Origin of the sequence: Salinicola endophyticus (assembly GCF_003206575.1) — a bacterium.
Classification (GTDB): Bacteria; Pseudomonadota; Gammaproteobacteria; order Pseudomonadales; family Halomonadaceae; genus Salinicola; species Salinicola endophyticus.
This window is the reverse complement of sequence record NZ_PZJO01000005.1, coordinates 171567-226971: the sequence shown is the minus strand read 5'-3', so window position 1 is coordinate 226971 and position 55405 is coordinate 171567. Positions and strand designations below refer to the sequence as shown.

The following is a 55405-nucleotide window of genomic DNA, read 5'->3' as shown; positions in this document are numbered from 1 at the left end:
CTGCATCACCTGACTGGAGAACGCCTTGGCGTCGTCGGGATGCTGCGCGACCTTGCCATCGCCGTACATGTCGACCGCCAGGGCGACGAAGCCCAGTGCCGCGAGCTGGTCGGCGCGGTGCTTGATGTAATCGTTCAGGCCCCACCACTCATGCACCAGCAGCACCCCGGGGCGTGGCTGGTCGTCGCTGGCGTTGTAGGCCAGGTAGCCCTTGTAGGTCTGGCCCCCGGTGGTGTACTCGAAGGTCTCGCCCTGCACATGGGGGCCCACTACCTCGTCGGCCCACAGCGGCAGGCTCATCAGGCTGACGAACATGGCCAGCAGCAGTCGTCCCATCATCGTTCTCCTTGCGTTGACTGCGGGTCGGCGGCGCCAGGGCGTCGTCGTGACGCGCCGCTCCCGTTGACTCTTGTGTTCCAGTGGCTCCCGAAACCCCGTTGCTCTCGTGTCCTGCTGGCTCTCGGTCCCGATCGCGGTATTTCCCGGCGGCTCGCGCATGTCGGTTCCGCGCGTCTCCGCCACCTCTGATCGACCAGACTCAACCCTCGAGGCGGCGCTCAGGGCGCCTGCTGAACGCGGTTACCGCCATGGGTCATCGCCACCTCGAGCCCGCTGTGGGCGCGTGCCAGGAACCTCTCTGGCGGCTCGCCCTGGCGACGCTCGGCCACGCCCAGACTAACCGAGAACGCCAACCAGTGGCCATGGAACTCGACCCGCGTGGTACCGAAACGCGCGCGCAGCCGCTCGGCGATGGCGGAGGTCTCCTGCAGCGACTTGCCGCTCAGCAGCAGTGCGAAGCCGCGCGCGTCGAGGCGACCGAAGCTGAACCGTTCGCGCAGGGTGGCGCGACACATCTCGCCGATGCAGGCGAGGACCAGGTCCCCCCCTTCACGCCCCCAGCGGGTGACGATATCGCTGAAGCCGTCGACCTCGAACACGATCAGCGACAGCCGCCCATGGACGTCGCCCATCGCGACCGCCTGGCGCAGGAGTCCCAGGAAGGCGCGCTCATTGAGGGCCGAGGTGAGTTCATCGGTGGCGTCATAGGCATCCCACTGCAGCGCCTGACGGCGGCGCTCGGTGATGTCCCGGGCCACCGCGACCCAGCCGGGGGAGACGCTGCAGACAGCATCGCAGTCGGCGGCGAAGTGGATCTCGCACCAGCGGTAGCTGCCGTCACGGTGGCGCAGGCGCAGCTCGAGCAGCACCGCTCCCGCGGTCACTGCCTGCTCATCGAGAGCGCGCTGTACCCGTGGCGCATCTTCGGGCGCCATCAACTCGAACAGCGAGCGCCCGACCAGCGCTTCGGCGCTGGCGCCCAGCACCCGCGCCGCCGCCCCGGCAGCCGCGCGGCAGGCGAGGTCGGCATCCAGCACCAGCAGTAGATCAGGATTGTGCTCGAGCAGGGCACGCGAGGCGGCATCACCGGCGCCCGCGGTGGCCACCCGCTCGAGCACACCGACCAGCGCCACGACCTGGCCCTCGGCATCGCGCTGAATGTTGAGGGTGTCGGCGATGCGAGACGAGGAGCCGTCGACGTGGCTCAGCGTGTAGGTAAGAGTCACCTGCGTGTCGCCGGCGTCGAGCGCTGCCTGCAGCCGCTCGAGCGCCTGCAGCCGACTGGTTTCACCGATCGCGGTCAGCCAGCGCTGGGGATGGTCGAGGTAGTCGGTGGCGGAGCGTCCGCCCAGATCGGCGACCGCATCGGCAACGAAGCGGACTTCTCCCAGCCACCAGCCGGCGTCCGTCACATAGACGGCAGCCGGTATGGCTCGCAGCCACTGCTGCGCCTCGTCGCTCGGCTCGCTCGCGCCAACCAGGGCATCGGATCGATTCATGCTCCAATCTCATGTTGCCGCAGCGACTGGCGGCGCAGTGGGTAAAGACGGGTTGTCAGCGCAGGCCGGCACGTCGCCGCGGCGCGACCTCGGCGTCCCGATAGGTGTCGCTCGTCGCCGATCCTGCCGCATCGGTCGCGGGATTGGCAGTGGCATAACGCCGCTCGCAGGAAGCGACCAGCTGGCGCAGATCATCGACACTCAGCTCGATGCGCTGGATGCCCTGCTGGCCCTGCCAGAGCACGAAGACCAGCGGCACACGTCGCGCCTGGTCCACCCCTACGATGCGTCCGAGCCGCTCTCGGCCGGGTTCGCGAAGCGTCTCGCCGATCAAGCGATGAGCGTTGAGGATCGTCTGCTGCATGGCACTGCCAACCTCGGCGCGGCGTTGAATGATAATGAATTAGAGAATTAGAGCCGTCTTACCTTAGAGGAGAGAGTCGCGTCAGGCCAAGTCTCAAGCGCATATCTAAGTATAATTCAAACTTTCTGACTCTATCGGCAGCAGCTAAAAGAACTTGAATCGATATTTCCCGGGTTACCGACCGACCCCGTCAGGCGCCCTGTACGGATGGCTTCCCGAGAATCGCCGCCATGGTACCAGCCCCGGCGCCCACTGCCAGTCTCGTTGGATCGCCCTTCGTCATACCAGGGCGCATGCCTTGGGAGGCCTATCAGCGACGTCGGACAACTCATGAGCGCGTTGGGCCATGATGTTGTCCCGCTGACAACCAGGATGTCGGCCTGCTGAACATCGGGCCAAAAAAATGGCGCTCTAGAGAGCGCCATGGGGGGAGTACCTCGAGCGGCCGTCAGCATGGCGTGGCGCAGCGCGCCCACGCCATTCGGCGACCCAGTAGGGTCAGGCGGCTGCCTGCATCGCCAGCGCGGTATCCAGCATGCGGTTGGAGAAGCCCCACTCGTTGTCGTACCAGGCCATGACCTTGACCAGACGACCGTTGACGCGGGTGTGGTTGGCGTCGAAGGTCGAGGAGTTGGGGTCGTGGTTGAAGTCGATCGAGACCAGCGGCTGGGCGTTGACCGCCAGCACCGGCGAGGCGGCAGCGGCCTTCTCGACGATCTGGTTGATCTCCTCCTTGGTGGTGTCACGGCCCGCGGTGAAGGTCAGGTCGACCAGCGAGACATTGATCACCGGCACACGCACCGCCAGACCGTCCAGCTTGCCGTTGAGCTCAGGCAGCACCAGGCCCACTGCCGCGGCGGCACCGGTCTTGGTCGGAATCATCGACTGGGTGGCGCTACGCGCGCGGTACGGGTCCTTGTGATAGACGTCGGAAAGATTCTGGTCGTTGGTGTAGGCGTGGACCGTGGTCATCAGACCATTCTCGATACCCACGGCATCCTGCAGCGCCTTGGCCACCGGTGCCAGGCAGTTGGTGGTGCAGGAAGCATTGGAGACCACACGGTGCTCGGCCTTCAGCACCTGCTCGTTGACGCCGTACACGATGGTGGCGTCGGCATCGGGGCTGGGCGCCGAGATCAGCACGCGGGCGGCGCCAGCCTCGATGTGCTTGGCGGCCGCGTCACGCTTGGTGAACAACCCGGTGCACTCCATCACCAGATCGACGTTCAGCGACTGCCACGGCAGCTGGGCTGGATCGCGCTCCGAGAGGATGCGGATACTGTCACCGTCTACGCTCAGAGTCTCGCTGTCGTGACCGACATCGAAGCCGAAGCGGCCATGCACGCTGTCGTGACGCAGCAGGTGAGCGTTCAGCGCCGGGTCACCCAGGTCGTTGATGGCGACGACCTGGATGCGATCGCGGTAGCCGTTCTCGTAGAGCGCGCGGAGTACGTTGCGACCGATACGGCCGAATCCGTTGATGGCGACACGCAAAGTCATGGTGCTCTCTCCTCTCAGATGGCGAAACCCCGAGCGGGACGGGGCGATCGATGGGTCACGAGGCCGGGGCACTGCGGCAACCCGGGGCAGTCTCGAAGCCTGAACTGACGATAGTCCTTGACTGCTGACAGTCTAGAACATCGCGCCATGAAAAAATATTACCCCGAAAGACTAATACCAACGCCGCATTCACGGCTACCGGGCATTTTTTTTGGTAAGTTTACCAAACAACCACGACAGCTCGATGAGGCAGACCCTGATGCTCAACCCCACGATCGACCGCGTGACTCGACGTATCGAAGACCGTTCCGCCGACCGTCGTCGCCTCTATGAGGAACGCATGGCGCGCCAGCACCGGCGTGGCGTGCATCGCGGCGAGCTCTCCTGCGGCAACCTGGCCCACGGCTTCGCCGCCTGCGGCGCCGGCGACAAGAACAGTCTCAAGCTGATGAACAGCGCCAACATCGGCATCGTCTCCTCCTACAATGACATGCTCTCGGCGCACCAACCCCTCGAACACTTCCCCGAGCTGATCAAGCAGGCCGCCCGCGGCATGGGCTGCACCGCCCAGTTCGCCGGTGGCGTGCCGGCGATGTGCGACGGTGTCACCCAGGGCCAGCCCGGCATGGAGCTGTCACTCTTCTCCCGTGACGTGATCGCCATGGCCACCGCCGTGGCGCTGTCGCACAACATGTTCGACGGCGCCCTCTACCTCGGTGTATGCGACAAGATCGTGCCGGGACTGTTCATCGGCGCGGCCCGCTTCGGCCATCTGCCGGCGCTGTTCGTCCCCGCCGGCCCCATGCCCAGCGGTCTGCCCAACAACGAGAAATCGCGCATCCGCCAGCTCTATGCCGAAGGCAAGGTCGGCCGCGATGCGCTGCTCGAGGCGGAGTCGGAGTCCTATCACAGCCCCGGCACCTGCACCTTCTACGGTACCGCCAACTCCAACCAGCTGATGCTGGAGATGATGGGGCTGCACCTGCCGGGCACCTCCTTCGTCAATCCCGGCACCCCGCTGCGCGACGCCATCACCCGCTACGGCACCGAGCAGGTGATTCGCAACAGCGAACAGGGCGGCGACTACCACCCCTTCTATCGCCAGATCACTGCCAAGGCGATCGTCAACGCGATGATCGGCCTGCTCGCCTCCGGCGGCTCGACCAACCACACCCTCCACCTGGTGGCGATGGCCGCGGCGGTCGGCATCACCATCACCTGGGACGACTTCGCCGAGCTGTCGACGGTGATCCCCAGCCTGACCCGGATCTATCCCAACGGCCAGGCCGACGTGAACCACTTCCATGCCGCCGGCGGGGTCAGCCTGCTGGTGCGCGAGCTGCTCGGGGCGGGGCTGATGCACGCCGACGTCAAGAGCGCCTTCGGTACCGACATGCACGCCTACACCCAGGAGCCGTTCCTCGACGGCGACCAGCTGGTGTGGCGCGAAGGGGCCCGCGAGAGCCTCGACGAAGAGGTGGTGCGTCCGGTGGCCCGGGCCTTCTCCCCCACCGGCGGCCTGGCGGTACTTGACGGCAACCTGGGCCGCGGCGTGATCAAGGTCTCCGCGGTCAAGCCGGAACAGCGTCGCGTCGAGGCGCCGGTGCGCATCTTCGACGACCAGAGCCAGGTCAAGGCGGCGTTCGAAGGCGGCGAACTCGACCGCGACGTGATCGTGGTGGTGCGCTTCCAGGGGCCGCGGGCCAATGGCATGCCCGAGCTGCATCAGTTGACGCCCTTCCTGGGGGTGCTGCAGGATCGCGGCCACCGCGTCGCCCTGGTCACCGACGGGCGCATGTCGGGCGCCTCGGGCAAGGTCCCGGCGGCCATCCATGTCACCCCGGAAGCGGTCGACGCCGGCCCGCTGGCCTATCTGCGCGACGGCGACGTGGTCAGCCTCGATCCGGACAACGGTGAACTCCGCGCGTTGGTCGACGCCGCCGAATGGGCCAGTCGCGAACCTGCAATCTGCGACCTGGATCATTATCATCACGGCATGGGCCGCGAACTCTTCGCCGGCTTCAGACAACTGGTCGGCGGCGCCGAAGAAGGGGCCGCCGTCTTCGGTGGCTTCGACGCCGCCGATCTGCCCGGAGGGCACTCATGACGACACTCGCCTTGATCGGCGATATCGGCGGGACCAACGCCCGCTTCGCCCTGGTCGCCCCCGGCAGCGTCGAGCTGCAGGCGATCGAGACCCTGCCCTGCAATCATTACGCAGGGCTGGTCGAAGCGATCCAGGCCTACCTCGAGAAGGTCGGCGCCGAGCCCCCCAGCGAGGCGTGCCTGGCCTTCGCCTGCCCGGTGCACGAAGACTGGGTCAAGATGACCAACAACGACTGGGCGTTCTCCAAGAAGGCGGTCGCGGAAACGCTGGGCCTGGGTACCTTCAAGATCATCAACGACTTCACCGCCCAGGCTCTGGGCATCCCCCATATCGATGCCAAGGACCTGACGCCGGTGGGTGACGGCGAGGCCGAGCCGCGCCGCCCGCGGCTGGTGATCGGCCCGGGGACCGGCCTGGGCATGGCCGGCCTGGTGCCGAGCCAGCGCCACTGGATCCCGTTGACCACCGAGGGCGGCCACGCCACCTTCGCCCCCACCGACGAGCGCGAGCGTCAGATCCTGGACTTCTTCCGCGCACGCTATGGCCGGGTCTCGATCGAGCGCCTGCTGTGCGGCCAGGGAATGCTCGATCTCTATCTCGCCCACGCCGCGCTGCTGGGCGTCACTCCCGGCTACAACTCCCCCGCCGAGGTCACCGGTGCGGCGCGGGCCGGCGATCGGGTCGCGCGCGAGACGCTGATGCGCTTTCTCAAGATTCTGGGCAGCGTCTGCGGCGACGCCGCACTCACCCTGGGCGCGCTGGGCGGGGTCTATCTCTGTGGCGGCATCACGCCGCGCCTGATCGAGTGGCTGCCGCGCAGCGATTTCCGCCGCGCCTTTGCCGACAAGGGACGGCTGAGCGCTTACACTGCCGGCATCCCCACCTGGGTGGTGACGGCGCCGTGGACCGGCCTGCTGGGCGCGGCGGAAGCTCTGCATAACGAGGAAGTGACATGATTCCCGATACGCTCGCCGATCTGATCGCGGCGACCGACGGCCAGCGCGAGACGACCTGGGAAGGCCGCCGAGTGCTGCTGATCAATGCCGACTGGGGCCAACTCGCGCTCTCGCTGCAGGGCGCGCAGGTCCTGCACTTTTTGCCTTTCCCGCCCGATGCCGCAGGCGACCGGCCGGTGCCCGACCCGCAGGATGGTTGGCTCTGGGTGACGCCCACTCCACAGGCGCTGCCGGGGGCGATTCGCGGCGGTATTCCGCTGTGCTGGCCGTGGTTCGCCGATGAGTCGCCTGACGGCAAGGGGCCGATGCACGGCCCGGCGCGCACCGCCGAGTGGCGCCTGGACGCGGTCGACGAGGATATCTCCGGCAGCGGGGTCGAGATCCATCTCTCGCCGCAGGAACGCCTGCACGACGAGCTGACACCCAATGTGGTGGTCCACGCCAACGCGCACAAGCTCAGCGTCGAGCTGTTCACCCGCCACACCGGCACCACGCCGGTCAAGCTGACCGGCGCGCTGCACACCTACTTCGCGGTCGCCGATACGCATCGCTGCCGCGTCGAGGGACTGGCAGGCGCGCGCTATCTGGACAAGCTCGAGCGCTTCGCCGAGAAGCAGCAGCAGGGCGAGCTGGGTATCCGCGGCGCGCTGGATCGCATCTACCAGTCCAACCGCCCGGTGGTGCTGGACGACGGCCAGCGGCGCCTGCTGATCACCAAGCAGGGCAGCGACTCCACCGTGGTGTGGCATCCGGGCGAGGGCCTGCCGGGAGACACCCCTGCCGAGGTCGGCCAACGCTTCCTCTGCGTCGAGGCCGCCTGCACCCGGGTCGACCCTGTCTGGCTGGTCCCCGACGGGCAGCACCTGCTGGCCACCACCATCGTCAAGGCATCCGATCATGACTGAGACGCCGGTATTCGACGTCCCCTTCATCCTGGGCACGATGCGTCTTCACGAGCGCCCCGAGTTCGCCGATCCCGAGACGCTCGGCGACTGGCTGCAACGCCGCGTCGACCAAGGGCTCAACTGGTTCGACCACGCCGATATCTACGCCGACCAGCAGTGCGAGCAGCGCTTCGGCGACGCCCTGCGGCGGCGCCCGGCACTCAGGGCACAGATCCATCTCGTCACCAAGGGCGGCATCGTGCTGCCCAGGCGCGATCGCTCCGCGTTCGGGGTCAAGCACTACGACACCTCAGCGGACTATCTCGGCGCTAGCATCGACGGCTCCCTCGCCCGCCTCGGGGTCGAGCGGCTCGACCACTATCTGCTTCACCGGCCGGATCCGCTGATGGACGCCGAGGCCACCGGCCGCGCCCTCGACGCCGCCATCGACGCCGGCAAGGTGGGCACAGTGGGGGTCTCCAACTTCCTTCCCGAGCAGTGGCGGCGCCTGCAGGCGGCGATGCACCACCGCCTGGGGGCGCACCAGTTGAAGCTCTCGCTGGCCCATCCGGATGCCCTGTTCGACGGTTTCTACGACGCCATCGTCGCCGATGGCCTCGCGCCCATGGCGTGGTCGCCGCTGGGCGGCGGCTCGGTGTTCGAGGACGTGCTCGGCAGCGCGCTCTCCCAGCTCGCCGAGCGTCTCGACTCGACCACCGCCGGGCTCGCGCTGGCCTGGCTGCGGCGCCTGCCGGGGCGGCCGATCCCGGTCATCGGCACCTTGAACGAAAAACGTATCGAAAGTCTGCTGGCGAACGGTAATCTCGAACTCGACCGCCCGACCTGGTTTGCCCTGCTCGAGGAAGCACGCAGCCACCGGGTGCCCTGAGTACCGCCGGCGCTGATTGGCCACCACCTGGATCCGGGGAAACGCTGAATCAATCGCTGAGCGAGAGGGTACGCGCGGCGCACGGCACGCAGAACACGAGTCATGAGATCGGATCAGACGAGTGTTCGACCGCGCTGGCACCCCCGTATCACGCCACAAAGCGACTCGCTCGCGCAGGCATTGAGGCAGCGTGTCCACAAGACCGCCATGGAGATCGCTAACACCATGACCCCCATCATCGCCTTCGGCGAAGCCCTCGTCGATATGCTCTCCAGCCGCCTGGGCGACGACACCGGGCCCGAGACATTCACCCCCTATGCCGGCGGCGCGCCCGCCAATGCGGCCGTGGCCTGCGCTCGTCAGGGCCTGCCCAGCGTGTTCCTGGGCATGATCGGCGACGACCGCTTCGGCGACTTCATCGTCGAGGCACTCGACGCCCACGGTGTCGATACCCAGCACGTGGTGCGCACCCGCGCGGCACGCACTGCCCTCGCCTTCGTCTCTCGCGATAGCGAGGGCGAACGCCAGTTCGACTTCTACCGGCCGCCGGCGGCAGATCTGCTCTACCGCCGCGAACACCTGCCCTCGGGCATCTTCGCCGAGCCGGCACTGGTGCACCTGTGCAGCAACAGCCTCACCGATACCGAGATCGCCCGCACCACCCTGGATCTGGCCAGTATCGCCCGCCGTGGCGGCTGTCTGATCAGCGTCGACGCCAACCTGCGCCCGCTGCTATGGCCCCAGGGCCGGGTCGACGTGGCGCTGGTCGAGCAGCTGCTCGAGCGCGCCCACCTGATCAAGCTCTCCCGGGAGGAGCTCGACCAACTACGCGGCGACCGGGGCGTCGACGAGTGGATCAGCGCCAGGCTGGCCCGCGGCACGCGCATGATCGTGATCACCGATGGCCCCGGTCCGGTGGTGGCACATCTCGCCGAGCGCCGGCTGCAGGTGTCACCGCCCCAGGTCAAGGCGGTCGACACCACCGCCGCGGGGGACGCCTTCATCGGCGGCCTGCTGGCGTCCCTGTCCCGCGCCGACGTCACCTGCGAGACACTCACCGACTGGCTCGCCGACGACACCCAACTGGAAGCGGCGCTCACCTTCGCTGCCCGCTGCGGCGCCTTCACCGCCACGCGGGCCGGCGCCTTCGCCGCGCTGCCGGGCAGCTCAGACCTCGACGACCTCCCCACCTGACCCCACCAGTAGCGCGTGAAAGGCGCTCGCGGTGGAGGAGAGCTGCTGGTCGGCGCGGGTAACGACGCCGACCGGCCGCTCGATCACCGGGTCACGAAGCGCCAGACAGCGCACCCCCAGCGCCTCCATCTGCTCGCGACACAGCGCCGGCACCGCGCTCACGCCCAGCCCTTTGCCGACCAGCTGGCCCACGGTAGCCAGCTGGTGGCTCTCGAACGCCACCGGCAGGCTCACCCCGTGCCGCGCCAGCTGGCGTTCCAGCGCCACGCGCACCTGTGACGGCCGCTGCAGGGTGATGAACGGGTGATCGAGCAGCGTCGTCCAGGAGACCTCGCTCGCCACCGCCAACGCCGAATCCGGCGGCACCGCGGCGACGAAGCGGTCGAGATAGAGCGGCGTGAAGGCCAGCGCCTGCTGCGCCGGCGGCGCGAAGGCGATCCCGAACTCGACCCGCTGGGTCAGCACCATCTCCACCACCTGCTCGTTGATCACGTCATGGATGGTCACACCGATGCTCGGGTGGCGCTGACGGAAGGCGGCGATCAGCGGCGGCAGGCGGTTGGAGGCGAACGACGGCATGGCGGCGATCGCCAGATGCCCCTGCTGCAGGTGGAAGCGCCGACGCATGGCGTCCTCGACGTCGTCCCACTCCGCCAGCAGACGCCGCGCCAGCGGCAGCAGCGTCTCCCCCTCCGGTGTCAGCCGCACCTGGCGGGTGGTGCGCGAGAAGAGTGCCCCGCCGAGCTGCGACTCCAGCGATTTGACCGCCAGGCTGAGCGCCGACTGGGTCACATGCAGCCGCTCACAGGCCTTGGCGAAACTCAGGGTCTGGGCCACCGCGAGAAAGGCACGGAGCTGTTTGACGGTCATCAAAACGCCTCATTAATGAGAAAACCTCGATAATTATCGGCGAAAATAAATTTAATAACAGCGCGAGGAGCGGTCATAGTCATAGACACCGAGGTCGTCATGACCCGCAAAGTACAACGCCAACGCTCACACCGAGGCCCACCATGACCCAAACCGCCGAGACGCAAGAGAGCCGCCAGCGCGGCAAATGCTACCCCAGTGCGCAGGCCGCGCTAGATGGCCTGATCGAGGATGGCATGACCCTGGCCGTCGGCGGCTTCGGCCTGTGCGGCATCCCCGAAGCGCTGATTCAGGCCCTGCGCGACAGCGGCAAGCGCGACCTGACCGTGGCCAGCAACAACGCCGGCGTCGATGGCTTCGGCCTGGGACTGCTGCTCGAATCCCGCCAGATCAAGAAGATGCTCTCCTCCTACGTGGGCGAGAACAAGGAGTTCGAACGCCAGTACCTCTCCGGCGAACTGGAACTCGAGTTCTGCCCCCAGGGCACCCTGGCCGAGCGCCTGCGCGCCGGCGGGGCCGGGATCGCCGCTTTCTACACCCGCACCGGCTACGGCACCAAGATCGCCGAAGGCAAGGAGGTGCGGGAGTTCGACGGCGAGCACTATGTGATGGAGCGCGGCCTGCCGGTGGACGTGGCGCTGGTCAAGGCGCAGGTCGCCGACCGCGCCGGCAATCTGCGTTTCAACAAGACTGCGCGCAACTTCAACCCGCTCGCCGCCATGGCTGGCCGGGTGTGCGTCGCCGAGGTCGAGGAGATCGTCGAGACCGGCGCCCTCGACCCCGACGACATCCACCTGCCGGGTATCTTCGTCCATCGTCTGGTGCACAACCCGACCCCGGAGAAACGCATCGAGAAACGCACCCTGAGGGAGGGCAACTGAGATGGCCTGGAACAAGGAAGAGATGGCGCAACGCGCCGCCGGCGAACTGCGCGACGGCTTCTACGTCAATCTGGGGATCGGCCAGCCGACGCTGGTGGCCAACTATATCCCCGAGGGCATGGAGGTGTGGCTGCAGTCGGAGAACGGCCTGCTCGGTATCGGCCCCTTCCCCACCGCGGAGACCGTCGACCCGGATCTGATCAACGCCGGCAAGCAGACCGTCACCGCCCTGCCCGGCTCGAGCTACTTCGACAACGCGGAGTCCTTCGCCATGATCCGCGGCGGCAAGATCAATCTGGCGATCCTCGGCGCGATGCAGGTCTCGGCCAAGGGGGATCTGGCCAACTGGATGATCCCGGGCAAGATGGTCAAGGGCATGGGCGGCGCCATGGATCTGGTCGCCGGGGTCCAGCGCGTGGTGGTGCTGATGACCCACACCGCCAAGGGCGAACACAAGATTCTCGATGAGTGCAGCCTGCCGCTGACCGGCGTCGGCGTGGTCGATCGCATCATCACCGATCTCGGCGTGATGGACGTCACCGACCAGGGCCTGGCGTTGGTCGAGCTGGCCCCCGAGGTGACCTTCGAGGAGATCCGAGAGGCCACCGGCTGCGAGCTGATCGACCAGCGGGAGACACAGCATGCCTGATACCCACCACGACCGCGACGCGGTGATCGTCGCCGCCACGCGGACCCCCATCGGCACCTTCCAGGGGGCACTTTCCAGCGTGCCCGCCGTCACCCTGGGGGCCACGGTGATCCGTCGGGTGCTCGACGGCATCGACCCGGCCAGCGTCGACGAAGTGATCATGGGCCATGTGCTGCGCGCCGGCCTGGGCCAGAACACCGCGCGCCAGGCGGCGATCGAAGCCGGCCTGCCCGACGGCGTACCGGCGATGACCATCGACAAGGTGTGCGGCTCCGGGCTCAAGGCAGTGCATCTGGCGGCCCAGGCGATCCGCTGCGGCGATGCCGAGATCGTCGTCGCCGGTGGCATGGAGAACATGAGCCTGGCGCCCTATGTGCTGCCCAAGGCGCGCACCGGCCTGCGCATGGGGCACGCCGAACTGCTCGACAGCATGATTCAGGACGGCCTGTGGGACGCCTTCAACGACTACCACATGGGCATCACCGCGGAGAACCTGGCCGAGCAGTACGCGATCTCGCGCCAGGCCCAGGACGCCTACGCTGCCGAGTCCCAGCGCCGCGCGGTGGCCGCCCGCGACGCCGGGCGCTTCGACGCCGAGATCACCCCGGTCGCGGTACCCCAGCGGCGCGGCGACGCCATCATCGTCGAGCGTGACGAGCAGCCGCGCGAGGGCGTCAGTGCCGAGTCGCTGGCCAAGCTCAAGCCGGCCTTTCGCAAGGAGGGAACGGTCACCGCCGGCAACGCCTCGGCGATCAACGACGGCGCCAGCGCGCTGTTGATCATGAGCGCGGCACGCGCCCGCGAGCTGGGCCTGCCGGTGCTGGCGACCCTCCGCGCCAGCGCCAACGCCGCGGTCGACCCCGCCACCATGGGCATCGGCCCGGTACCGGCGACCCGGCGCTGTCTGGAACGTGCCGGCTGGACGCTCGCGCAGCTCGATCTGGTCGAGGCCAACGAAGCCTTCGCCGCCCAGACCCTGGCGGTGGCCAAGGAGCTCGGCTGGTCGGCCGACAAGGTCAACGTCAACGGCGGCGCCATTGCGCTGGGCCATCCGATCGGCGCCTCGGGAGCCCGCGTGCTGGTCACCCTGCTCTACGAGATGCAGCGCCGCGACGTCGCACGCGGGCTGGCCACGCTGTGCATCGGCGGCGGCCAGGGTGTCGCCACCGCGATCGAACGCAGCTGATCCCGACCCACGGCGGCCCGCGAGGCTCTCGCGCTTAGCGGGCCGTCCACCCCAGATCGATCCCCCAATCCGCCCCGGTCACCGCCGCGGCGCCATCGGAGACCAGGTAGGCCACCAGCTCGGCGACCTCGGCGGGTTCGATCAGGCGCTTGACCGCGGCCCCGGCGAGCATGATCTTTTCCACCACCTCGGCCTCGTCCATGGCGTTCAGACGCGCCTGATCGGCGATCTGCTTCTCCACCAGCGGTGTACGCACATAGGCCGGGCAGATGGCGTTGGCGGTGATGCCATGCTCGCCGCCTTCCAGTGCCGCGGTGCGGGTCAGGCCGATCAAGCCATGCTTGGCGCTGACGTAGGCTGCCTTGCCCGGCGAGGCCACCTTGGCGTGGATCGAGGCGACATTGACGATCCGCCCCCAACCGCCACGCTGCATATGGGGCCACGCCGCCTGAGTGAGCAGAAAGGGCGCGGTGAGCATCAGATCGAGAATCTGGCGCCACTTCTCCTCGGGGAAGTGGGCGATATCGGCAACATGCTGGATACCGGCATTGTTGACCAGAATATCGACGCCGCCGAACGCCTCAACCGCAGTGTCGATGGCACCGCGGCACTGAGCGCCGTCGGTCAGATCCGCCTCGAAAAAGTGCGCACCGGCAGACTCGGCCACCGCCCTGCCCTCGGGGTTGAAATCCACCGCCAGCACGCGCTGGCCACGGGCGGCCAGCGTCTCGACCACGGCACGCCCGATCCCGCTGGAGCTACCGGTAACCACCGCCACGCGTGGCGCTTCAGAGTGCGACGTAGGCGTCATGGGAAACCCTCTCTCGATATTCGATGATCGATGCGTCCAGCGCGTGACGGCAGGCCATTAGGTAAAGCCGCGAGCGCAGTACTTTTCAGAAGCCGTACGTTTCCGACAAGCCGTACGCTTCAGACCGTACCTAGCGCGGATAGCGCTGCGTCGCTTCGCGAGTCAAGCGTGTGATCTCGGCCCACGCCTCCTGATCGACCAGCGCCTTCGGCGCCATCCACGAGCCGCCCACACACATTACGTTGGGCAGTGCCAGATAGTCGGCGGCGTTGTCGACGGTCACCCCGCCGGTGGGGCAGAACAGTGCCTCGGGCAGTGGCCCGCCGAACGACTTGAGCGCCTTGGCACCGCCGTTGGCCTCGGCGGGGAAGAACTTGAAGCGGCGATAGCCGCGCTCCCAGCCGGTGACGACCTCGGAGACCGTGGCCACCCCCGGCAGCAGCGGTACCTCGCTGGCGATGCCGTGCTCGAACAGCGCCGGCGTGGTGCCCGGGGTGACCACGAAGTCGACCCCGAGCTCCTCGCAGATCCGGTACTGCTCGACACCGAGCACGGTGCCGGCGCCCAAGGTGACCTCCGGCAGCGCCTCACGGATGCGCTGCATCGCCTCCACCGCGCAGTCGGTGCGCAAGGTGATCTCGAGAACGTCGAGGCCACCGTCGACCAGCGCCTGCGCCAGCGGCACGGCGTGGTCGAGACGCTCGATGACCAGCACCGGGATGATCGAGGTGGCACGGCAGATGGCGTCGAGACGATCGATCTGCGCCTGCGGCAGGAGACGGGTGGTGGATGACATGACAAGGTTCCTCGTTGAATGATCGGTGACGGGCCCCGCTAGCCGGTGAGCCCAGAGCGTCGGCGCCCTAACCCCCGTGGCCGCCCTGCTCAGGGTGCCCAGTAGATCGCCAGCGGGCAGCTCAGAAAGGCCCGGATCGGCAGTTCGCGCACGTCGTCCCCCGCCAGCGCCCGGGCCAGCACCGTGCGCTTGGCGTCGCCGACGATATGCAGCGCATGCCGCCGGGCGGCGTGCAGACGCGCGGCGCTCAGGGTGATTCGGGGGTGGTTGGCGCTGGGCGCACGCACCGCCACCACCGCCTCGTCGCTGCACAACGCCAGCCCCAGTTCGAGGCTGTCGGGGAACAGCGAAGCGGTGTGGCCATCGCCGCCCATTCCCAGTACCACCAGGCTGGCCGGCCATGGCAGCGTATCGAGACGCTCGGCCACGCTCGCCACGCCCTCCTCCGGCGTGGCGTGGGCACTGGTCAGCGGGTGCAGGGTCGCCGCTGCCGCCGGCCCGGTCAGCAGCGTCTCACGCAGCAGGCGCGCATTGCTGTCGGGGTGATCGGCGTCGACCCAGCGCTCATCGGCCAGAGTGACATCGACCCGCGGCCAGTCGAGCGGCTGCGCGGCGAGGCGGCGCAAGAACGGCGCCGGGGTCGTGCCGCCGGAGAGCACCAGCAGCACCCGCGGCTGGCTCGCGAGATCGGCGGCAAGCGCCGCGGCGGCGGCCTCGGCGAGCTGCGCGCCGAGGCGCTCACGGCCGCTGTCAGCAGTTTTCATACTCAGCCGTCTTCATACTCAGTAGTCTTCATACCAGGAGCGCCCGTCCTGGGTGATCATGGCGATCGACGCCACCGGCCCCCAGGAGCCCGCAGGATAGCGCCGCGGCGGGATATCGCGCTTCTCCCAGCCGTCGATCAGCTGGTCGACCCACTTCCAGGCATATTCGACCTCATCGCGGCGTACGAACAGGTACTGCTGCCCCTTCATCACTTCCAGCAGCAGGCGCTCGTAGGCGTCGGGGATACGCGCCTTGGGGAAGGCGTGGTTGAAGTCGAGGTGCAGCGGGCCGGGACGCAGACGCATGCCCTTGTCGAGCCCGCCATCCTTGGTCAGCACCTGCAGCGCGATGCCCTCTTCCGGCTGCAGCCGGATCACCAGCTTGTTGGCGGCGAGGTTGCGCTGGTCGGGATCGAAGATGTAGTGCGGCTGCTGACGGAAGTGGATGACGATCTGCGACAGTTTCTCCGGCATGCGCTTGCCGGTGCGCAGGTAGAAAGGCACGCCGGCCCAGCGCCAGTTGGCGACCTCGAGACGCATGGCGACGAAGGTCTCGGTGGTGCTGGCAGTATTGGCGTCCTCTTCCTCCAGATAGCCGGGCACGTTCTCGCCGTCGATGGCGCCGGCGACGTACTGGCCGCGCACCACGTGGCGATTGAGCGCCTCGCCCTCGATCGGCTTGAGCGCCTTGAGCACCTTGACCTTCTCGTCGCGGATGGCGTCGGCGTCGAGGTTGGCCGGTGGGTCCATGGCCAGCATGGTGAGCAGCTGGAGCAGATGGTTCTGGACCATGTCGCGCAGCTGACCGGCCTTGTCGAAGTAGCCCCAGCGCCCCTCGATGCCGACCTGCTCGGCCACGGTGATCTCGACGTGGGAGATCTGGCTCTGGTTCCACTGGTTGCCGAACATCGGGTTGGCGAAGCGCAGCGCGATCAGGTTCTGCACCGTCTCCTTGCCCAGGTAGTGGTCGATGCGATAGATCCGCGACTCGGGGAAGACCGCGCCGATGGCGTCGTTGATCTCGTGGGAGGAGGCGAGGTCGTAACCGATCGGCTTCTCGACCACCACGCGCGAGGCGTCGTCGAGACTGCCGCTGCGCTCCAGGTTGGCGCAGATGGCGCCGTAGATGCTCGCCGGCACCGCCAGATAGACGGTCAGCGGGCACTGGTCATCGGCGCTGCGGGCGTGCCAGTCACGGATCTGCTCATAGCCGTCGACGGTATCGAAGTCGAGCTGGCAGTAGTCCAGGCGCGCCAGGAAGCGGTCGATGCAGGCTTGATCCTGCTCCTTCGGCTTGACCCGCTTCTTGAGCATGCCCAGCACCGTCTCACGGAAGCTGTCGGCGTCTTTCTCGCGTCGGGCCAGGCCGAGAATGCGCGTCTGCTCGCCCAGCAGGCCATCCCGGTCGAGATGGTAGAGTGCCGGGTAGAGCTTGCGTAGCGCCAGATCACCCAGCGCCCCGAACAGCGCCAGATCCACATTGGGCGTTGCCTCTCGAGACATTGCCTCCCTCCGCTTGAGTGGTTAATTTACGAATAAAATACGCCATTCCGGGCCGAGTTGACACGCGACTTGCGCATCACATGCCCACGACGACGCTCGATTCGGTCACTAACTTACCGTTTGCGGTCGAGCGCTCGTCCAGCATCGCTTGGCGCCACCGGCGCCGCGGGCTAGGATGCAGGGTTTGTGTCAAACAGTGATGGCACGCCCCGCTGCCAGGAGACTCACCGCTAGCATGGCCAACCACGATCTCATCGCCCGGATCCGAACGCGGATCGACGAGCTGAACCGATCGGAACGCAAGGTCGCCGACGTGATTCTGCGCGACCCCAATGCCGCGATTGGCATGAGCATAGCCACTCTGGCACAGGCTGCCACGGTGAGCGAACCGACCGTCAACCGATTCTGCCGCAACTTCGACACCAAGGGTTATCCCGACTTCAAGATCCAGCTGGCGCAGAGCCTGGCCGGCGGTACGCCCTATGTCAGCCGCAGCGTGGAGAGCGACGACGACGCCAGCGCCTACACCGACAAGATCATCGGTGCGACCATCGCCGCCCTCGACGAAGCGCGGCGCACGGTCGACCCCAAACGCATCGAGCGTGTGGTCGATCATCTCTCGCAGGCGCGTCAGATCAACTTCTTCGCCCTCGGCGCCTCGGCCCCCGCCGCCTTCGACGCCCACAACAAGTTCTTCCGCTTCAATCTGCCGGTCTCGGCGCACAACGACGTGCTGACCCAGCGCATGATCGCCGCCGCTGCGCATACCGGCGACGTCATCGTGGTGATCTCCTATACCGGGCGCACCCGCGAGTTGGTCGAGGTGGCCCAGCTCGCCAGCGAGAGCGGTGCCACCGTGATCGGCATCACCCGCGAGGGCTCGCCGCTGGCCGACGTGTGCACCGATCTGCTGCCGGTCGATCTGGCCGAGGACACCGAGGTCTACATGCCGATGGCCTCACGCATGATCCACATGGCGCTGATCGACGTGCTCGCCACCGGCGTCACGCTGCGCCGCGGCAAGTCGTTCCTGCCGCATCTGCGCAAGATCAAGGAGAGCTTGCGCCCGACCAAGTTCCCGCCTACTGGGCGCTGAAGCGCACCACGAGACACCTTAAAGATCATAGGCAAAAGCGGTTACCATAGGCGCCCGAGGCGCGCACCCGAGCCGTTGGCTCGCGACTGCGCCTTCCCGATGACACACCTTTCTCGAGGTCACGCCATGCGCTGGTTGTTCGCTCTGGCTCTGATGCTGGTCGGCAGCGTCTCGCAAGCCGACACTTTCCGCTTCACCGCGATTCCCGACGAAGACCAGTCGCGCCTGGTCGAGCGCTTCTCCAAGGTCGCCGACTATCTCTCGGACAAGCTCGGGGTCGAGGTCCAATACGTGCCGGTGACCTCCTACGGCGCGGCGGTGACCGCCTTCCGCAACGACCAGGTGCAGCTGGCCTGGTTCGGCGGCCTCTCCGGGGTGCAGGCGCGCCGCCTGGTACCCGGCTCCCAGGCGATCGCCCAGGGCCAGGAGGACGCCGAGTTCCGCAGCTACTTCATCGCCAATCGGCAAGCCGACATCGCTCCTTCCGAGACGGCGCTGCCCGAGGCGGTGCGCGGCCACAGCTTCACCTTCGGTGCCAAGACCTCGACCTCGGGGCGGCTGATGCCCGAGCACTTCATCCGCCAGCGCTTCGATGCGGCCCCCGAGCAGGTATTCTCTCGGGTCGGCTTCTCCGGCGACCACTCGCGCACCATCGCCCTGGTCGAGTCCGGCACCTATGACGTCGGCGCGGTCAACTTCACCGTGTGGCAGGCGGCGGTCGCCGATGGCCGGGTGGATACCGACAAGGTGGCAGTGATCTGGAAGTCGCCCACCTATCCCGACTATCAGTGGACCCTGCGCGGCGATGTCGACGCGCGCTACGGCGAGGGCTTCAGTGCCAAGGTGCGCAAGGCGCTGCTCGACATGACCGACCCCGCCCTGCTTGAGAGCTTCCCTCGCTCCGGCTTCATCCCGGCCAGCAACGCCGACTATGCGCCGATCGAGGAGGTCGGTGAGTCGATCGGCGTGCTGCGCTGAGCGCGCGTGACACTCCTTCACTTCGACGGTGACGACCTGGGGCATGCCGACCGGGTCGTACTGCCAGGACTGTCGCTGACCCTGGCGCGCGGCCAGCAGGTAGCCCTGCTGGGCCAGAGCGGCGCCGGCAAGTCGACGCTGCTGGGGGCCATCCGCGCCCGGCTCGACCCGCTCGCCGCCTGGTGCCCACAGAGCCACGGCCTGGTGCCGCTGCTCTCGGTCTACCACAACGTCTATATGGGCCGGCTGGAGCGCCAAGGCGCCCTGGCCAACCTGCTCAACCTGCTGCGGCCGAACCGTGAAGCCTGGCAAGCGGTGGAGTCGCTGTGCGCCGAGCTCGGCCTCGACGGCCTGCTGCGCCGCCCGGTGGAGCGCCTCTCCGGCGGCCAGCGTCAGCGCGTGGCGATCGCCCGCGCCCTCTATCAGCAGCGCGAGATCTTTCTCGGCGACGAGCCGCTGGCCAGCGTCGACCCGCACCAGGCCTTGCGCCTGCTGCAGCGGATCCAGCGCCAGCACGCCACCAGCGTCATCGCACTGCACCAGCACCGCCTGGCGCTGAGCCACTTCGACCGGGTGATCGGGCTGCGCGACGGCCAGGTCCAGCTGGATGCCGCCAGCCGTGAACTCACCCTGGCCGATCTCGATGCGCTCTACCCCGACGCCTCGACCAGCGCCGCCGCAACGTCCGCATGAGCACCGCCCCCGGCTGGCTGCGTGGCGACAGCCCCGGCCTTACCCTCGCCCGGCGCTCGCTGGCGCTGGTAATCCTGTGTCTGCTGCTGCTGCCGCTGGCCGACCTCGAAGTCACCGCCGCCGCCCCCTGGGCGGAGCTGTGGCGCATGGCCCGCGGCCTGGCCTGGCCCGACTGGCTGGCCCTGGAGAACCCGCTCCACGCCATCGCCCTCACCGTCAGCGTGGCGCTGTGGGGCACCTTCCTCGGCGCGCTGCTGGGGTTCCCGCTGGCGCTGCTGTTTCCGCGTTCGCGCACGCTGCGCGCGCTGTGTGCCTTCGTCCGCGCGATCCACGAACTGTTCTGGGCCCTGCTGTTCCTGCAGGTGTTCGGGCTCTCGGCGGTCACCGCACTGGCCGCGCTGGCGATCCCCTATGCCGGGATCTTCGCCAAGGTCTATGCCGAGATCCTCGAGCTGACACCGCGCGCACCCTCAGCCGCCCTGCCCGCCGGCGTCGACCGTCTGTCACGCTTCATCTATGCCGAGCTGCCGCTGGTGTGGGAGCGCCTGGCGAGCTATACCCGCTACCGCTTCGAGTGCGCCATGCGCGCCAGCGTGCTGCTCGGCTTCGTCGGCCTGCCGACGCTGGGGTTCTATCTCGAGAGTGCCTTCCGCGAGGGCCGCTTCGGCGAAGCCGGGGCCCTGCTGTGGATCTTCTATCTGATGATCGCGACGCTGCACTGGTGGGGGCATCGCCGCCTGTTGCCGCTGCTGCTGGTCGCCGGGCTCTACTGGCTCGGGCCCTGGCCCCAGGTCGACGGCGCGCTGCTGTGGCGCTTCGTCAGCCACGACCTGTGGCCGGCATCGCTGCTCGCCGGCGACCCGGCAGGGCTGGTGGCCTGGGTGCGCGACATGCCGGACCTGCTGCCGGCGATCGGCAACACCCTGCTGCTGGCGCTGATGGGGATGGTGGGGAGTCTGGTGCTGGCGCTGCTGCTGTGGCCGCTGGCCAGCCGCCATTTCGGCAACCGCGCCAGCCGGGGGCTGGGCCGGCTGACCCTGGTGGTGGCGCGCTCGACTCCGGAGCTGATGCTGGCGTTCGTCTTGCTGCTGCTGCTGGGGCCATCGATGCTACCGGCGTGGCTGGCACTGGCGCTGCACAACGGCGCGCTGATCGCCTTCCTGGTGGCGCGCCACGCCGATGGCCTCACGCCAGGCATGTCCGGGCTGCCGGCGTCGGGGCGCTACGCCTATGAGCTGCTGCCGCGGCTCTACCCCAATCTGCTGGCACTGTTGTGCTACCGCGCCGAAGTGATCCTGCGCGAGACCGCGCTGCTGGGCATGCTCGGCGTCGCCACGCTGGGGTTCTACATCGACTCCAGCTTCGAGTATCTGATGTTCGATCAGGCACTCTTTCTGCTGCTGATCACCGCCGGGCTGAATATCGCGGTCGACGCCGCTGCCCGCCGCTTCCGCCCGCGCGAGGTGCCGGTCGACGATCCGTGCAGCCGATGAGCCGGGACGAAGGAAGCGAGTGGTCCCCCGCGACGACCCCACAAAAAAACAATGCCCAGCGGGAAGCCGGGCATCAAAGAGAACCTATCGGGTCGAATCCATCTACATGACGGCATCGCAATCTGCCGTCTCGCCGCGCGTCCCTGCGGCCGCACGCCATCCGTGGCGTGTGCGCGTCCTGCGCCTGGGATCTTCCTGATCCCTAACTTTACCTTGGGGAGAATAGCACCCTGCAAAAGTCTTGTACAACATTTTTCGAGCCCGGGTTGGCAAGCGTTATCGGCATGCGTAGGCTTGGCGCATCCGTGACCGGGGCCACGGCATGGCCCCGTGATCAGCGCCGCGGCCGCGAAAGTTAATCCAGATCAAGTCGGCGCGGGGTGAGTGGGGGTAGGCTTGCCGAGCCCGTGGAATCGTCCTTCCCGGGCGCGCCGGGTCCAGGCCCGGCGCTTTACGCCCCGCTTGACCCCCCGCACGCTGCACAAATGCATAAACCTTGCACGGAGCCTGACGCGTTTTCCGTTATGATGCGTCAATCTGTGACACTCACGTGACACTTGTTTTCACGCTCGCTTTCACGATCAGGATTGTCGGTACCCCGCATGACGGAGCTATTCGTTCAGGAGTGGCGAGGCTGGACCCCGCACCGCGATGCCGCCGGCGAGGCGCGTCTGGAAACCAGCGCCAAGCCCGCCGGCACGGCGATTCCGTCGATGCTGCGCCGCCGCCTCAATCTGATCGGCCGCGCCGTGTGCGACATGCTGATCGCGCTCGACCCGGTGGCCGAGCTCGATGTCCTGCACGCCTCGCGCCACGGTGACGGCGAGCGCACGCTGGAGATGCTCTACGCCATCGACGCCGGCGAACCGCTGTCGCCGGCGCGCTTCGGCCTGTCGGTGCACAACGCCATCATCGGCGTCTACTCGATCGCCAGCGGCAATCGCCGCAGCCAGCAGGCGGTGGCTGCCAGCGGTGCGGAGTGGGCGGCACTGATGGCCGAGGCACAGGGTTATCTCAGCGATGGCACCGAGCGTCTGCTGGTGGTGTTCGGCGACCAGCCGGTGCCGGCACGCTTCGCCGACTTCGCGCCGCATACGCCGGCGGCAGCGGTGGCCCTGGTGCTGGGCACGACGCCCACGCCGGGGGCGCGCCGCCTCGCGCTCTCGACAGCGCCCGAGGCCGACGGCGCGGCGCTGCAGCCGCTCGATGTGATCGACTGGCTGATGCAGCGGCGCGGGCCGCTGAGCTGCCCGCTGGCCGGGCGTAGCTGGACCCTCGCGCCGGGCGCCTGAAGGCGCCCGGCGCTGTAGTTGATGAGTTGATGAGCAGTAACGCGCGTCGCCCACCGACGCGCGCAGGCCGGTATAGCACCGGCAGCAGGGCGAGGCCGCGATCCGATCGCGGCCCCGCGATGATGATGGTGGCAAGGACAATGGTGACAAGGAAAGTAAGCCCATGACCACGACAGCGCTGGAACACGAACTCAAAGAGATGATCATCGAGACCCTGGAGCTCGAGGACGTCACCCCTGCGGATATCGATCCCGACGAACCGCTGTTCGTCGAGGGGCTGGGGCTGGATTCGATCGATGCCCTGGAGCTCGGCCTGGCCCTGCAGAAGCGCTACGGCATCACCCTGGAGTCGGATGCCGAGTCATCACGTCAGCACTTCGCCAACCTGAGGAGCCTGGCCGCGCTGGTCGAAGCGCGCCGCGCCAACTGAGACGGTGGCCGTGATCGCCCCCTCCGACGGTCGCGCCGGACCGCGGCGCCTGCTCTGGTGCCTGGTGGCACTGCTCGGCCTGGCCTGGCCCTTCGTGGTTCACGCCCTGCTGCCGCGCCTCGGCGCCTGGCCGCTGCTGCTCGCGCTCGCCGCGGTGGCATGGTGGCGGCTGCCTGCCGCCCACCGCCGCTGGGGTTTCTGCCTGCTGCCGCTGCTGGCGCTGGTGCTGTTCACCGGTAGCGCCGAGCTGGGCCTGCGGCTGTGGCCGTTCGCGCTCAATCTGGCACTGCTGATGCTGTTCGCCCACGGCCTGCGCCACCCACCGCCGCTGATCGAACGTCTGGCCCGACGTCAGGAACCGGACCTGCCGCCCCATGCGGTGCGCTACACCCGCCGGGTGACCCAGGCCTGGTGCGTATTCTTCGCCGTCAATGGGGCGCTGGCCCTGGCCACCGCGCTCTACGCCGACATGACCCTGTGGACCTGGTACAACGGCGGCATCGCCTATGCGCTGATGCTGGTGATGTTCGCCGGCGAATGGGCCATCCGCCAGCGGGTCAAGAAACGCCACGCCGAGGAGCCACATGCGTCACCTTGAACTCCAGGCGCGCCCCTGGCGCGAGCGCGACGCCGATGCGCGGGTCGCCTGGCGGCCGCCCGCCGACGCGACCGCCGGCTGGGTCAGCATGGGTGCCTGGCGTCAGCGCATCGGCGCCTGGCAGGCGCTGCTTGCGAGCCATGCCGACGGCAGCGGCCATTGGCTGCTGTTCGACCCCGACCCGCTGGAGTTCAGCGCCGCGCTGGTGGCGATCTGGGAGCGCGGCGAGCAGGCGATCCTGCCCGCCGATGATCAACCCGCCACCCTGGCCGCGCTGCGCGACTCGGGCCAGCCGCTGGGCACGCTGGCCGGCGGACTGCGCGCCGGGGGCGATCGCGACCCGGTGTGGTCGCACCGGCCGCTGCCGACGGTGGCGGTGACGCTCTATACCTCCGGTTCCACCGGCGAGCCGCAGCGCCTCGACAAGCGCTTCGCCCAGCTCGATGCCGAACTCACCACCCAGCGTGCGCTGTGGCCCTACGCCGAAGACCTGGTGATCGGTCAGGTCAGCCACCAGCACATCTACGGGCTGCTGTTCCTGATCCTGCGGCCGCTGGCCGAGGGGGTGCCCTTCGCCACCCGCCCCTGCCCTTACCCGGAAACCCTGCACGCCTGGCTCGCCGCCTGCGCCGGGGCCGGGCTACAGGCAGCGCTGGTCAGCGCGCCGCCGGCGCTGTCACGGCTGCCCGCCACGATCGACTGGCCCGCGGTGCGTCACGCCCAGGGGCGCATCTACAGCTCCGGGGCCCCGCTTTCGCGGACGGCCAGCGATCTCGCCCAGGCGCTGCTGGGCAGCCCGGTGCACGAGGTCTACGGCAGTTCCGAGACCGGCGGTATCGCCTGGCGCGTGCAGCAGCAGGGCGAGACCTGGCGCACCTTCCCCGGGCTCGCCATCGAGAGCGATGCCGAACAGCGCCTGTGGCTGCGCTCGCCGCACCTGGCCGACCCGCAGAGCTGGCAGCGCCAGGCCGACCGTGTCGTCCTCGACCCGGACGGCGGCTTTCGCCTGCTCGGGCGCGCCGATCACATCGTCAAGATCGGCGGCAAGCGTCTCTCGCTCACCGCCATGGATCGCGCCCTGGGCGAGCTCGAGGGCGTGCGCCGGGCCCAGACCGTCACTCTGAACCGGCGCGAGCTGCGGCTGGGGGCGATCGTCGAGCTCGACCCGGCCCATATCCCCCACGACCACGCCAGCCACCGCGCCACCGTCAAGCGCCTGCGCCGCGATCTGGCACGCCGTTTCGAGACGCCGGCCCTGCCGCGCTACTGGCGCTTCGTCGACGCCTGGCCGACCAACGCCCAGGGCAAGCTCTCCGCCACGCTGCGCGAGCGCCTGTTCGCCGACCTCGACGACCGCCGCGCGCCGCGCTGGCTGGGCGAGCGGACGCTGGCGGAGGGCATCGAGGTGACGCTGGAAGTCCCCGAACACTGCCGCTATGTCGATGGCCACTTCGACGCCCAGCCGGTGGTACCCGGCGTCACCCTGGTCCACTGGGCAATGCAGCTGGCGCGGCGCCTGTTCGCGCTGGAGGCCGACTTCGCCGGCCTCGAGCGGCTGCGCTTTCCCCAGCCGCTGCTGCCGGGAGACCGCTTCCGCCTGACGCTGGCCCGGCGGCGGGTCAAGGAGAGCGAGAGCCTGATGATCACCTGCGAGAGCGCGCGGGGTCTGCACGCCAGCGGCCGCCTCACGCTCACGGAGCGCCACCATGTCTCTTGATACACACGCCACGCCGGCACGCGTCGGCGTGCTGATTCCGGTCTACAACCACGCCGGCGCGATCGGTCAGACCTTCGCCCGTCTCCAGACGCTGGGGCTGCCGATCATCCTGGTCGACGACGGCAGCGACGCCGAGTGCGCTGCGCTGCTCGACGAGCTGGCACGGGCCGAGCAGACCACCCTGGTGCGCCTGCCGCACAACCGTGGCAAGGGCGCCGCGGTACGCGCCGGACTCGCCCATGCCCAGACGCTGGGGCTCACCCATGCCTTGCAGGTGGATGCCGACGGCCAGCACGAAGCCGCCGACCTGCCGCCCTTCGTCGCCGGCCTCGACGCCAGCGACGAGATCCTGCGCATCGGCTATCCCCGGTTCGACGACAGCGTGCCCAAGCACCGCTTCTATTCGCGCTATCTCACCCACGTTCTGGTATGGCTGGCGACCCTGTCGCTGGCGCTGCGCGACACCATGTGCGGGGTCAAGCTCTACCCGGTCGCCGCGGTCAATCGCCTGGTCGCGCACCACCCCTGCGGCGACCGCATGCAGTTCGACAGCGAGCTGCCGGTGCGCTGGTACTGGCAGGGCGGTCGGGTCGAGAACCTGCCGGTACGGGTCAGCTATCCGCTGGACGGCGTCTCGCACTTCGCCCTGTGGCGCGACAATCTGCTGCTCGCCGGCATGCATGCACGCCTGCTGCTGGGCATGCTGATCCGCCTGCCCGTTCTGCTTCGCCGCCGCCTGGGAGAGCTTTCATGACGCCCACCAGCAGCAATCCCAACCACTGGTCGCGGATTCGCGAATCCGGCAGCGCCGCCGGGGTGCGCACCATGGTCTGGATTCGCCGCCACCTCGGCCGGCTGCCGTTCCAGTTCATGCTGACCCTGGTGATCGGCTACTTCTATGTCGCCCACGGCCTGCACCGGCGCGCCTCGCACACTTATCTGGTACGGCTCTGGCGCCATCTTCACGGGGCCCCGCCCCGCCGGCTCACCTGGCTCAGCCTGCGTCACTTCCGCAGCTTCGGGCAGAGCCTGATGGACAAGATCGACGCCTGGAGCGGCATTCCGCCCCGGGTCGAATTCGCCGAGGGTGCGCGCCAGCGCTTTCTCGATGCGGTCTCCAGCGGCCGCGGCGGGCTGATGTTCGTCTCCCATGTCGGCAACATGGAGATCTGCACCGCGATGAGCGATATGCGCGAGGACTTCCGCGCCACCCTGCTGATGCATACCCGCAACGCACAGGAGTTCGACGCCGTGCTGGCGCGTTCGACCCATCGCGACAATCCGCCGGAGATCATCGAGGTCAGCGAGATCACACCCTCGACGGCGATGCAGCTCGGCCAGCGCATCGCCGACGGTGGCTTCGTGGTGATCGCCGCCGACCGGGTGCCGATCAGTGACAGCGGGCGGGCGCGCACGCTGTCCTTTCTGGGCCACCCGGCGCGCTTCCCCGAGGGGCCGTTCTGGCTCGCCAGCCTGCTGCGCTGCCCGGTCTACACCATCGGCTGCTTCCGCCATCACGACGGCTACCGGGTCGAGTTCGATACCTTCGACGACACCCAGAACCTCGGCCGGCGCCAGCGTGAGGCCTGGATCGGCGACGCCATGCAGCGCTACGTCGCCTGGCTCACGCGCCAGTGCGAGAACACCCCGCTGCAGTGGTTCAACTTCTTCCCGTTCTGGCTCGACTGCGCCGACGCGCACCCGGACGCCGGGGGTGACACCTCGACCGACACCCAGGCCGACGCCCAGCGCGACTGATCTTGTACGACTCATCTTGCGCGACTGACCCTGCGCCCGCCACCGCTTGCCGAAGGAGTGCCCCCTCATGTCCCAGCCAACCCTCGCACACCGCGCCCGTCGCCTGCTCTCGCTGATGCTCGCCTGTGTCTGTCTGGCCGCGCCGCTCAGCGCCTACGCCTTCGATCTCGCCACGCTGCAGCAGCGTCTGGCGCAGACACCGTCGCTGGCCGGCAAGTTCACCCAGCAGCGCCGACTGGCGGATCTCGGCAGCAGTCTGGATAGCAGCGGCAACTTCCGCTTCGTGCGCGGCCAGCGCGTGGTGTGGCAGCTCGAACGTCCGGTCGAGGAGCGTATCGAGCTGACCCCGGAGGCGATCGTCAACGGCAGTGGCGACCGCACTCCGCCCGGCGGCGAGCAGGTCGCCCGGCTGTTCCTGCAGCTGCTCGAGGGCGACTGGCAGGCGCTGGCCTCGCGCTTCGAGATCGCCCTCGCCGGCAACGCCGAGGCGTGGCAGGTGACGCTGACACCCAAGGCCAAGGCACTGCGCGAGCGGATCTCGAGCATCGCCCTGGATGGCGGCCGCTACATCGACCATCTGACCCTGCATACGCCCGGCGGTGACACTCTGGCGGTGCGCCTGTTCGATCAGCATCCGCTGTCCGGCGACGCGCCATGAGCTCCCCCGTCGAGCGACCACCAAGCGGCACTACCTGGCGCTGGCTCGGCTGGCTCTGGCTGGGCGTGATCACGCTGTGCGCGGTGTGGCTGGCCTGGATGCTGCGCCACGGCCTGCCGGCGGACACCGACCTCACTGCGCTGCTGCCGGCGGACCGCCAGGTGCCGCTGATCGAGGCCGCCGACCGCCAGCTGGGCGAGGGCTTCGAGGATCGCTTCCTGATCCTGTTGCACGCCGACGACCGGGTGGCGGCGACCCAGGCGCTGGGCGATGCGCTGGAGACGCTGGTCGACGATGGGCAACTGGCGCGGGTCGACTGGCGCGAGCTGGATCTGGCCGACGCCGACCCGCACGACTGGATGGGCGCCTGGCGCTACCGGCTGCTGACCCCCGCCTGGCAGCAGGCGATCGCGCGCGACGGCGGCGAATCACTGGTCGAGCGGGCGCTGCGCCGGCTGTTCTCGCCGGCCGCGCGCCCCGATCCGGTGGCCGATCCGTTCGGCCTGCTCGATGCATGGCTGGCGCGCCAGCCGCAGAGTCCGATCGATGCCGCCGACGGCCTGCTGACCCTGGACGCCCAGGGCCAGCGCCACAGCGTGCTGATCGGCCGGCTCGCCGGCTCACCCTACGCCCTGCCCATGCAGCAGGCGCTGCACGCGACCCTGGAACGTTTCCAGCAGGCGCACCCCGAGGCCCAGCTGCTGCGCTCCGGGCTGGTGTTCCACGCCGCCGCCGGGGCGCGTCAGGCACGCCACGAGATGTCCACCATCGGCGCCGCCTCGCTACTCGGGGTACTGCTGATCATCGGCTTCGTATTCCGCTCGCCGCGGGTGCTGGCACAACTGCTGGTGCCGCTGGTGACCGGCTCGCTGTTCGCGCTGGCACTCACCCTCGGGCTGTTCGGGCGTCTGCACCTGTTGACGCTGGCCTTCGGCGCCAGCCTGATCGGCATCGCCATCGACTACGTGCTGCATCTGCAGTGCGACCGCGCCATCCACGGCCGCGCCTTTCGTCTGCGGCGGCTACTACCGAGCCTGACCCTGGGGCTGATCTCGAGCGTGATCGCCTATGTCGCCCAGGCGCTGACGCCCATGCCCGGGCTACGCCAGATGGCCGCCTTCGCCGCCTTCGGGCTGATCGGCGCCTGGCTCACCGTGGTGCTGTGGCTGCCCCGCTTCAAGCTCCACGCCAACCCCTTCACCGCACGCCTGGCCGAACGCTGGTGGCGGCTGTGCCAGCCGCGCCGGGGGCTGCCACCGTGGCTGGCACTCGTGCTGGCACTGGGGCTGATCGCGCTGTGCACGCTGCGCCTCACCAGCGACGACAGTCTCGCCCTGCTCAACCCCTCGCCGGCGGCGCTGATGCACGACGAGGCCCAGGTCCAGCAGTTGCTCGACCGCGACACCGGCAGCCGCTACTTCCTGGTCCGCGCCGCCGATACCCAGGCGCTGCTGACGCGACTCGCGGCACTCGACAAGCGCCTCGACCAGGCCATCGCCGCCGGGCTGGCGATCGACTACCAGTCGCTGGGGCGCAGCGTGCCCAGCGCCGCCGAGCAGGACGCCAACCTGGCCCGGGTACGCACCCTCTACGGCGCCCCGCTGGTGACCCTGATCGATCGCGCCGGGCTGCCGGCGGAGATCGCCCAGGCCGCCCGCGCGCGGCTCGACGATGCCCCGCGCCTGACGCTCACCGACTGGCTCGCGACGCCGCTGGGTCAGCTCCAGCAGCGGCTGTGGCTGGGCCAGACCGCGCCCGGCGAGGTCGCCGCCAGCGTGGTCCTGAGCGGGGCCCGCAGCGCCGCCATCGCCGACCAGCTCTCAGCCATCGCCGACGCTCGGCCGGGGGTCGTCTACGTCGACCGGGTGGCGCGTATCGGCACTCTGCTGGGTGAGCTGCGCCGCCACACCGCCGCCTGGATCGCCGCGGCCATGGCCCTGATGACCCTGGCGCTGATCTGGCGCTACCGCGGCCGCGCCTGGCGCGTGATAGCACCGCCCTTCGGCGCCACCCTGATCGTGCTGGCGGTGTTCGCACTGACCGGGGTGCCGCTCAATATCTTCAATCAGCTGGGGCTGCTGCTGGTGTTGGGGATCGGCCTGGATGCCGGTATCTTCAACGTGGAGTACGCCAGACAGCCCTCCGCCTGGCTGGCGATCACCCTGTCGACCCTGACCAGCCTGCTGGCCTTCGGCATGCTGGCGTTCAGCGCCACCCCGGCGCTGCACTACCTGGGGCTGACCTGTCTGATCGGGCTGGCCAGCGTGTGGCTGCTGGTGCCCTGGGTGCGCCCGCGGGAACCCACCACCAGCCACCCCCAACCCGAGGAGAGCCCGCATGCGTGAGTGCGATCACGATGTCATCGTCATCGGTGCCGGCCCGGCCGGCGCCACTGCTGCCGCCCTGCTGGCCCGGCGCGGCTACCGCGTGCACGTGGTCGAGCGCGAGCACTTTCCGCGCTTCTCGATCGGCGAGAGCCTGCTGCCCCAGTGCATGGGCGACCTCGAAGCGGCCGGGCTGCTGGAGACGGTGCTCGCCGCCGACTATCAGCCCAAGAATGGCGCCGCCTTCACCCGCAACGGACAAGCCACCGCGATCGATTTCCGCGACAAGTACTCGCCCGGCTGGGGGACGACCTTTCAGGTCGAGCGCACCGATTTCGACCAGCGCCTGATCGAGGCCGCCCGCGGCCATGGTGCCACCCTCGAGTTCGGGGTCAGCGTCAGCGCTTTCCATTCCGACCCACAGCGCCCCGGGGTCACCCTGCGCGACGCCACCGGCGAGTCGCGTGAACTGCGCGCCGGCTTCGTGCTCGACGCCAGCGGCTACGGCCGCGTGCTGGCGCGGCTGGAACGGCTCTCCCGCGAGCCGCGCCTGGCGCCGCGCATGGCGCTTTACACCCATGTCGACGAGCAGATCGACGATCCCGACTACGACCGCGAGAAGATCCTGATCGGAGTCCACCCGCAGGACGCGTCGATCTGGTACTGGCTGATTCCGTTCCGCGATCATCGCGCCTCGGTCGGCGTGGTCGGCGATATCGCTAGCCTGAGCGCCTACGGCGACACTCCCGAGGCACGCTGGCAGGCGCTGATCGCCGAAGAACCCCGCTTCAGTGCCCTGCTCGCAGGCGCCAGACCGCGACGTGAGGTCGGCGAGCTCAAGGGCTATGCCGCCGATGTCGAGCGCCTGCACGGCCCCGGCTATGCGCTGCTCGGCAACGCCGGCGAGTTTCTCGACCCGGTGTTCTCCTCCGGGGTCACCATCGCCCTGCGTTCGGCGAGCCTGGCCGCGCCGCTGGTGGCGCGTCAGCTCGACGGCGACACGCCCGACTGGGACGCCGAGTTCGAACGCCCGCTGCGCGAGGGCATCGCCACCTTTCGCGACTTCGTCGACGGCTGGTACGACACTCGCCTGCAGACGATCATCTTCCACGATCAGGCTCCGCCCGAGATCCGCGCGCGCATCAGCGCCATCCTCGCCGGCTACGCCTGGGATCGCAGCAACCCTTTCGCCAGCGCCTCTCGCCGCCACCTCGACACCCTCTCGGCGCTGTGCCGCCTGCAGGCCGAGCGTAGCGAGGAGACGCCATGAATCGCGTGCCGCGTGTCCGCCGCCCGCTCGTGCTGGTGCTGATCAGCGCGCTGATGTTCGGTCTCTCCGCCTGCAGCCTGTCGCCGCCGGTCTCGCCCTCCCCGCCGCTGGCGGCGGCGGTGACCCCGGAGACCCTGGCCAGCCGACTCACCTTCGCGCCCGAGGAGGGCGAGTCGCGCACCCTGATCGCCTTCATCCGGATCACCCCAGACGCGCTGCGTGCGGTGCTGGTGACCCCCTACGGCCAGCGTCTCACCACCCTGGTGCGCGACGCCCAGGGCGCGCGCTTCGAGGCCGGCGACGCCCCGGGCGAACCGCCGCTGCCGATCCCGCCGGCCTGGCTCGCTTCACGCCTGGAGTGGAGCCTGTGGCCGCGCGCCGCGCTGGCCCGAGCCTTCGCCGGCAGCGCCTGGCAGGTGGCAGAGCATGACGACCAGCGTGATATCCGTTACCACGGCCGTCTCGCCGCCAGCATCACGCCGCGACCCGATCCCGCGCATCCCCAGACCCTGACGCTCGACGACCACCAGGGCGGCTACCGCCTGACCATCACCCCGCTCGACCAGGAGGGTGACGCATGAGCGCTTCCTTCGCCTGCCGCCTCTCCCGGCCCGGGGTGGTGTGTTCACTGGGCAGCGACCTCGACACCATCGCCGCGGCGCTGTTCGCCGGCCAGCGCCAGCTCGCCGTCAGCGACGACTTCACCCCCGGGCGAGCGCTGCCGCTCGGCCGCGTCAGCGCTCCGCTGCCCGACGCCAGCAGCTGGGAGGCCGGCCAGCGTAGCCGCAACAACCGCCTGCTGGCCCTCGCGCTGGCCGGCCTCGGCGAGACCCTCGACGCGCTGCTGGCGCAGGTGGCACCAGAACGTATCGGGGTGGTGATCGGCACCAGTACCTCGGGGATCGGGGAGACCGAAAAGGCCATCGCCGAGAGCGGCCATGACGGCCCGCTGCCGGCGAGTTTCGCCTACTCGCGCCAGGAACTCGGCGCCCCGGCACGTTTCGTCGCCGAGCGTCTCGGCCTGGGCGGGCCCTGCTATGCGCTGTCGACCGCCTGCAGCTCCAGCGCACGGGCCCTGGCCAGCGCCCGGCGCCTGCTCAAGAGCGGCCAGTGCGACGCGGTGATCGCCGGCGGCGCCGACAGCCTGTGCCGGCTCACCGTCAACGGCTTCGCCAGCCTCGATGCGGTCAGCGATGCCCCCTGCCTGCCGTTCTCGCGCCAGCGCCGCGGCATCAATCTGGGCGAGGCTGCGGCGCTGTTCGTGGTCACCCCGGAACGCGGCGGCATCCAGCTGGGCGGGGTCGGCGAGAGTGCCGACGCCCACCATATCTCGGCGCCGCGCCCCGACGGCAGCGGCGCCGTGGCAGCCATGCGCCAGGCGCTGACGATGGCCGGGCTGGCGCCGGAGGCGATCGACTATCTCAATCTCCACGGCACCGGCACCGCACTCAACGACCAGATGGAAGCCACCGCGGTCAACGACCTCTTCGCGCAGCCGCCGGCGTGCAGCTCGACCAAGGCGCTGACCGGCCACACCCTGGGTGCCGCCGGCGCGCTGGAAGCCGCCTTCTGCTGGCTGGCGCTGACCTACGGCCGGCTGCCACGGCACATCTACGACGGCGACTACGACCCGACACTGCCGCCGCTGCCGCTGGTGGGCCATGCACCCGCGCCGAGCGCACCGCTGCGCCATGCACTGAGCAACAGCTTCGCCTTCGGCGGCAACAACGCCAGCCTGCTGCTGAGTCGTGACGATGTCTGAATGCCAATCCCGACAGGCGCTGCCGCGCACCCTATCGACCCGTTGCCGGTCTACGGAGGGTCACCCGTGACATCGACCACCGAACCTCTGCCCTGCCCCATCGCCCCGCTGGTGCCCCACGCCCGCGGCATGTGCCTGCTGACGCGCCTGCTCGAGGCCGACGCCGAGGGCGCCATCGCCGAGGGCGAAACCCGGCCGGAGGATCTGTTCGCCGAGGCCGCGGGGCTGCCCGCCTGGGTCGGCATCGAGTGGATCGCCCAGGGCGTGGCAGCCTGGGCCGGCTACCACGCCCAACGCCGCGGCGAGTCGCCGGCGCCGGGGCTCTTGCTGGGCAGCCGCCGCTACCGCGCCGCGCAGCCCCACTGGCCGTTTGGCCGGCGCATCCATGTCGCCATCAGTATCGACTTCGTCGCCGACAACGGTGTGACCCAGGTCAATGGCGAGCTGCGCTGGGCCGATGGCTCGGCCAGTCTGGCCAGCGGCAGCCTGACCCTCTACCGCCCCGCCGGGTGGAACCTGCCCGGCCAGCCGCCGGCCACCTGAACGGTCGCCGGCCCCGACTCTCTTTCGTTTCGACACCTTATCGCCTGGAGCGCGCATGGATCGCCCGAGTACCCCCCAAGAGACCGCTTCCCCCACAGGCGAGCGTGGCGCCGACACCATCCTGGTGACCGGTGCCAACCGCGGCATCGGCGCGGCGATCGCCCGGCGCCTGGCCCAGGACGGCTTCGACCTGGTGCTGCACAGCCGCCGCGATGGCGACGATATCGCACAGGTGGCGGCAGATGCCCGTGCCGCCGGCGCCCAGGTGCGTCTGCTGCAGTTCGATGTCACCCAGCGCGCACGGGTCAAGACGCTGCTGGAGGCGGATATCGCCGCCCACGGCTGCTACTACGGGGTGGTGTGCAACGCCGGCATCGCCGTCGACAAGCCCTTCCCGGCGCTGGAGGACGAGGACTGGGACAGCGTGCTCAAGACCAACCTGGATGGCTTCTACAACGTGCTGCGGCCGCTGGTGATGCCAATGATTCAGCGCCGCCGTCCGGGGCGCATCGTTACCCTGTCGTCGCTCTCGGGGGTGATCGGCAATCGCGGCCAGGTCAACTATAGTGCGGCCAAGGCAGGCATCATCGGCGCCACCAAGGCGCTCGCGGTGGAGCTGGCCAAGCGCCGCATCACGGTCAACTGTGTCGCCCCCGGCTGGATCGAGACCAGCATGACCGAGGCGCTGTCGCGGGAGGAGATTCGCAAGCTGGTGCCGATGCAGCGCCCCGGCGAGCCGCACGAAGTGGCGGCCACGGTCAGCTTCCTGTGCTCCCGTGATGCCGGCTATATCACCCGGCAGGTGATCGCCATCAACGGCGGCATGTGCTGAGAGCGCTGAGACCGGCGCCATGTTCAAGCGCCGGAGCCGCCGGCCGATAATGCCTCGTTGGGCGAGCGTCAGCGGCCCTCACCCATAGAGACCACCCCGTAGAGTCGGAGTCGAGATGAAAGCCGGCGTTTCCATCGCATTGATCGTCATCGTCATGCTGGCCCTGTGCGGCTTGGGCCTTTACGCCAGCGACCTGCACTGGCCGCTGCCGCCCGCTGCGTTGGCGCCACTGGGGCTATTCCTGCTCAGCGTGGTACTGGCCGGTTGGCTGTGCCTGACCCTGGTGCTGGTGGCGCGCGGGCAGCTGCAGCAGCAGCGCGCCCTGCACGAGAGCCAGCAGGCGGTCCAGCGCCAGCTCGAGGCGGCCGAGCTGACCCAACTGATGAGTCAGTTCAGCCGTCACGCCGAGGCGCTACTGGACAAGGAGAGTCTCGATCCCAACAAGCGCAGCGTGATGCGCTGTCTGGCGGTGGATGCCCTGCGTGGCAACAGCGGCCGCGGTGATACCACTTACACCCGCCTGGCACGCCTGTTCGAATGGTTGGACACAGAAGCCGCCCGCCAGGCCCAGGATCCGCATCGTCAGCGGCTGATGCTGCCGACCCTGATGCAGTACGCCGAGATTGCCGGCCAGCTGTGCCGGGTCGGTGAGAGCCAGCCGGAAAAGCTGGCCCACTTCCTCGCCCACCAGCCGCCCGCCCCCAGCCGCGAGACGGAGTGAAGGCGAGCCGACATCCGAACTCGCCACCCGGTCCCGGCGTGGGCCAGACCGAGAGACGAAGAGCGCACAGCGTGGATCGAAGGGAGGCGCGGGTTACTTGATCGCCGCGGTGACGGTGATCTCCACCTTCAGCTCGGGCGCCGGCATCGGCGCGGTGATGCAGGTACGTGCCGGCGCGTGGCCTGCCGGCACCCAGGCGTCCCACACCGTATTCATGGCGGCGAAGTCGGCGCCATCGGCGAGATAGATCGTCGCCGCGAGCAGATGCTCACGGTCGGAGCCGATCTCCTCCAGTAGCGCATCCAGCCGCGACAGCATGCTGATCGTCTGGGCGGTGATATCGCCCTCGCGGGCCTCCGGGCCGCTGACCTGACCGCACAGATAAGCGGTGCCGTTATGGATCACGGCGCGGCTCATGCGGGTCTGGGTGTCGTGGCGTTGGATGGTCATGGCTCTTCTCGCTCCTTTAGCTCGCCGCGCCTCGGGCGCGGCGTGATGGGTTCCACGGCAACCGCCGGGGTCAGCGCAGTATAAGGGTGGCGCTGCGCGAATGCCTGAGCATCGCCGTGGTGGTGCTGCCCACCAGCAGCTGGCGGATACGCGAGTGGCCGTAGGCACCCATGATCATCAGGTCGATATGCTCGCGCTCGGCGTAGTGGCCCAGCACGTCATCGACGTCGCCGGCGAGGATCTCGCCCTCGGCCTCGACCTGCCCCTCGCGCAGCCGCGCCAGCGCCCAGTCGAGCTGGGCCCGCTGATCGTCGGTACCGGCGCCGACCATCACCACGTGGCACACCAGGCCATTGAGCAGCGGGCTCTCGGCGATCATCTCGACCCCCTTGCGGGTGGTCTGGCCGCCATCGAAGGCGAGCAGCAGCCGCTGCGGCGCCTGGAACTCGGGCGGCGTGACCAGGATCGGCGTGTGCAGTGCGCGCACCACCCGCTCCAGATTGCTGCCCAGGTGATCCTGCGCCTCGGCCACGGACTCGCCGCGCTTGCCCAGCACCACCAGCCGGGTCTGCGCCTCGCGCTCGCTCAGCGCCTCGAGCAGATCGCCGTGGCGCAGCGCAGTGGCCACCGTCAGCGAGCTGGACGCCTCGGCCTGGGCCTTGGCTGCCGCCAGCAGCTCGCGTCCGTGCTGCTGCGCGAGCTTGGCGCGCTCCTCGTCGAGCCGGGTCAGCTGCTCGCGCAGATGTTCGCGACTGCCCAGACCGATATGGCCGCTGGTGTCGCGCTCGGCGCCGCCCTGCCCGCGACTCAGCACGTGCAGCAGTTCGAGCGGCGCGCCGATCCGCGCCGCGGCCCACGCCGCGGCGGCGCATACCGCCGGCGCGTGGCTGGAGTCGTCGATACAGCCGAGAACCTGACGTTCACTCATGGCATTCTCCTGTTGCCTGGCACCCGCCACCCGAGCCTATCACGCCCCTGGGCGGCGGGGTTGTCATCGCGACGCGCTTGCGCCGTCTGCATCCTGCGAGGGCACTCAATGGCCCATGAGTTTCTCCACCGCGTCCGGCTTGTCGTGCACGGCAAAGCGGTCGACCAGGGTGGCGCTGGCCTCGTTGAGTCCGATCACCTCGACCTCGGCGCCCTCGCGGCGGAACTTGATCACCACGTTGTCCAGCGCGCCGACGCCGGTGATGTCCCAGAAGTGGGCGCGAGAGAGATCGATACGCACCCGCGGCACCGCCTCCTTGAAGTCGAAGCTGTCGGTGAAGCGAGTCGAAGAGGCGAAGAACACCTGTCCGATCACTTCATACTCGCGGGTCTCGCCGTCCGCGTCCATGCGGCTACCGACATAGAGAATCTGCCCCACCTTGTTGGCGAAGAACAGCGACGCCAGCAGCACCCCGACCAGCACGCCAATCGCCAGATTGTGGGTCGCCACCACCACGATCACCGTGGCCACCATGACGATATTGGTCGACAGCGGATGGCGCCGCAGATCGCGGATCGACTCCCAGCTGAAGGTGCCGATCGAGACCATGATCATCACCGCCACCAGCGCGGCCATCGGGATCTGCGAGACCCAGTCACCCAGGAACACCACCAGGATCAGCAGGAAGACCCCGGCGACCAGGGTCGAGAGGCGGTTGCGGCCGCCGGACTTCACGTTGATCACCGACTGCCCGATCATCGCGCAGCCGGCCATGCCACCGAGGAAGCCGGTGGCGAGGTTGGCCAGCCCCTGCCCCTTGCACTCCCGGTTCTTGTCACTGGGGGTATCGGTCAGCTCGTCGACGATGGTCGCGGTCATCATCGATTCGAGCAGGCCGACCACGGCGATCGCCAGCGAGTAGGGCAGGATGATCCACAGCGTCTCCAGATTGAGCGGCACGTCCGGCAGCAGGAATACCGGCAGCGAATCGGGCAGCTGGCCCATGTCGCCCACGGTGCGGATATCCATGCCACTGAACATGTAGACCCCGGTGAGCACCACGATGCAGACCAGCGGCGACGGCAGCGTCTTGCCCACCACCGGCACATAGGGGAACAGATAGATGATGCCGAGCCCGGCGGCGGTCATGGCGTAGACGTGCCAGGTGACCCCGGTCAGCTCCGGCAGCTGGGCCATGAAGATCAGGATCGCCAACGCGTTGACGAAACCGGTGACCACCGAGCGCGAGACGAAGCGCATCAGCGCGCCGAGTTTGAGATAGCCGAACAGGATCTGGATCACCCCGGTCAGCAGGGTCGCGGCGAGCAGGTACTGCAGCCCGTGGTCGCGTACCAGGGTCACCATCAACAGCGCCGTGGCGCCAGTGGCGGCGGAGATCATCCCCGGACGGCCGCCGGCGAAGGCGATCACCACCGCCATCGAGAACGAGGCATAGAGGCCGACCTTGGGGTCGACACCGGCGATGATCGAGAATGCGATCGCCTCCGGAATCAGCGCCATCGCCACCACGGCGCCGGCCAGCACGTCCGCGCGGACGTTGGAGAACCAGTGTTGTCTTATCGTGTCGAGCATTGCAGGGTCCACTCAGGGTCATGCCGCGGGGCCGATAGCGGATGCTGGCGACGCCGGCCAGCACACGCAGCGCTGGCGAACGTCGACGCGTCTTGCCCGCTCGGCCGCAGTCGCAACGCGGCTTGGCTAGTGTTCAAAACGCTTGGCTTCGAAGCGCTTGGGTTCAAACGAGAATCGGTAATACGAACGAAAACGGACCTGATCGGCCCGGCCGTACGGCGGGTCGACAAGTCGAACGCGAGCGTGGCTCACGCGGAGGGAGTCGACGCTAGGGTGGCGTCATGCTAACGGTGGCGCGTGTCATCGATACGTGCATGTCGGTGCCATGTCTCGAGCGAGGGGCGTAAGACGCCTCGCGGTCCCGGGAGTGTCGCACCACCGCTGGGGAGCCAGGCGGCTACCGGAGGGGTCGATGACCCGGGGCGGGGCGACAGCGCTGGCGCAGTCTAACACCAACGTAGTAATCAGCCCAGCCGCGAGAGTCAGCGTGATGCCGGCCGCGACTCCAGAAAGCGCTGCATTGCCTCGACGGTGGCATCGCTGCAGTGGTGTTCGATCCCCTCGGAGTCCGCCTCGGCGACGTGCGCCGGGACGCCGAGGGCGAGCAGCGTGGCCAGCACCAGTTGGTGGCGCGCCTCGACCTTCTCCGCCAGCGCCCGCCCCTGTTCGGTCAAGAAGACCCCGCGGTAGGGGCGCGCTTCGGCCAGGCCGTCGCGCTTGAGTCGTGAGATCACCTTGGAGACCGCCGCGGCACTGACACCGAAACGCTCCGCCAGATCGCTGGCACGTGCCTCGCCATGATCGCGATGCAGCTGCGCGATCTCTTCCACGTAATCTTCCACCAGCTCCTGCTGATGATCGAGACGAGTGCGCTCGAAGCGGGCATAACGTGGTCGGGGTGTTCCTGGCATGGCGTTCTCATCGACATCGAATGGGGTAAACGGCCACGCGCGAGCGGCGCCGCCCGTTCACGACACGTAGAGAGCCTACAGCAACTCGAAGGCCAACACATAACCATTCAACAGGATGATCACCGCGGCCACCACGCAACCCAGCAGCGTGACCCAGCGCCGGCTGACCAGATTGCCCATCAAGCCGCGGCGCGCGGTGAACTGGATCAGCGGCACCAGGGCGAAGGGAATGCCGAAGCTGAGCACCACCTGGCTCGCCACCAGCACCTGCTGCTCGGGCAGGCCGAGCATGATCACCGCGATCGCCGGCAGCATGGTCAGCAGCCGGCGCAGCCAGATGGGAATGGTGAAGCCGACGAAGCCCTGCATCACCACCTGCCCCGCCATGGTGCCGACGATCGACGACGACAGCCCCGCCAGCAGCAGGGTGAATCCGAACAGCGTGCTCGCCAGCTCACGGTTCATCAGTGGCGACAGCAGCTGATAGCTCTGCTCGATCGAGGCCACGCCGGTACGTCCGTTGTCGAAGAACACCGCCGCTGCCAGCGCCAGCATCGAGAGATTGATGATCCCGGCGACCCCCATGCCGATGATCACGTCCCAGCGATAGAAGCGCATCGCGCGCTTGCGCTCGTCGTCAGTGGTGGCCGGAATGCGCCGCTGCGACAGCGACGAGTGCAGATAGATGACGTGGGGCATCACCGTGGCGCCCAGAATCCCCGCGGCCAGAAAGACCGCGTAGCCGTCAGGGAACTGCGGTACCAGCATCCCGGTGAGCGCCGGCCCGGCGTCGGGCCGGCCCATCAGGATCTGGGTGACGAAGCCCGCCGCTACCGCCAGCAGCATGCTGCCGATGATCACCTCGAGCAGGCGAAACCCGTAGCGCTGCATGGTCAGTGCCGCGTAGGTGACCGCGCCGGTGAGCAGCGCCCCCTCCAGCATCGAGAGCCCGAACAGGAGGTGGAACGCCAGCGCCGCACCGAGGAACTCGGCCAGATCGGTGGCGATCGCCACCAGCTCGGCCTGGACCCAGTAGAACCACACCAGCGGCCGCGGATAGCGCTCGCGGATCATCTCCGCCAGATTGCGTCCGGTGGCCAGCCCCAGGCGCACCGACAGCGTCTGGATCAGCATCGCCATGAGATTGGCCCACAGCACCACCCACAGCAGGGTATAGCCGTAGCGCGAGCCGGCCTCGATGTTGGTGGCGAAGTTGCCAGGATCGATATAGGCGACCGCGGCGATCAGCGCCGGGCCGAAGAAAGGCAGAAAACGCGCCAGCAGCGAACGCTGTCGTGCCGGCACCGACGGGTCCGCGCGTGCCGCGCGGGCGTCACTCACACTGTTGGACACGCTGACCTCGGAATGTCGACGGCCGGGCGAGCCCACGTCATCCGCGAAGTGTCGCCCGGGTTATCAAGTTAAACCATGGTTGACAAGATATACCTGAGTTACCAAAAGCGCAACGCGGCCTCGCGATGAGTTATCTCAATCGTGGTGATAGACGCTGGCCGCCGGCGACCAGCGTCGACGGCCGACCTGGGCCCCATCTGATGAAACCGCCTAACGCCACTCGAGGATCGGCCAACCACGCGCCTCGGCAGTCGCCCGCAGGCGGGCATCCGGCTGGGTGGCGTGGGGGTGGTCGACGAACTCGAGCAGCGGCAGGTCATTGTAGGAGTCGCTGTAGCCCCAGGTCTCCCAGCCCTCGGCAAAGCCGGTGTCGTGGGCCCTGAGCCATTCGGCGAAGGCGTCGAGCTTGCCCTGCTGATAGGTGTGGATGCCGGTGGGCTCACCGGTGAAACGCCCCTCGGCATCCAGCTCCGGCAGCGTGGCGAGCGCGCCGTCGGCACCCACGAAACGCGCGATCGGCTCGACCAGATGGTGCATCGAGGCCGAGATCACCAGGGTCGCGTGGCCACGCTCGCGGTGCTGCCGGAGCCGCTCGACTCCGCCCTGCATCAGCCGCGGCGCCACCGAACGCTGGACGAACGCCTCGACCTGTTCACGCACCGTATCGCGCTGGCGGCCGATCAGCGGGCCGAGGGTGAAGCGCAGGTGCTCGGTCATGTCCAGGGTGCCGGCGTGATACTGCAGATCCTGCTCACGCATGCGCGCCAGCAGCGCCTCGCTCTCCTCGACCCAGCCGCAGGCGATCACCCATTCGAGCCAGAGGTGGGTGCAGTCGCCGTCGAGCAGGGTGTCGTCGAGATCGAAGATGGCCAGCGCGCTGGGCTGCTGCGCCGGAGAAGAGGGTGAAGTGGCCAAGCGGAACTCCCGTAGCGGTCGCGGAAAAGGGCCCGCTCAGGATACACGCTCGCGCTCCGATGCCAACGCCCTCGCGCACCGACCTCGGTGCCAGCCCTGGCACCGCATGTCGCCCGGTGCGCAGCGGCGTCAACGCGGCGGTGTCTGAGTCCCGCTGCCGGAGCCGCCGTGCACCCCGCGCATCGCCTTGAACGCCTCCATCACATCCATCGGCAGCGGGAAGACGATGGTCGAGGCGTTCTTGTTGCTCATGTCGCTCATCGTCTGCAGATAGCGCAACTGCAGCGCGGCCGGGTTCTGCGACATGATGTTGGCCGCCTCGACCAGCTTCTCCGCCGCCTGCTGTTCGCCCTCGGCGTGGATCACCTTGGCGCGCCGCTCGCGCTCGGCCTCGGCCTGGCGCGCGATGGCGCGAATCATGCTCTCGTCGAGATCGACATGCTTGATCTCGACGTTGGCCACCTTGATGCCCCACGCCTCGGTCTGGCCATCGATGATCTCCTGGATGTCGTCGTTGAGCTTGTCGCGCTCGGAGAGCATCTCGTCGAGATCGTGCTTGCCCAGCACCGAGCGCAGTGTGGTCTGGGCGAGCTGACTGGTGGCGTTGACGTAGTTCTCCACCTGGATGATCGCCTTCTGCGGATCGACCACGCGGAAATAGAGCACCGCATTGACCCTGACGGTGACGTTGTCCTGCGAGATGACGTCCTGCTCCGGCACGTCCATGGTGATCACGCGCAGATCCACCACCTGCATCTTCTGCACCACCGGAATCAGCAGGAATAGCCCCGGGCCCTTGACCGCCTGGAAACGCCCGAGGAAGAAGACCACCCCGCGCCGGTACTCGGGCAGAATCCGGATCGAGGCGAACAGCAGCAGCACCAGCAGCACGCTGGGTACGAGATAGGCGAACATCGGCAAGTCTCCTGTCGTCGGCTGGCGCGAATCGCCGCGCCGGATGGCCGCCGCGAATCGTCACGTCTTCGAGGCAGACCCTGATCTCATGCCGCGGGCGGCGGGTGGTGCGGCTCGACCGTGACCACCAGACCCTCTACCCGGGTGATGCGCAGCTTGTCGCCACGTCGAATGGGCACGCCGCTACGCGCCTGCCAGCGCTCGCCGCGCACCTGAACCTTGCCGCGGCCAGCGCTGAAGTCGGTCAGCGCCAGCGCCTCGGCCCCCAGCATCTCGTCACTTCCGGCCTGGGGCAGGCGTCGGCGCACCGCGACCAGACGCAGCACCGCCCACAGCAGAAACCCGCCGGCGACCAGTGCGGTGCCGCCGACCAGCGGCCAGGCCAGATCGCTGTGGGCGCCATCCATCAGCATGATCGAACCCAGCACGAAGGCGACGATACCCCCCAGCCCCAGCACGCCAAAGCTGGGCAGGAACGCCTCGCCCACGATCAGCGCCAGACCCAGCAGAACCAGCGCCAGCGCGGCAACGTCGAGGGCGAGCAACTGAAAGGCGAACAGCCCCAGCAGCAGCGCGATGCCACCGGCCACGCCGGGCAGACCGATGCCCGGACTCGCCAGTTCGAACACCAGGCCGTAGAAGCCGAGCAGCAACAGCCCATAGGCGATGGTCGGCGTTGCGATCAGGGAGAGCAGCTGGGTGCGCCAGCCAGGCGGCTCGCGCACCTGAACGAGGTCGGCGGTGGCCAGACGACGCTCGCCGCTGGCCAGCAGTACCTGCCGACCGTCGAGCTGGGTCATCAGGCCATTCAGATCGTCGGCGACGACATCCACCACCCCAAGCTCGAGCGCGCGTTCGGCGCTCAGGTTGGCCGCCTCGCGCACCGCCCGTTCGGCCCACTCGGCGTTGCGGCCGTAGTGCTCGGCATAGCCACGCAGCATGGCCACCGCGTCCTCGACGATCTTGCGCCGCATGGGGGAGTCTTCGGCATCATCGCCCCCCGCCGCCACCGGGGTCGCTGAGCCCAGATGGGTGCCGGGGGTCATCGCCGCCACCTGGCTGGCGTAGAGTAGATAGGTGCCGGCACTGGCGGCGCGCGCACCGCTGGGGGTGACGTAGGTCACCACCGGTACGCGGGAGGCCAGGATGGTCTGCGCCAGCCGACGCAGCGACTCGAACTGCCCTCCCGGGGTATCGAGTTCGATCACCACCAGTGCGGCCTGGCGCCGCTCGGCCTCGGCAATCCCGCGCTCGAGATAGTCGCGAGTAGCCGGATTGAGGCTGTCGTCGAGCGTCAGGATCAGCGCGGTCGCCGGGCCCGGCGGCTGGGCCAGCGCCACCAGCGCCAGCCAGCCGCCGAGCAGCAGACAAGCCAGCCACAGGCCGCGCCGCACTACCTCGCGGCGGCGGCAGCGGAAAGGGTTCAGGCGCGGAGAGCGGATGACACGCATGGGCGACCTGCGGCTCGACGGGGGAAGGGTCGCCACGGGCCGGCGCACAGGCCAGACGCGTGCGACTCCTGTTCAGCGTAGCGCATCTCCGGCACCTGGCTTCCAGCCCTTTGGTCTCGAGCCCCGGGCCCCCCCTGATCGAAAGCCCTGGTCGGCGCGAAGCGTCGGTCATCCGGCCAGGGTTCATCCGGCTAGTGTGGGTGCTCCCGCGCGAACCACCCCGCACACTGGGTCGCCAGGGCGTCGAGGTCGGGCGCCATCAGATCCGGTGGATCACCCCAGGATTCGAACGCCCGCTGGGGGTCGCGCTGGAGCCAGGCGGCACGCAGCCCGGCGTAGCGCGCCCCGATGATCTCCGCGGGCTCCGCCGACACCAGCCAGGTGGCCTCCGGGCGCGAATGGGTGCGCGCCCGCAGGTGCGCATAGAGGGCGGCATCCGGCTGGAAGCGCCGTACCTCTTCGGCGCTGACGACATCCTCGAGCAGAAGCGCCAGACCGGCATTGTCCAACAGCAGCTCGATGTCGTAGCGGCTGGCGTTGGCGAACGCCACGCAGCGCACCCCCAGCCCACGCAGACGGGTCAGCGCAGCGGAGGCATCGGCGAACGCCGGCAGCCGGCGGCAGTGCGCCAGCAGCGCCTGCTTGCTCTCCTCGCCCAGCCGCGTGCCGCGCTCGCGATCGACCGCCTCCAGCGCCTCGCGCTGCAGGCGGTGAAAATCGGCGTAGGCGCCCATCAGCCCGCGCCGATAGGCGAACTCCAACTGTTTCTCGCGCCAGCGCCGGGCGAATGCCGACGCTTCCGTTTCATCCAGGCGCAACGCCAGCGTCACCGCCACATCCTGGGTATCGACCAGGGTGTCGTGAAGCGAAAAGGCGAAGAGCGGTGTGTCCATGCGGAATCCTTGTTAACGTGACACCCCGTGGCCTCGCGGTATCCAGCCACGCCCCTTTTCGCCCCGAGACGTCATGCCCGGCGATAACCTGGAGCAAGTTCGTACCACCATCGGCGGCACATCACCCTGCTGAGTGGAGAGCCGTCATGCGTCCTGAGGAGCCCGTGGTGCATCTGGAGAAGAGACCTGCGCCGCCCGCCACCCTGGGATTCGTGCTGATTCCGCGCTTCTCGATGCTGGCGTTCTTCTCCGCCGTGGAGCCGCTGCGTATCGCCAACCGCCTCGCCGGGCGCGTCCTCTACCGCTGGGTGCTGATCAGCGAGGATGGCGGGCCGGTCACCGCCAGCAACGACATGACCCTGCTGGCGGACTGTGATCTGGCCAGCACACCGCCCCTGACGAGCGTGGCGGTGTGCGCCGGCTTCGAACCCGATCGCGGCCTGTCGCGACGCTTCTCCCAGTGGCTGCACCGCCGCGCCGGCGAAGGCATGCTGCTGGGCGGAATCGACACCGGCCCGCTGCTGCTCGCCGAGATGGGGCTGCTCGACGGCCATCGGGTGACGCTGCACTGGGAGAGTCTGCCCGCCTTCCGCGAACGCTTCCCCGCCCTGGAGGCGGTCGAGGAGCTCTACGAACTCGACCGCCAGCGCTTCACCTGCGCCGGCGGCGCCGCGGCCATGGACCTGGCACTGGAGCTGATCGCCCGCGACCACGGGCAGGCACTCGCCGACGACACCGCCGAGCAGTTGATCCATGCGCGTTTGCGCCCGCGGGAGGAGGCCCAGCGACTGCCCCTGGCCCGCCGCCTGGGCACCCACTGCCGCCCGCTGGTCGATGCCGTGGCGCTGATGGAGCGCCATCTCGAACAGCCGCTGACGATCGCCGCGCTGGCCGCGCGTATCGGACTCTCGCCGCGCCAGCTGCAGCGCCTGTTCGACGCCGAGCTGGGCCAGCGCCCGCGCGACTACTATCTGGGCCTGCGCCTGGATCGCGCGCGCCATCTGCTCGAAGAGACCGAGCGCGACATCCTCAGCATCGCCCTCGCCTGCGGCTTCAGCTCCGCCTCCAGCTTCGCGCGCGCCTACCGCCAGTGCTATGGGCATCCGCCACGGGCCGCCCGCCAGCCGCGGCTCGACGACCCCGACGCCGCCACCGCACCGCATCTCAGCCGCGGCGGATAGCGATTCGCCTCCCCGCGGCGCTGGGCCAGTCGCCCCCCGCCCCGGGCAGCGCCGCGACGGCCGCCGCCACCGCCTCGGGGAAGCCGGCGGGGCGACCACTGGCAACATCGATACCCATCAGCATCTGCTCGCTGGTCGCCAGGGTGTTGCCCTCGGCGTCATGCAGCGTGAAGAACACATGCAGACGCTTGGCGTCGCTATCGAGCAGGGTCAGCGCCACGCTCAACGCTTCGCCGCGATAGGCCTGCTGGCGATAGCAGAGGTGGGTCTCGAGGGTGTAGAGAGTGTAGCCGTACCTGGCACGGCCGGCCGCATCGAGACCGATGCGATCCATCAGCGCCTCCACCGCCAGCGAGAACACCCGCGCGTACTCGGCGTCGTTCATGTGACCGTTATAGTCGACCCAGGCGTCCGCCACCCGAGTCCGGTAGAGCGTCTCCGCCTGAGCCGCCATCAGATTCGCCCCTCGAGCCCTTCGGCTTCCGGCCAGTACTTCTGGGTCAGTGCGAGCAGCTCGGTGAGAAACGCATCGCGGCGTGTCTCCAGCTCGGCGACGCTGCGCCCGGCGGCCTGATGCTCGCAGCCATCCGCCACCTTATCGATCAGCGCTTCCGTCAGCTCGGGGGCCTCCAGCTTGGTCCACGGCAGCTTCAGCGCCGGGCCGAACTGATGCAGCATGTGGCGCATGCCGCCCTCGCCGCCGGCGAGATGGAAGGTCAGGAAGGTGCCCATCAGCGACCAGCGCAGGCCGGCGCCGTAGACCACAGCGGCATCGATCTCCTCGGTGGTGGCGACACCGTCATTGACCAGATGCAGCGCTTCGCGCCACAGCGCCTCCATCAGCCGATCGGCCACATGGCCCTCGATCTCGCGACGTACCACCAGCGGCCGCATGCCCAGCGCGGCATAGTGCGCCCGGGCACGCTCGACCACCCTCGGCGGGGTGTGCTCGCCACCCACCAGCTCCACCAGCGGCAGCAGATAGACCGGATTGAACGGGTGCGCCACGACCACGCGGCCGGGCTCGCGGGTGCAGGCCGACTGCAGATCGCTCGGCTTGATCCCCGACGTGGAAGAGCCGATCACCACCCCGGGTGCGGCCACGGCATCGAGCTGGCGCAACACATCGTGCTTGAGCGCCAGCCGCTCGGGCACGTTCTCCTGAATCAGCTCGGCGCCCTCGACGGCAGCGTCGAGGGAATCGACGAAGGTCAGCGCCGCGGGGTCAGCGCCCTCGGCCAGCCCCAGCCGCTCGAGCGCCGGCCAGGCCCGCGCGACGAAAGCGCGAGTGCGGGCAGCCGCCGTGGTATCGGGATCGAAAGCGTTGACCCGGCAGCCGGCGGCCAGGGCACGGGCGATCCAGCCATTGCCGATGACGCCGGTGCCGATCACGGCGACAGTGCGGGGAAGTTCGGATGCGGTCATCCAGGCACTCCATGGACGGTGCAGATGGAAGAAGTCACGGCGAACGCGCAGGCGGCGAGCGGCACAGACACGTTCGCACAGGACGGATTGACGCCAGGCATCGCTCAGGGCTTACGCAGCCCCAGCGACTCGCGGGTCTGCGCCGGCGTCTGTACCTTGCCGCCGAGATTTTCGATGAGGGTGGCGGCACGCTCGACCAGCTGGGCGTTGGTAGCGAAGACGCCCTTGCGCAGATAGAGGTTGTCCTCCAGGCCGACCCGCACGTGGCCGTCGAGCAGCACCGACTGCGCCACCATGGGAAACTGCTGGCGGCCGATGCCGAAGGCGGACCAGATCGCATTTTTCGGCAGCTTGTTGCGCATCGCCAGCATGGTTTCGGTATCGGCCTCGGCGCCCCACGGAATCCCCAGGCAGAGCTGGAACAGCGGGTCGCCATCGATCAGCCCCTCGTCGATCAGCTGGCGGGCGAACCAGACATGCCCCAGGTCGAAGCACTCGAGTTCCGGCTTGACGCCGGCCTGCTGGATCAGCCGCGCGTGCTCACGCAGCCAGTCGGCGCTATTGAGATAGATCATCTCGCCGAAGTTGAGACTGCCGCAGTCGAGGGTGCACAGCTCCGGCAGCAGTGCGCCCACCGGCGCGTGGCGCTGGGCCGGCGTCTGCAGGTCGGTGCCGGCGCGGCCGTGAATGGCGCCATCGCGAATCTCGGGGTAGAGATCGCCACCACCACCGGCGGTGATGTTGATCACCGCATCGACGTCGGACTCGCGAATGCGCTCGACCACCTCACGGAAGTGATCGGTCGAGTGGCTGACGCCACCGGTCTCCGGGTCACGCACGTGGAGATGGACGATGCTGGCACCAGCGCGAGCCGCATCCAGGGCGCTATCGGCGATCTGGCGCGGGGTGATCGGCAGATCCGGGTGCTTGCCGGCGGTATCGCCGGCGCCGGTGACGGCGCAGGTCAGAATGACGTCTCGGTTCATGCGGGCTCTCCCTGGCGTGGCTCGGCCGAGTGTGACCGGGCGACGGGTGTTCGAGGGCGCAGCCATGCCGGCTCGCCCCACAAGAGCCCCATTGTGGCGACGACCCAACGCCCGAAGTTGACACCAAACGACACCAAGTCGACGCCACGCGACGTTCGCACGCCTCCCCCGCCGCCGGGCGCCCGCGCCCGCCTGCTCCACCGCCACCCCCGAAGGCGGCGACGCGGCATGACACGACGGCGCGAAAACCGCACAATGGAGGCTGATACCGCGACTCGGACACGACAGGAAAACGACATGGCACACAGGGTCTACGTCGACGGACAGGAGGGCACCACAGGGCTGCGCCTGTTCGACTATCTCCAAGCACGCAGCGACATCGAGCTACTGCGCATCGATAGCGACAAGCGCAAGGACCCGGCCGAACGTGCACGCCTGCTCAACGCCGCCGACGTCGCTTTCCTGTGTCTCCCCGACGCCGCCTCGCGTGACGCCGCGGCGATGGTCGAGAATCCGGACACCTGCCTGATCGACGCCAGCACCGCCTTCCGTACCGCCGACGACTGGGTCTATGGCCTGCCCGAGCTGGCCCCCGGCCAGCGCGAGCGGATTCGCGCCAGCAAGCGCATCGCCAACGTCGGCTGCCACGCCAGCGCCTTCGTGCTGCTGGTGCGGCCGCTGATCGACGCCGGCCTGCTGCCGCCTGACTACCCGTTCTCGGCCTTCTCACTGACCGGCTACAGCGGTGGCGGCAAGCAGATGATCGCCGCCTACGAGGCCGACCAGGACGGCCGCCTGCAGGCACCACGCCCCTACGCCATGGGACAGGGCCACAAGCACCTGCCGGAGATGCAGCTGCACGGCCGGCTGGCCGCGCCGCCTGTGTTCTCGCCGATCGTCGGCCCCTTCCTCAAGGGGCTGTCGGTGAGCGTACCGCTACAGCTTGGCGCCCTGCCCGGCATCGATGCCGAGCAGCTGCTCGACGCCTACCGCGCGCACTATGCCGACGAGCCCTTCGTGCGCATCCTGCCGTTCGCCGACGACGCCACGCTCGACGGCGGCGCCTTCGATATCCAGGCGTGCAACGACACCAACCGGGTCGATCTGGGCGTGTTCGGCAACGCCGAGCGGCTGACGCTGGTCTCGCGGCTGGACAATCTGGGCAAGGGTGCCGCCGGCTCGGCGGTCCAGAACATGAACGTGCATCTGGGGCTGGAGGATAGCGTCGGCCTCAGCGTCTGACGCCGGGGCAGCGCCTCAGACGCGCTGCCAGTGCGAAAGCGGCCCCCCGCCGACCGGATCGGCGGGAGGCAGCGGCACCGCTGCGACGCGGGCGCAGGCTGCGCCGAACTGTGCCGGATCGCCCCGCTCCACCGCCCAGCGCTGCCCGGGCGGGTAGGCACCCACCATGCAGAAATCATCGTCTGCCGACACGCAGGCATGGGCCACGCCCGCCGGCAGGATCAGCACATCCCCCGCCGCCAGGGTGAATCGCTCGCCCTGAGGCCCGCCCAGACGCGCCACCGCCTGGCCGCGAAACACTCCCAGCGCCTCGTGGGCCGTCGAGTGGAAGTGGTCGAAGGGGTAGAGCCCGTAGCGCCACTCAGGCACCCAGCCATGACGCGCGAACAGCGCCTCGAATGCCTCGGCGCTGGCAGGCGACATCACTTGCCGATAGATCAGCAGCGGCAGCGCCGAGTTGGGCGTGCCGCTGGCCTGATCGCCATCGAACCGCTGCGTCTCGGGTGACATGGTAAGCCGCGGTCAGTGCCGCTCTGACTCGGGGAAATCGGTCGCCTCGCCGACCTGGCGATACTCACGCACCTCGGCCAGACGCGTCTCGAATGCCTCGATCACCTTGCCTACGCCCCAGCTACCCAGCACCAGGTGACGCGGCGGCGCAGGATTGGCCACCAGATCGATCATGGCCTGGGCGGCGCGCTTCGGATCGCCCGGCTGCTGGCCACTGCCCTCGCTGGTTCCCTGCATGCGTGCCGCCACCGTATCGCGGTAGGCGTCGATTCGGGTCGTCGTCTGTGACAGCGAGCGCCCGGCCCAGTCGGTGCGAAAAGGCCCCGGCTCGACGCAGGTGACCGCGATGCCCAGCGGCGACACTTCCGCCTTGAGCGCATCCGACCAGCCTTCCACCGCGTGCTTGGTCGCGGCGTAGTAGCCCGAACCGGGGAAGCCGATCAGCCCGGCGACCGAGCTCAGGTTGATCACGTGGCCCTGGCCGCGCTCGCGCATGCCCGGCAGCACCGCCCGGGTCATGGCGAAGAGCCCGAAGACATTGGCCTCGAACTGATCGCGGATGGCCGCCTCCTCGCCCTCCTCGCAGGAGGCCTGGTAGCCATAGCCGGCGTTGTTGACCAGCACGTCGATGCGCCCGAACTCGGCCTCGGCCGCCGCCACGACCGCCGCGATCTGGGTGTCGTCGGTGACGTCCAGCGCCAGCGCCAGCCCGCGCCCTTCACTGTCCGCGACGAGATCGGCCACGCGCTCCCGGGTGCGCGCAGTCACCACCGCCCGATCTCCCTGGGCAAGCACGAGGCGGGCGAGTTCGCGGCCGAAACCGGTGGAGCAGCCGGTGATCAACCAAACGGGCGATGCGGGCATGGCCATGGGTCATCTCCTGAATTCATGAACGTGATACAGCCGGCGGCCAAGCGACCGCCTCTCTTCAGCGTAGCCGCTGAATCGCGCGAGCGGGTCGGCCGCCGGAGGATCCGACACGATGCCGACACGATCACGCAGCGGCCAGGACCCGCGACCACAACCTCACCTGGACCTGGACCTGGACCTGGGCCTGGGCCTGAGCCTGGACCTATGCCTGGGCCGGGGATAGAGGCGTCAGCGGCGCGCGCCGCAGCGCCCACAGGCTGGCCACGGCGAACACCACCATTGGCCACAGTGACAGCTCGGCGTGACCGAAGACCTCGGCCAGCCAGCCGCCGATCAGCGGCATCACGAACGCCACGCTGTAACCGACGAAGGAGATCCCTGCGGTCAGCGAGGCCACACCCTCGCCGCGCTCGAGACAGGGTGGAAGCGCCATCAGCAGGGTCAGCTCCAGGGTGATGCAGAAGCCCGACAGTATCAGCGCCAGCAGCGCCGGCCAGCCATCGAGACCGAGAAAGCCGAGCATGCCGGCGACGCTGAGCACGCCGCAGACCAGCAGCGGTGTGCGCGTGGCGACCCAGCGCCGACCGCGCAGGATCATGCTCAGCGAGGCTGCCAGCGGGCTGGCGTTGTAGAGCAGCAGCGCCAGCGCCAGACGGTCACTCTCGCCGCGCGCGCCGAGCACCAGGCTCATATAGGCGTTGGTGGCCATGTAGAGGCCGATCGTCGCCGCCAGTGGCAGCCCCAGCAGCCATACTCTGGGCGAGCGCCAGCCGCGGGAGCGACGCCGCGTCGGCGTCGGGGCGAGCGTCGCCGGCCGCGGCCCGGCAAAGAGCCGCAGCCCCAGCAGCAGCACGATCACCAGCGCCGGCAGCGACCAGTAGAGCATCGCCAGCTGCCAGTCGCCGCCGGCCAGCACCAGCACCACCGGGCGGGTGCCGCCGGCACCGATCAGCTCGCCCACGGTCATGCCGTTGAGGTAGACCGCGCTGCCCAGCGCCAGGTGGTGCGGGGTCCAGTCGCGCAGCAGCGCCGGCAGCGTGACCTGCATCACCGCCAGCCCCAGTCCCATGACGATCGAGGCGCCGAACAACACCGGCGCCGACAGCGTCAGCCCGCGCGCGCCGGAGCCCAGCGCCACCACCGCCAGCGCCGCGATCAGCGCCGGCAGCACCCCCAGACGACGGGTGACACGCACCGCCAGCATCATGCTCAGGGCGAGCACCACGTAGGGCACCGTGGTCAATGCACCGACCGCGGCACTGCCGAGATCGAGAGCACCCGCGATCTCGCCGGCCAGCGGTGGCGCAATCAGGATCGGCAGACGCAGATAGACGCCGACCAGCCACAGCAGGATCAGCGCCAGCCAGGGCAGGCGCGGGCGGGAGGTCGGCGTGGCGGTGGTATCGCTCGGCAGCATGGTGTGTCCGTCACGGGTCGCGGTGGCATCGAAAGGCCGACGATTCTGACCAACGGGGCGGCGCCCCGCAAATGCGCCCTACAGCCTGGCTCGCCGCCGGCTTACATGCCGTGCTTGATCCCGCGATTGATCAGTATCCAGTTGGCCGGGTAAGAGGTGGCGAAGCCGATCAGCATGGCGATCTGCATCATGAACCAGAATGGCGCGGTGAAGGCGTCGAGCTCTCCCATCCAGCCCTGAAGGGCGATCAGCATCCACGCGTACATGCCGATCTGGAAGGCGATCAGGGAGAGGGTATCGGCCTTGATCGCGTCCTTCAGCGCCTGTCCCGGGCCGGCATCGCCCATGGCCCGAATCGGCAGATACTGGAACAGCACCCCGAACAGATAGGCACCGACGAAAGCGAGCGCGAAGTGCCCCAGCACCGTCGAACCGAGCAGGGCAAAGCCGGTGGCCGTCGCGATCGGTGCGGTGACCACGTCGCCCAGGGTGCAACCGCCGCCGCAGTGGGTCGCGGAGACGAATACGCTCTGCCACTTGGGTTTGTCACCATGGTGATGCCCATGGTCGTGGTCGTGCTGATCGGCGTGGGCGTGATGCCTCTGTGCGTGTTGATCGTGGCCTGCGTGGTCCTGCTGGGCCACCGCAGCCTTCGGCGCCGCACGCCCCATCTTGCAGTAGGCCCACCAACCGACGAGCGGCATGTACAGGCCGGTGATCGGCCAGGTGATGTTCATGATCGCCATGGGCTGAGGCCGGCGCGCGACATCGAACGCCATGGCCAGGGCGGTAAACACCCCCGATAGCAGAAAGATCCAGGACCACATGGTCAGCATGTTCAGTCACTCCCTGTCGACCGAAGAAAATAATGCAATGTCAAAGATATAGGAGCCGATAGCGTCGCCGGCAAGCGACACCCTGCACATAGGTTGGGCAATCGTTTGGCGGATGACGATAAGCCTAGTAATCTTCGCGCCCACCACCCTTGGCGATGACCGCGCCATGTCGTTCCGGCCACCGTTCGGCGGTTGCCGGTAGCCCAGCCACCGCTGCGCCGACCTGAAGATGAATCGATTCATCTACCAGCGTCGTCCTGCGCACACGCGATCCGGAAGCAGACCATGTCCGACCTGCAACGCCCCCACTACCGTGGCGCCCTGGTGATCGTCACCAGCATCTTCTTCATGTGGGGCTTTCTCACCTGCCTCAACGACATTCTCATCCCGCACCTCAAGGCGGTCTTCGCGCTCAACTACACCCAGACCATGCTGATCCAGTTCACCTTCTTCGGCGCCTACTTCGTGATGTCGCTGCCGATGGGCAAGCTGCTGGCTCGGGTCGGCTACAAGAGCGCGATCAGCCTGGGGCTGTCGATCGCCGCGGTGGGTGCCGTGATGTTCTATCCCGCCGCGCGGGCGCCCTCCTATCCCCTGTTTCTGGCTGCACTGTTCGTGCTGGCGAGCGGCATCACCCTGCTGCAGGTGGCCGCCAACCCCTATGTCAGTCTGCTCGGCCCGGAGTCCTCGGCCTCCAGCCGGCTCAACCTGGCCCAGGCGTTCAACTCCCTCGGCACCACCCTGGCGCCGCATATCGGCGGCGGCCTGATTCTGGGCGCCGCGGTGCTCGGCGCCGATCAACTCGCCAGCCTGGGTGAGGCCGAACGGCTCGCCTACCAGAGCCAGCAGGCGCACAGCGTGCAGCTTCCCTATCTGGTCCTCGCCGGCGTGCTCGCGCTGCTGGCACTCGTGGTCGCGGCGTGGAAACTGCCCCAGTTCAAGGAGCGCGCCCGCGACACCAGCGACAGCGGCAGCGCCGGTGCCCTCGAGGTGCTGCGTCACCGCCACGTGCGTCTGGGCGTGATCGGGATCTTCGTCTATGTCGGCGCCGAAGTGGCGATCGGCAGCTTCCTGATCAACTACCTGTCACTGCCGGAGATCGGCGGCATGCGCGAAAGCGACGCCGCCACCTATGTCTCCTACTACTGGGGCGGCGCCATGCTCGGCCGCTTCGTCGGCGCAGCACTGATGCGCAAGATCCGTCCCGGCCTGCTGCTGGGCCTGTTCGCACTGATCGCCGCCGGTCTGACCCTGACCACCATGCTGAGCCTCGGCCAGTTGGCGCTGTGGAGCGTGGTACTCATCGGCCTGTTCAATTCGATCATGTTCCCGACCATCTTCACGCTCGGTATCGCCAGGCTCGGACCGCTCACCGGCAAGGCATCGAGCCTGTTGATCATGGCCATCGTCGGCGGGGCGATCATCCCGCTGGCGCAGGGGGCGATCGCCGACCGTGTCGGCCTCCACCACGCCTTCGTGCTGCCGCTGCTGTGCTACCTGTTCATTGCCTACTACGGCCTGCGCGGCTCCCGGGTGATCACGCCGCAGCCGGAGACGGCCACCCGCGCCTGACGCGCGCTGCCCCGAGACCTGCGACCTGCACGCCTAAGACGTTGGTCGCAGGTGTCTTGAAAGGGCATCAGCAGACCGGGACAATCCATTAGCCGGCGAAATGTAGACAGGTTATCGATTCGCCGGCTTCTTTTTTCGTGTCGCGACCGCCTCGCCACCGGCCTGCCGTGCCCAGCCCTCGGTCCATTGCGCCGGGCCTTCGCCATTCGCCGCCTCACGTCGCCAGCGCGACCGCCCGTTTCCGGTGCCGGTCGCAGCCGGCGTTCGCGCGGTCGCCCACCACCAGGGAGCTGCCCGCGATGACGCAGGTCGACGAGATGTTCGCGCGCTACGGCCCACGCTACCGGCTGTGGGTCACGCTGACGGTGATGCTGGGGCTGGTCGCGCTGGGCATGTCGATCACTATCGTCAACGTGGCGATCCCCTACATCAAGGGCGCCTTCGGCATGAGCGACGCCCAGGTGCAGTGGCTATCGACCGGCTTTCTGGCCTCGACCACGGTGTCACTGCTGATCGCACCCTGGCTGGTGACGGCGGTGGGCCAGCGCGCCACCTTCATCGGCCTGCTGGTCGCCTTCATCGCCGCCTCGATCCTGGGCG

General features: G+C 68.6%; 55 protein-coding genes (2 of these 55 only partly in view). 30 read left to right on the top strand and 25 right to left on the bottom strand.

What is annotated here, in order from left to right; translation table 11 throughout:
* The 4 genes from DOM66_RS13310 to gap all read right to left on the bottom strand — a co-directional run.
* Positions 1-336: the 5' portion of a dienelactone hydrolase family protein gene (locus DOM66_RS13310; protein ID WP_245392438.1), read on the bottom strand. 468 nt of this gene lie to the left of the window's left edge; 336 of the gene's 804 nt are visible here — the first part of the coding sequence; the start codon lies at positions 334-336; the stop codon falls past the left edge of the window.
* 221 nt (positions 337-557) lie between these two features.
* A complete protein-coding gene (locus DOM66_RS13305; RefSeq protein ID WP_110690522.1) occupies positions 558-1838 on the bottom strand; it encodes a sensor domain-containing diguanylate cyclase in 1281 nt (426 codons plus the stop codon).
* 55 nt (positions 1839-1893) lie between these two features.
* Positions 1894-2202, bottom strand: a complete 309-nt coding sequence (locus DOM66_RS13300; RefSeq protein WP_110690521.1) for a hypothetical protein — start codon at positions 2200-2202, stop codon at positions 1894-1896.
* Between the two features lie 498 nt (positions 2203-2700).
* Positions 2701-3702, bottom strand: a complete 1002-nt coding sequence (gene gap / locus DOM66_RS13295) for a type I glyceraldehyde-3-phosphate dehydrogenase (RefSeq protein ID WP_110690520.1) — start codon at positions 3700-3702, stop codon at positions 2701-2703.
* Positions 3703-3946: 244 nt separating this feature from the next.
* On the opposite strand from gap, the gene edd reads away from it, so the two are divergent.
* The 5 genes from edd (at position 3947) to DOM66_RS13270 (ending at position 9732) form a co-directional block, all read left to right on the top strand.
* Positions 3947-5809, top strand: a complete 1863-nt coding sequence (gene edd / locus DOM66_RS13290; protein ID WP_110690519.1) for a phosphogluconate dehydratase — start codon at positions 3947-3949, stop codon at positions 5807-5809.
* Positions 5806-6765: a glucokinase gene (gene glk, locus DOM66_RS13285; protein WP_110690518.1), complete on the top strand. Its 960-nt coding sequence runs from the start codon at positions 5806-5808 to the stop codon at positions 6763-6765. The genes edd and glk overlap by 4 nt, the downstream gene beginning before the upstream one ends.
* Positions 6762-7670: a D-hexose-6-phosphate mutarotase gene (locus tag DOM66_RS13280; protein WP_110690517.1), complete on the top strand. Its 909-nt coding sequence runs from the start codon at positions 6762-6764 to the stop codon at positions 7668-7670. Before glk ends, DOM66_RS13280 begins: the two co-directional genes overlap by 4 nt.
* A complete protein-coding gene (locus tag DOM66_RS13275; protein WP_110674588.1) occupies positions 7663-8538 on the top strand; it encodes an aldo/keto reductase in 876 nt (291 codons plus the stop codon). Before DOM66_RS13280 ends, DOM66_RS13275 begins: the two co-directional genes overlap by 8 nt.
* A gap of 225 nt (positions 8539-8763) precedes the next feature.
* Positions 8764-9732 (top strand): carbohydrate kinase family protein, encoded by a 969-nt coding sequence (locus DOM66_RS13270; protein WP_110690516.1) that lies wholly within the window; start codon positions 8764-8766, stop codon positions 9730-9732.
* On the opposite strand, the gene DOM66_RS13265 is transcribed toward DOM66_RS13270, so the two are convergent.
* The gene (locus tag DOM66_RS13265; protein ID WP_110690515.1) at positions 9706-10602 is read right to left on the bottom strand and encodes a LysR family transcriptional regulator; all 897 of its coding nucleotides are present in this window, start codon (positions 10600-10602) and stop codon (positions 9706-9708) included. The genes DOM66_RS13270 and DOM66_RS13265 overlap by 27 nt on opposite strands.
* A gap of 143 nt (positions 10603-10745) precedes the next feature.
* On the opposite strand from DOM66_RS13265, the gene DOM66_RS13260 reads away from it, so the two are divergent.
* Genes DOM66_RS13260 through DOM66_RS13250 form a run of 3 tightly spaced genes read left to right on the top strand, consistent with a single transcriptional unit; the run spans position 10746 to position 13318 of the window.
* The gene (locus DOM66_RS13260; protein WP_110674591.1) at positions 10746-11483 is read left to right on the top strand and encodes a CoA transferase subunit A; all 738 of its coding nucleotides are present in this window, start codon (positions 10746-10748) and stop codon (positions 11481-11483) included.
* A gap of 1 nt (position 11484) precedes the next feature.
* Positions 11485-12132, top strand: coding sequence for a CoA transferase subunit B (locus DOM66_RS13255; RefSeq protein ID WP_110674592.1), 648 nt, complete (start codon positions 11485-11487; stop codon positions 12130-12132).
* Positions 12125-13318, top strand: a complete 1194-nt coding sequence (locus DOM66_RS13250) for an acetyl-CoA C-acetyltransferase (RefSeq protein WP_110690514.1) — start codon at positions 12125-12127, stop codon at positions 13316-13318. Before DOM66_RS13255 ends, DOM66_RS13250 begins: the two co-directional genes overlap by 8 nt.
* Positions 13319-13352: 34 nt before the next feature.
* Here the strand turns inward: DOM66_RS13250 and DOM66_RS13245 are convergent, their stop codons facing one another.
* The 4 genes from DOM66_RS13245 to zwf all read right to left on the bottom strand — a co-directional run bounded on the left by DOM66_RS13245 (position 13353) and on the right by zwf (position 17192).
* Positions 13353-14129: a 3-hydroxybutyrate dehydrogenase gene (locus DOM66_RS13245; RefSeq protein WP_110690513.1), complete on the bottom strand. Its 777-nt coding sequence runs from the start codon at positions 14127-14129 to the stop codon at positions 13353-13355.
* A 130-nt stretch (positions 14130-14259) separates the two neighbouring features.
* Positions 14260-14925, bottom strand: coding sequence for a bifunctional 4-hydroxy-2-oxoglutarate aldolase/2-dehydro-3-deoxy-phosphogluconate aldolase (locus DOM66_RS13240; RefSeq protein ID WP_110674595.1), 666 nt, complete (start codon positions 14923-14925; stop codon positions 14260-14262).
* A gap of 89 nt (positions 14926-15014) precedes the next feature.
* Positions 15015-15689, bottom strand: coding sequence for a 6-phosphogluconolactonase (gene pgl, locus DOM66_RS13235; protein WP_110690512.1), 675 nt, complete (start codon positions 15687-15689; stop codon positions 15015-15017).
* A gap of 18 nt (positions 15690-15707) precedes the next feature.
* Positions 15708-17192, bottom strand: a complete 1485-nt coding sequence (zwf, locus tag DOM66_RS13230; RefSeq protein WP_110674597.1) for a glucose-6-phosphate dehydrogenase — start codon at positions 17190-17192, stop codon at positions 15708-15710.
* A gap of 235 nt (positions 17193-17427) precedes the next feature.
* On the opposite strand from zwf, the gene hexR reads away from it, so the two are divergent.
* The 18 genes from hexR to DOM66_RS13140 all read left to right on the top strand — a co-directional run bounded on the left by hexR (position 17428) and on the right by DOM66_RS13140 (position 35357).
* A complete protein-coding gene (gene hexR / locus DOM66_RS13225; protein WP_110674598.1) occupies positions 17428-18288 on the top strand; it encodes a transcriptional regulator HexR in 861 nt (286 codons plus the stop codon).
* A 126-nt stretch (positions 18289-18414) separates the two neighbouring features.
* Complete coding sequence (locus DOM66_RS13220) at positions 18415-19266, top strand: putative selenate ABC transporter substrate-binding protein (RefSeq protein WP_110690511.1); 852 nt, start codon at positions 18415-18417, stop codon at positions 19264-19266.
* Positions 19267-19272: 6 nt separating this feature from the next.
* Positions 19273-19959 (top strand): ATP-binding cassette domain-containing protein, encoded by a 687-nt coding sequence (locus tag DOM66_RS13215; RefSeq protein WP_110674600.1) that lies wholly within the window; start codon positions 19273-19275, stop codon positions 19957-19959.
* Positions 19956-21452 carry a PhnE/PtxC family ABC transporter permease gene (locus DOM66_RS13210; protein ID WP_110690510.1) on the top strand — a complete coding sequence of 499 codons (1497 nt, stop codon included), beginning with the start codon at positions 19956-19958 and terminating at the stop codon, positions 21450-21452. Before DOM66_RS13215 ends, DOM66_RS13210 begins: the two co-directional genes overlap by 4 nt.
* Before the next feature lie 602 nt (positions 21453-22054).
* A complete protein-coding gene (locus tag DOM66_RS13205) occupies positions 22055-22744 on the top strand; it encodes a beta-ketoacyl synthase chain length factor (protein ID WP_110690509.1) in 690 nt (229 codons plus the stop codon).
* Positions 22745-22907: 163 nt separating this feature from the next.
* Entirely contained in the window at positions 22908-23174 is a 267-nt protein-coding gene (locus DOM66_RS13200; RefSeq protein WP_110674603.1) for a phosphopantetheine-binding protein, read from the top strand.
* Between the two features lie 10 nt (positions 23175-23184).
* Complete coding sequence (locus tag DOM66_RS13195) at positions 23185-23772, top strand: COG4648 family protein (RefSeq protein WP_245392437.1); 588 nt, start codon at positions 23185-23187, stop codon at positions 23770-23772.
* Positions 23759-25489 carry an ApeI family dehydratase gene (locus tag DOM66_RS13190; RefSeq protein WP_245392436.1) on the top strand — a complete coding sequence of 577 codons (1731 nt, stop codon included), beginning with the start codon at positions 23759-23761 and terminating at the stop codon, positions 25487-25489. The genes DOM66_RS13195 and DOM66_RS13190 overlap by 14 nt, the downstream gene beginning before the upstream one ends.
* The gene (locus DOM66_RS13185) at positions 25479-26243 is read left to right on the top strand and encodes a glycosyltransferase family 2 protein (protein ID WP_110690507.1); all 765 of its coding nucleotides are present in this window, start codon (positions 25479-25481) and stop codon (positions 26241-26243) included. Before DOM66_RS13190 ends, DOM66_RS13185 begins: the two co-directional genes overlap by 11 nt.
* Positions 26240-27247 carry an LpxL/LpxP family acyltransferase gene (locus DOM66_RS13180; protein WP_110690506.1) on the top strand — a complete coding sequence of 336 codons (1008 nt, stop codon included), beginning with the start codon at positions 26240-26242 and terminating at the stop codon, positions 27245-27247. Before DOM66_RS13185 ends, DOM66_RS13180 begins: the two co-directional genes overlap by 4 nt.
* Before the next feature lie 67 nt (positions 27248-27314).
* Positions 27315-27905, top strand: coding sequence for a LolA family protein (locus tag DOM66_RS13175; protein ID WP_110674606.1), 591 nt, complete (start codon positions 27315-27317; stop codon positions 27903-27905).
* A complete protein-coding gene (locus tag DOM66_RS13170) occupies positions 27902-30250 on the top strand; it encodes an MMPL family transporter (RefSeq protein ID WP_110690504.1) in 2349 nt (782 codons plus the stop codon). The genes DOM66_RS13175 and DOM66_RS13170 overlap by 4 nt, the downstream gene beginning before the upstream one ends.
* Complete coding sequence (locus DOM66_RS13165; protein ID WP_110690502.1) at positions 30243-31499, top strand: NAD(P)/FAD-dependent oxidoreductase; 1257 nt, start codon at positions 30243-30245, stop codon at positions 31497-31499. The genes DOM66_RS13170 and DOM66_RS13165 overlap by 8 nt, the downstream gene beginning before the upstream one ends.
* Positions 31496-32080, top strand: coding sequence for a DUF3261 domain-containing protein (locus tag DOM66_RS13160; protein WP_110690500.1), 585 nt, complete (start codon positions 31496-31498; stop codon positions 32078-32080). The genes DOM66_RS13165 and DOM66_RS13160 overlap by 4 nt, the downstream gene beginning before the upstream one ends.
* Positions 32077-33261, top strand: a complete 1185-nt coding sequence (locus DOM66_RS13155) for a beta-ketoacyl-ACP synthase (RefSeq protein WP_110690498.1) — start codon at positions 32077-32079, stop codon at positions 33259-33261. The genes DOM66_RS13160 and DOM66_RS13155 overlap by 4 nt, the downstream gene beginning before the upstream one ends.
* A 66-nt stretch (positions 33262-33327) precedes the next feature.
* Positions 33328-33804, top strand: a complete 477-nt coding sequence (locus tag DOM66_RS13150) for an ApeP family dehydratase (RefSeq protein ID WP_110690497.1) — start codon at positions 33328-33330, stop codon at positions 33802-33804.
* 55 nt (positions 33805-33859) lie between these two features.
* On the top strand, positions 33860-34636 hold the full coding sequence (gene fabG, locus DOM66_RS13145) for a 3-oxoacyl-ACP reductase FabG (protein ID WP_110674612.1): 777 nt from the start codon (positions 33860-33862) through the stop codon (positions 34634-34636).
* A gap of 115 nt (positions 34637-34751) precedes the next feature.
* Positions 34752-35357, top strand: coding sequence for a hypothetical protein (locus DOM66_RS13140; protein ID WP_110674613.1), 606 nt, complete (start codon positions 34752-34754; stop codon positions 35355-35357).
* Between the two features lie 93 nt (positions 35358-35450).
* On the opposite strand, the gene DOM66_RS13135 is transcribed toward DOM66_RS13140, so the two are convergent.
* The 9 genes from DOM66_RS13135 to DOM66_RS13095 form a co-directional block, all read right to left on the bottom strand.
* Entirely contained in the window at positions 35451-35807 is a 357-nt protein-coding gene (locus DOM66_RS13135; protein ID WP_110674614.1) for a RidA family protein, read from the bottom strand.
* 70 nt (positions 35808-35877) lie between these two features.
* Complete coding sequence (locus DOM66_RS13130; protein ID WP_110674615.1) at positions 35878-36735, bottom strand: universal stress protein; 858 nt, start codon at positions 36733-36735, stop codon at positions 35878-35880.
* A gap of 105 nt (positions 36736-36840) precedes the next feature.
* Entirely contained in the window at positions 36841-38328 is a 1488-nt protein-coding gene (locus DOM66_RS13125; protein ID WP_110690496.1) for a SulP family inorganic anion transporter, read from the bottom strand.
* Between the two features lie 482 nt (positions 38329-38810).
* On the bottom strand, positions 38811-39239 hold the full coding sequence (gene mntR, locus DOM66_RS13120) for a manganese-binding transcriptional regulator MntR (RefSeq protein ID WP_110674617.1): 429 nt from the start codon (positions 39237-39239) through the stop codon (positions 38811-38813).
* 75 nt (positions 39240-39314) lie between these two features.
* Positions 39315-40592, bottom strand: a complete 1278-nt coding sequence (locus DOM66_RS13115) for an Nramp family divalent metal transporter (RefSeq protein WP_110690493.1) — start codon at positions 40590-40592, stop codon at positions 39315-39317.
* Between the two features lie 210 nt (positions 40593-40802).
* Complete coding sequence (locus DOM66_RS13110; protein ID WP_110690491.1) at positions 40803-41507, bottom strand: HAD family hydrolase; 705 nt, start codon at positions 41505-41507, stop codon at positions 40803-40805.
* 129 nt (positions 41508-41636) lie between these two features.
* Positions 41637-42422, bottom strand: coding sequence for a slipin family protein (locus tag DOM66_RS13105; protein WP_110674620.1), 786 nt, complete (start codon positions 42420-42422; stop codon positions 41637-41639).
* A gap of 86 nt (positions 42423-42508) precedes the next feature.
* The gene (locus DOM66_RS13100; RefSeq protein WP_110690489.1) at positions 42509-43873 is read right to left on the bottom strand and encodes an NfeD family protein; all 1365 of its coding nucleotides are present in this window, start codon (positions 43871-43873) and stop codon (positions 42509-42511) included.
* A 191-nt stretch (positions 43874-44064) separates the two neighbouring features.
* Complete coding sequence (locus tag DOM66_RS13095; protein ID WP_110690487.1) at positions 44065-44766, bottom strand: haloacid dehalogenase type II; 702 nt, start codon at positions 44764-44766, stop codon at positions 44065-44067.
* 146 nt (positions 44767-44912) lie between these two features.
* Between DOM66_RS13095 and DOM66_RS13090 the strand changes: the two genes are divergently transcribed.
* Positions 44913-45947, top strand: coding sequence for a GlxA family transcriptional regulator (locus tag DOM66_RS13090; RefSeq protein ID WP_110690484.1), 1035 nt, complete (start codon positions 44913-44915; stop codon positions 45945-45947).
* On the opposite strand, the gene DOM66_RS13085 is transcribed toward DOM66_RS13090, so the two are convergent.
* From DOM66_RS13085 to DOM66_RS13075, 3 genes are all read right to left on the bottom strand, one after another.
* Positions 45931-46401: a thioesterase family protein gene (locus tag DOM66_RS13085; protein WP_110690481.1), complete on the bottom strand. Its 471-nt coding sequence runs from the start codon at positions 46399-46401 to the stop codon at positions 45931-45933. The genes DOM66_RS13090 and DOM66_RS13085 overlap by 17 nt on opposite strands.
* Complete coding sequence (locus DOM66_RS13080; protein ID WP_110690479.1) at positions 46401-47372, bottom strand: L-carnitine dehydrogenase; 972 nt, start codon at positions 47370-47372, stop codon at positions 46401-46403. Before DOM66_RS13080 ends, DOM66_RS13085 begins: the two co-directional genes overlap by 1 nt.
* Positions 47373-47476: 104 nt before the next feature.
* Complete coding sequence (locus DOM66_RS13075; RefSeq protein WP_110690478.1) at positions 47477-48358, bottom strand: BKACE family enzyme; 882 nt, start codon at positions 48356-48358, stop codon at positions 47477-47479.
* A 297-nt stretch (positions 48359-48655) separates the two neighbouring features.
* Between DOM66_RS13075 and argC the strand changes: the two genes are divergently transcribed.
* A complete protein-coding gene (gene argC, locus DOM66_RS13070) occupies positions 48656-49600 on the top strand; it encodes an N-acetyl-gamma-glutamyl-phosphate reductase (protein WP_110674627.1) in 945 nt (314 codons plus the stop codon).
* 15 nt (positions 49601-49615) lie between these two features.
* On the opposite strand, the gene DOM66_RS13065 is transcribed toward argC, so the two are convergent.
* The 4 genes from DOM66_RS13065 to DOM66_RS13045 form a co-directional block, all read right to left on the bottom strand.
* Entirely contained in the window at positions 49616-50110 is a 495-nt protein-coding gene (locus DOM66_RS13065; RefSeq protein WP_110674628.1) for a cupin domain-containing protein, read from the bottom strand.
* 12 nt (positions 50111-50122) lie between these two features.
* Positions 50123-50980 (bottom strand): oxidoreductase, encoded by an 858-nt coding sequence (locus tag DOM66_RS13060; protein WP_110674629.1) that lies wholly within the window; start codon positions 50978-50980, stop codon positions 50123-50125.
* A gap of 202 nt (positions 50981-51182) precedes the next feature.
* Complete coding sequence (locus DOM66_RS13050) at positions 51183-52397, bottom strand: MFS transporter (RefSeq protein ID WP_110690472.1); 1215 nt, start codon at positions 52395-52397, stop codon at positions 51183-51185.
* A gap of 101 nt (positions 52398-52498) precedes the next feature.
* Positions 52499-53233 carry a DUF4396 domain-containing protein gene (locus DOM66_RS13045; RefSeq protein WP_110690470.1) on the bottom strand — a complete coding sequence of 245 codons (735 nt, stop codon included), beginning with the start codon at positions 53231-53233 and terminating at the stop codon, positions 52499-52501.
* 285 nt (positions 53234-53518) lie between these two features.
* On the opposite strand from DOM66_RS13045, the gene fucP reads away from it, so the two are divergent.
* On the top strand, positions 53519-54805 hold the full coding sequence (fucP, locus tag DOM66_RS13035; RefSeq protein ID WP_110690469.1) for an L-fucose:H+ symporter permease: 1287 nt from the start codon (positions 53519-53521) through the stop codon (positions 54803-54805).
* Between the two features lie 299 nt (positions 54806-55104).
* Positions 55105-55405 carry the 5' end (the start) of a DHA2 family efflux MFS transporter permease subunit gene (locus tag DOM66_RS13030; RefSeq protein ID WP_110690466.1) on the top strand. It continues 1247 nt past the right edge of the window, so only the first 301 of its 1548 coding nucleotides appear in the window; it begins with the start codon at positions 55105-55107; the stop codon falls past the right edge of the window.

What these genes read in the sequence shown, in the direction of transcription:
- DOM66_RS13050 (WP_110690472.1), bottom strand. Translation starts at nt 52,397, where the DNA reads ATGCTGCCGAGCGATACCACCGCCACGCCGACCTCCCGCCCGCGCCTG.
- fabG (WP_110674612.1), top strand. Translation starts at nt 33,860, where the DNA reads ATGGATCGCCCGAGTACCCCCCAAGAGACCGCTTCCCCCACAGGCGAG.
- DOM66_RS13245 (WP_110690513.1), bottom strand. Translation starts at nt 14,129, where the DNA reads ATGACGCCTACGTCGCACTCTGAAGCGCCACGCGTGGCGGTGGTTACC.
- pgl (WP_110690512.1), bottom strand. Translation starts at nt 15,689, where the DNA reads ATGAAAACTGCTGACAGCGGCCGTGAGCGCCTCGGCGCGCAGCTCGCC.
- hexR (WP_110674598.1), top strand. Translation starts at nt 17,428, where the DNA reads ATGGCCAACCACGATCTCATCGCCCGGATCCGAACGCGGATCGACGAG.
- DOM66_RS13090 (WP_110690484.1), top strand. Translation starts at nt 44,913, where the DNA reads ATGCGTCCTGAGGAGCCCGTGGTGCATCTGGAGAAGAGACCTGCGCCG.
- DOM66_RS13190 (WP_245392436.1), top strand. Translation starts at nt 23,759, where the DNA reads ATGCGTCACCTTGAACTCCAGGCGCGCCCCTGGCGCGAGCGCGACGCC.
- DOM66_RS13155 (WP_110690498.1), top strand. Translation starts at nt 32,077, where the DNA reads ATGAGCGCTTCCTTCGCCTGCCGCCTCTCCCGGCCCGGGGTGGTGTGT.
- DOM66_RS13275 (WP_110674588.1), top strand. Translation starts at nt 7,663, where the DNA reads ATGACTGAGACGCCGGTATTCGACGTCCCCTTCATCCTGGGCACGATG.
- DOM66_RS13205 (WP_110690509.1), top strand. Translation starts at nt 22,055, where the DNA reads ATGACGGAGCTATTCGTTCAGGAGTGGCGAGGCTGGACCCCGCACCGC.
- DOM66_RS13165 (WP_110690502.1), top strand. Translation starts at nt 30,243, where the DNA reads ATGCGTGAGTGCGATCACGATGTCATCGTCATCGGTGCCGGCCCGGCC.
- DOM66_RS13100 (WP_110690489.1), bottom strand. Translation starts at nt 43,873, where the DNA reads ATGCGTGTCATCCGCTCTCCGCGCCTGAACCCTTTCCGCTGCCGCCGC.
- DOM66_RS13065 (WP_110674628.1), bottom strand. Translation starts at nt 50,110, where the DNA reads ATGTCACCCGAGACGCAGCGGTTCGATGGCGATCAGGCCAGCGGCACG.
- DOM66_RS13270 (WP_110690516.1), top strand. Translation starts at nt 8,764, where the DNA reads ATGACCCCCATCATCGCCTTCGGCGAAGCCCTCGTCGATATGCTCTCC.
- DOM66_RS13280 (WP_110690517.1), top strand. Translation starts at nt 6,762, where the DNA reads ATGATTCCCGATACGCTCGCCGATCTGATCGCGGCGACCGACGGCCAG.
- DOM66_RS13060 (WP_110674629.1), bottom strand. Translation starts at nt 50,980, where the DNA reads ATGGCCATGCCCGCATCGCCCGTTTGGTTGATCACCGGCTGCTCCACC.
- DOM66_RS13085 (WP_110690481.1), bottom strand. Translation starts at nt 46,401, where the DNA reads ATGGCGGCTCAGGCGGAGACGCTCTACCGGACTCGGGTGGCGGACGCC.
- DOM66_RS13185 (WP_110690507.1), top strand. Translation starts at nt 25,479, where the DNA reads ATGTCTCTTGATACACACGCCACGCCGGCACGCGTCGGCGTGCTGATT.
- DOM66_RS13240 (WP_110674595.1), bottom strand. Translation starts at nt 14,925, where the DNA reads ATGTCATCCACCACCCGTCTCCTGCCGCAGGCGCAGATCGATCGTCTC.
- DOM66_RS13300 (WP_110690521.1), bottom strand. Translation starts at nt 2,202, where the DNA reads ATGCAGCAGACGATCCTCAACGCTCATCGCTTGATCGGCGAGACGCTT.
- DOM66_RS13210 (WP_110690510.1), top strand. Translation starts at nt 19,956, where the DNA reads ATGAGCACCGCCCCCGGCTGGCTGCGTGGCGACAGCCCCGGCCTTACC.
- DOM66_RS13045 (WP_110690470.1), bottom strand. Translation starts at nt 53,233, where the DNA reads ATGCTGACCATGTGGTCCTGGATCTTTCTGCTATCGGGGGTGTTTACC.
- mntR (WP_110674617.1), bottom strand. Translation starts at nt 39,239, where the DNA reads ATGCCAGGAACACCCCGACCACGTTATGCCCGCTTCGAGCGCACTCGT.
- DOM66_RS13170 (WP_110690504.1), top strand. Translation starts at nt 27,902, where the DNA reads ATGAGCTCCCCCGTCGAGCGACCACCAAGCGGCACTACCTGGCGCTGG.
- DOM66_RS13125 (WP_110690496.1), bottom strand. Translation starts at nt 38,328, where the DNA reads ATGCTCGACACGATAAGACAACACTGGTTCTCCAACGTCCGCGCGGAC.
- DOM66_RS13080 (WP_110690479.1), bottom strand. Translation starts at nt 47,372, where the DNA reads ATGACCGCATCCGAACTTCCCCGCACTGTCGCCGTGATCGGCACCGGC.
- DOM66_RS13075 (WP_110690478.1), bottom strand. Translation starts at nt 48,358, where the DNA reads ATGAACCGAGACGTCATTCTGACCTGCGCCGTCACCGGCGCCGGCGAT.
- fucP (WP_110690469.1), top strand. Translation starts at nt 53,519, where the DNA reads ATGTCCGACCTGCAACGCCCCCACTACCGTGGCGCCCTGGTGATCGTC.
- DOM66_RS13140 (WP_110674613.1), top strand. Translation starts at nt 34,752, where the DNA reads ATGAAAGCCGGCGTTTCCATCGCATTGATCGTCATCGTCATGCTGGCC.
- DOM66_RS13265 (WP_110690515.1), bottom strand. Translation starts at nt 10,602, where the DNA reads ATGACCGTCAAACAGCTCCGTGCCTTTCTCGCGGTGGCCCAGACCCTG.
- glk (WP_110690518.1), top strand. Translation starts at nt 5,806, where the DNA reads ATGACGACACTCGCCTTGATCGGCGATATCGGCGGGACCAACGCCCGC.
- DOM66_RS13260 (WP_110674591.1), top strand. Translation starts at nt 10,746, where the DNA reads ATGACCCAAACCGCCGAGACGCAAGAGAGCCGCCAGCGCGGCAAATGC.
- DOM66_RS13105 (WP_110674620.1), bottom strand. Translation starts at nt 42,422, where the DNA reads ATGTTCGCCTATCTCGTACCCAGCGTGCTGCTGGTGCTGCTGCTGTTC.
- DOM66_RS13305 (WP_110690522.1), bottom strand. Translation starts at nt 1,838, where the DNA reads ATGAATCGATCCGATGCCCTGGTTGGCGCGAGCGAGCCGAGCGACGAG.
- gap (WP_110690520.1), bottom strand. Translation starts at nt 3,702, where the DNA reads ATGACTTTGCGTGTCGCCATCAACGGATTCGGCCGTATCGGTCGCAAC.
- DOM66_RS13200 (WP_110674603.1), top strand. Translation starts at nt 22,908, where the DNA reads ATGACCACGACAGCGCTGGAACACGAACTCAAAGAGATGATCATCGAG.
- DOM66_RS13095 (WP_110690487.1), bottom strand. Translation starts at nt 44,766, where the DNA reads ATGGACACACCGCTCTTCGCCTTTTCGCTTCACGACACCCTGGTCGAT.
- DOM66_RS13255 (WP_110674592.1), top strand. Translation starts at nt 11,485, where the DNA reads ATGGCCTGGAACAAGGAAGAGATGGCGCAACGCGCCGCCGGCGAACTG.
- DOM66_RS13175 (WP_110674606.1), top strand. Translation starts at nt 27,315, where the DNA reads ATGTCCCAGCCAACCCTCGCACACCGCGCCCGTCGCCTGCTCTCGCTG.
- edd (WP_110690519.1), top strand. Translation starts at nt 3,947, where the DNA reads ATGAGGCAGACCCTGATGCTCAACCCCACGATCGACCGCGTGACTCGA.
- DOM66_RS13180 (WP_110690506.1), top strand. Translation starts at nt 26,240, where the DNA reads ATGACGCCCACCAGCAGCAATCCCAACCACTGGTCGCGGATTCGCGAA.
- DOM66_RS13130 (WP_110674615.1), bottom strand. Translation starts at nt 36,735, where the DNA reads ATGAGTGAACGTCAGGTTCTCGGCTGTATCGACGACTCCAGCCACGCG.
- DOM66_RS13160 (WP_110690500.1), top strand. Translation starts at nt 31,496, where the DNA reads ATGAATCGCGTGCCGCGTGTCCGCCGCCCGCTCGTGCTGGTGCTGATC.
- DOM66_RS13135 (WP_110674614.1), bottom strand. Translation starts at nt 35,807, where the DNA reads ATGACCATCCAACGCCACGACACCCAGACCCGCATGAGCCGCGCCGTG.
- DOM66_RS13250 (WP_110690514.1), top strand. Translation starts at nt 12,125, where the DNA reads ATGCCTGATACCCACCACGACCGCGACGCGGTGATCGTCGCCGCCACG.
- argC (WP_110674627.1), top strand. Translation starts at nt 48,656, where the DNA reads ATGGCACACAGGGTCTACGTCGACGGACAGGAGGGCACCACAGGGCTG.
- zwf (WP_110674597.1), bottom strand. Translation starts at nt 17,192, where the DNA reads ATGTCTCGAGAGGCAACGCCCAATGTGGATCTGGCGCTGTTCGGGGCG.
- DOM66_RS13220 (WP_110690511.1), top strand. Translation starts at nt 18,415, where the DNA reads ATGCGCTGGTTGTTCGCTCTGGCTCTGATGCTGGTCGGCAGCGTCTCG.